Source organism: Luteimonas sp. TWI596 (genome assembly GCF_039674105.1).
Taxonomy (GTDB): domain Bacteria; phylum Pseudomonadota; class Gammaproteobacteria; order Xanthomonadales; family Xanthomonadaceae; genus Luteimonas.
Genome location: NZ_JBDJMU010000012.1, coordinates 1 through 57,285 on the forward strand (window position 1 = coordinate 1; position 57,285 = coordinate 57,285).

Below are 57,285 nucleotides of genomic sequence, written 5' to 3' on the forward strand. Positions count from 1 at the left end.
CACTGGCTGCACACCTACAACTGGCATCGACCCCATGCCAGCCTCGGCTACAACCCGCCTATCTCCAGAATTCCGATAACTGTGAACAACGTGCTGGCTTTACACAGCTAGCGACGCGACGCACAAGCAGGCCTCGCCCCCTGCCATCGGTCACCCCTGCGCTTTAACGCGAAGCCAACATCTCGCGCTCGCCGCCCCGCTAGCGTCATGCGCGACACATCCGTCACCTGGGGATCTCTGATGCGCCACCTGTTGCTCGCGACCGCGGTCGCGATGGGTCTTGCCGCCTGCGGCGACCGTCCGCCCACCGATACCGTCGCCGGGACGCCGGCCGCACCCACCGCCAAGCCGGTATCGCTGGACGATGTGGCGCTGATTCCGCGCGCTGCGCTGTTCGGCAATCCCGAACGCGCCGGTGTGCAGCTCAGCCCCGACGGCCGCTACCTGAGTTGGCTGGCGCCGGTGGACGGCACGATGAACGTCTGGGTGGCGCCAGCCGATGACCCGGGCGCGGCGAAGGCGGTCACCCAGGATGCGGCGCGCGGCATCCGCGACTATTTCTGGTCCTACCAGCCCGGCACGCTGCTGTACCTGCGCGACACCGGCGGCGACGAGGACTTCCATCTGTTCGCCGTCGACATCGACAGCGGACGCAGCCGCGACCTGACGCCGTTTCCCAAGACCACCGCACAGGTGGTGGGCATCAGCCATCGGCATCCCGATGCACTGCTGGTGGGCATGAACGATCGCGATCCGCAGTGGCACGACTTGTACCGCGTCGACCTGGGCACCGGCGCGCGCACGCTGGTGGCGCGTAACGACGAGCGCATCGGCGGCTACCTGGCCGACGCCGACTATGCGCTGCGTTATGCCTCGCGCTCGCGTCCGGACGGCGGGCTGGACCTGCTGCGCCGCGATGGCGACGGCTGGGCGACGATCGAGGACGTGCCCTTCGAGGATGTGCTCAGCACCGGGCCCGCCGGGCTGACCGACGACGGCGCGACCTTGTACATGCGCGATTCGCGCGCGCGCGACACCGCCGCGCTGTTTGCGATCGACACCGCCAGCGGCGAGAAGCGGCTGGTGCACGAGGATGCGCGCGCGGATGTCGGCGGCGCCTTGTCCGAACCGCGTACCGGCGTCGTGCAGGCGGTCTCGGCGAACTACCTGCGCGAGGCCTGGACGGCAGTCGACGACCGTATCCGCGCCGATCTCGAGACGCTCGAGGCGATCGGTCCGGGCGAGGTCTCGATCAACAGCCGCACGCTCGACGATCGCCACTGGCTGGTTGCCTATTCGGCGGCCGAGTCGCCGGTCGTCTACTACCGTTACGACCGTCCGGCCGAAGGCGGCGCAGGCACGCTGACCCAGCTGTTCTCGGGACGTCCGGCGCTCGAGGGCAAGCCGCTGGTGCCGATGTGGCCGCTGGAACTCAAGTCGCGTGACGGACTGACGCTGGTCAGTTACCTCACACTGCCCAAGCACGCCGACGCCAACAACGACGGCAAGGCCGACGCGCCGGTGCCGTTGGTGCTGCGCGTGCACGGCGGGCCCTGGTCGCGCGATGGCTACGGCTTCAAGCCGACGGACCAGTGGCTGGCCAATCGCGGCTACGCGGTGTTGAGCGTCAACTTCCGCGGTTCGACCGGCTTCGGCAAACAGTTCACCAATGCCGGCAACGGCGAGTGGGCGGCCAAGATGCACGACGACCTGATCGATGCCGTGCAGTGGGCGGTCGACAGCGGCGTGACCACCGCCGACAAAGTCGCGATCATGGGCGGCAGCTATGGCGGCTACGCGACGCTGGTGGGGCTGACGTTCACGCCCGACACCTTCGCCTGCGGCGTCGACATCGTCGGCCCGTCCAACCTCAATACCTTGCTGTCGACGGTGCCGCCGTACTGGGCGAGCTTCTTCGAACAGCTCACCCGGCGCATGGGCGACCCGCGCACCGAAGCGGGCAAGGCCTGGCTGACCGAGCGCTCGCCGCTGAGCCGCGCCGATGCGATCACCAAGCCGCTGCTGATCGGTCAGGGTGCCAACGATCCGCGGGTCAAGCAGGCCGAGAGCGACCAGATCGTCGAGGCGATGACCGCCAAGTCGATCCCGGTCACCTATGTGCTGTTCCCCGACGAAGGCCACGGCTTCGCGCGGCCGGAGAACAGCACCGCGTTCAACGCGGTCACCGAGGGCTTCCTGCAGACGTGTCTGGGGGGCCGGGCGCAGCCAATCGGCGACGACTTCGCAGGCTCGAGCATCACCGTGCCCAACGGCGCCGACCGCGTGCCGGGGCTGGCCGAGGCGCTGAAGACGCATACCCAGGACGTGCGCAAGTAACGCCGGTTTGACGGCCCGTCGCCGCGCGCGGCGGCGGGCCGGATTGCCGAACGCGCGCCAGAGCATCGCGATCCGATGCGCCGCGCAAACGCCGGCAACGTGCCGACCGCCTGCCCGATCAGCGTCGCTTGCCGCGGGCCGCGCCCGGCAAGGTCTGGCGCAAGGTGTCGAATCCCGCCCACGGATGCGTGCCGAGCCGCTTGAGGCGGGCCGGTGTATTGCGCAGCGTCCACTGGTTGCCGGCCTTGACCCGGCCCAGTTCCTCCCAGCGCAGCGGCATCGCCACCGGGGCGCCGGCCCGCGTGCGCAACGAGAACGAGGCCACCGCGGTCGCGCCGCGGCCGTTGCGCAGGTAGTCGACGAAGATTCGTTCCTTGCGGAACTTCTTGGTCGCCGTGGCGACGTAGGTCAAGGGCTCGAGCTGCGCCAGGCTCTGCGCGAAGGCCTGCGCGAATGGCTTGACGACCGACCAGGCGCAGCCTGGATCGAGCGGCACCACCACGTGCAGGCCCTTGCCGCCGGAGGTGCGCACGAACGATTCGAGGCCCACCTGCTGCAGCAAACCGCGAATCTGGCGCGCGGCGGCCACGATATCGCGCCAGGCGATGCCCTCGCCGGGGTCGAGGTCGAAAACGATCCGGTCGGCGATGTCGGGCGTCTTGGCCTGCGCGCCCCAGGGATGGAACTCGAGCGCGTTGAACTGCACCAGCTCCAGTGCGGCCGCCGCGTCGTTGACGACGAGGTAGTCGCCGGTGCCCGATTCCTCCTTCAGCCGCACCGTCTCCACCAGTTGCATGCCCGCGGTGTGGTGCTTCTGGAAGAAGCAGGCACTGTCGATCCCGCCCGGGCAGCGGATCACCGACAGCGGCCGGCCGGCGATCTCGGGCAGCAACCAGTCCATGACGTTTTCGTAGTAGGCGGCGACATCGCCCTTGGTCAGGGTGTCGCCCGGAAACAGCACCTTGTCCGGGCTCGACAGCGTCGGCGGCGTGCGCGCGCCAGCGGGTGCCTTGCGGGTCGTCGTCTGCTTCGCGGGTGCGGCCGCACGCTTGCGGACGGGCGTCTTGCTGCGGGTCTGCGTCGCCATCTCGTCGTCTCCTTCGGGGGCGCCGCGGTCGCTGTCGTACAGGTCCTCGATCGACTTGTCGGGCCGCACGGCCTTGAGCGAGGGCTGGCGCAGCAGGCCATGACCGCCGGTGCCGCGCGAGAACACCTCGACCACGAAGCGCGGCGCGAACCAGCGCGCGGCGCGCAGGTCGGTGTCGTTGGGCGGCACGTGGACCGTGGGGGCATCACGACCGGCCTTGCCGATGCGTTGGGCGATCTGTTCGAGCAGCGCGTCGCTGAAGCCCGAGCCCACGCGCCCGGCGTAGCGCCAGCCATGCTCGGGATCGGGCCGGGCGAGCAACAGCGCACCGAAGCCGCTGCGGCTGCCCTTGGGCGGGGTGTAGCCGACCACCGCGTACTCGTCGCTGGCCAATTCCTTGGTCTTGCGCCAGTCGTCGCCGCGCCCGGGGCGATAGCCGCGGTCGCCACGCTTGGAAATGATCCCCTCGAAACCGGCCTGCGAGGCCAGCTCGATCGCAGTCGCCGCCTCGCCCTCGATGTGCGAGCTCCAGGCCAGGTGCGCAGGCGGCGGATCGCCGAGGATGCGCTGCAGCAGCGCCTTGCGTGCGAACAACGGCGCCTCGCTGATGTCGATCCCATCGACATGCAACAGGTCGAACAGCACCAGCGCCAGCGCGCCCTGGCGCGTCCCCGACAAGGTCTGCTGCAGCAGATTGAAATCCGCGCGCGCGCCGCGCCCGGCGATCAGCTCACCGTCGAACGCGGCCGAACGCAGCCCCAGGCGGGTCAGCGCCTCGGTGATCTCGGGCACCTTGGCAGTCCATTCGAGCGCGTTGCGCGACCACAGCCGCACCTTGCCGCGCGCGATCGTCACCAGCAGCCGGTAGCCATCCCACTTGAGCTCGTGCAGCCAGGCCTCGCCGGTCGGCGCGCTTTCGCCGAGCTTCGCCAGCTGCGGCGCGAACGGGCCGTCGGGCGCGGCGGCGCGGCGGGCGCCGTCGAGCTTGCGTGCGGCTGCGGCCCAGTCGTGTTTGCGGCGCGTGGCGACGGCGACCTCGCGCTCGCCGCGCTTGCGCGCCTTGCCGGTGCCGGCACGCTTGGCGTCTTCTGGCGGTGGCGGCGCGACGTCGCCGAGCAGGTCGTCGGCGTCCAGCTTGCCGGCGTACGCGTCGCGGTCCTTGAACAGCAGCCACTGGGGTTGCCGGCCCGGCCGGGCCGTGCGCACCAGGTGCCAGCGGCCCTTGAGCTTGCGGCCGAAGAGTTCGAAGCGCAGATGGCCTTTGGCCAGCGCCTGCTCCGGGTCGCCGTCCGCGACCCAGGCGCCGGTATCGAACCTGGCCACGTGGCCGCCGCCGTACTGACCCTTGGGGATGTCGCCTTCGAAGCCGGCGTAATCCAGCGGATGGTCTTCGACCTGCACCGCCATGCGCTTGACGTCGGGGTCATAGCTCGGCCCCTTGGGCACCGCCCAACTGCGCAGCGCATCGCCCACCTGCAGGCGGAAGTCGTAGTGGCGGCGGCTGGCATGGTGCAGCTGCACGACGAAGATCGCCCGCTTGCCACGCGGCGCGGCCTTGCCTGATTCCGGCTCGCGGGTCGTGTCGAACCTGCGCTTGCGGCGGTACTCGGCGAGGGTCATGGCGTCACGACGCCTTGCGCACGGCCTTCTTCGCGGTCTTCTTGCTGGCCTTCTTGGCCGCGGCCGTCTTCTTCACGGGAACCTTCTTGGCCACGGCCTTGGCCGGCGTGCGCTTGTTGCTCTTGAGGCTCTGCTCGAGCAGCGAGACGAAGTCGACCACGTTGGTCGCCGCGTCCTCGCGCGGCGCGGGCTCCTCGGTCACGCGCGTGGTCGCGCCCTTGGCCTTGATGCGCTTTTGGATGATCGCCGCCAACCGCTCGCGGAACTCGTCGTGGTAGCCCTCGGGGTCCCAGTCGGCCGACATCGACTCGATCAGTTGCGTGGCCATCTGCACCTCCTTGTCGGCGATGCGGTACTTGGACGCATCGCCGGTGGGCAGCTTGTAGTCGTTGGGATCGACCAGCTCCTGCGGATAGCGCAGCAGCATCAGCACCAGCGCATCGTCTTCGGGCAGCACCGCGCACAGATACTCGCGCGTGCGGATCACGACCCGCGCGATGCCGATCTTGCCGGTCTTCTTCAGCGTCTCGCGCAGCAGCACGTAGCCCTTTTCGGCCTTCTTGCCGGGCACCAGTACGTAGGGCTTTTCGAAGAAGCGCGTGCCAATGCTGCCGGCATCGACGAAGGCCTCGACATCCACCGACTCGTGCGATTCGGGCGCGGCCGAGGCGATGTCCTCCTTCTCGATGACGACATAGCTGCCCTTGTCGTACTCGAAGGCCTTGACGATCTCCTTCCACGGCACCTCTTCGCCGGTGTCGGCGTTGACCCGCTCGAAGCGGATCGGCTTCTTGTCGCGCGAGTCGAGCATGCGGAAGCTCAGGTCGGTACGGCGCTCGCCCGACATCAGCGACACCGGGATGTTGAGCAGGCCGAACGACAGCGAGCCGGACCAGATGGGACGTGCCATGGGATCTCCGATGCGCAACGCGGCGCGAATGTGCCCGGCCTGCACAGCATGGCGGGACGCGGTTCTCGCAGGCTGGCAAAGCACTCGTGGACCCCGCGTCAACCTCGCTGCCCGCGATCGCATGCGCCCGGCAACGCGAGGGCGCCCGGCCTGGCGCCGCACTGCGACCCCAGGCGCGGTCAGTGGCCGGATCGGGCATCCTGTGCGCCTTTCCGCCGGAGACTGCCATGCACCTGATGATCGTCGGCGCCAGCCGTGGGTTGGGCCGGGCCTTCGTCCTGGGGCTCGGCAGTCCGGGCGATACCGTGGTGGGGGTCTCACGCCAGCGCCCCGCGCTGAACGCACGTGTCGACGGCCCTGAGCTGACCTGGATCGAGGCCGACCTGGCCGACCCGCGCGCGGCGGCACGGGCGATCGCCGCAGCCTGCCCGCCGGTGCTCGACGTGCTGATCTACAACGTCGGCATCTGGGAGGCGCAGGCCTTCACGGCCGACTACGATTTCGAGCACCAGGACGACGACGCCACGCTCGATCTGGTGAACATCAACGTCGCAGCCCCGCTGTTGCTGCTGCGCCGGCTCATGCCGCAACTGGCCGCCAGCGCGCGACCCCGGGTCATCCTCACCGGCTCGACCTCGGGCCTGGCCCGCAGCGGCCGGCCGGAAGTGGCCTTCGGCGCCAGCAAAGCCGCCCTCAACGGCATCGCCGATGCGTTGCGCGAGGGCTTTCGCGACCGCCGACTCGGCGTCACCTGCCTGCAGTTGGGCGATCTCAACACCGACGACGGGCTGGACGCACCGCGTGACAGCGCGGCCGCTCGCGACGACGGACGCACGGTTCCGGTCCACGATGTGGTGCACGTCGTGCGGACACTGCTCGAGCTGTCGGACGCCAGTTTCGTCCGAGAGCTGGTGATGCCCGCGATCGCCGATCCCCGCTTCTGACACGCCCAGCCTGGATGCACGGTTCGGCGCGGCGGCGATCGCGCCACGCTGGCGGCACAGTGGCAGACCAGCATGCGAGGGCTGCAGGCACGGCCGCGCCAGGCCGGGACGCTTTCACGCACGGTTGCGCGCGCCGGCGCACAGTGATGCGCATGCACCCAGACCACGACATCGACAAGACGCCCGACGAGCGCGACCGTGCGCCGGCCCCGGCCTCGCCGCAGGAAGCGCGCGAGCATCGTGGGCAACGTGAACGGCACGAAGAGAACACCCACGACGAGGCGCTGGAGGAGACGTTCCCGGCCAGCGATCCTGTCTCGCCGTTCGTGCCGGCGCGCGATCCCGAGTGAGGGCGCACCGCCGCCCGGGGACCGCCGCGCGCCCGCCCGGCGGCCAACACGTCGTTTGCGTGCCGGCCATTGGGGCCGACCCTAGCCGCACGACACGGCCGGCCCCCTATAATCGCCGGTTGTAATCGTTTACACAGGATCGACGATGCGTCTTGACGACCGGCTGGAAGCGCTGCTCGCCCGTATGACCGTGGAGGAAAAGGTGGGCCAGCTCGGCATCTTCGCCGACATGCTGCGTCCGTTCGCCGCCGACGTGAATCCGGAGATGAACGAGCTCAACGCCGGCGAGTTGCGCGAGCGTATCCGGGCCGGGCATGTCGGCGCGGTCTTCAATGGCGTGGGCGCCGCCCAGGGGCGCGAGGCGCAGCGCATCGCGGTCGAGGAAAGCCGGCTCGGCATTCCGCTGCTGATGGGCGCGGACGTGATCCACGGTATGCGCACGGTGTTCCCGATTCCGTTGGGCGAAGCGGCGAGCTTCGAGCCTGAACTGGCCCGGCGCACCGCACGCGCGGCCGCGATCGAAGCCACCGCCTGCGGCCTGCACTGGACCTTCGCGCCCACGCTCGATATCGCCCGCGACCAGCGCTGGGGCCGCGTGGCCGAGGCGGCGGGCGAAGACGTGGTGCTGGCCAACGCCTTCGCGGCCGCGCGCGTGCGCGGCTTCCAGGGCGACGATCTGACCGCCGACGACGCGCTGCTGGCCAGCCCCAAGCACTTCGTCGGCTACGGCGCGGTGATGGGCGGGCTGGACTACAACAGCGTCGAGATCTCCGAGGGCACGCTGCGCGACGTCCATCTGCCGCCGTTCAAGGCCGCGATCGATGCCGGCGCGCTGACGGTCATGAGTGCCTTCAACGACATCAACGGCGTGCCGGCCTCGGCCCACGACGGCCTGCTGACCGACCTGCTGCGCGGCGAGTGGACGTTCGGCGGCTTCGTGGTCTCCGACTACACCGCCGATTTCGAGCTGGTCGCGCACGGCTTCGCCGCCGACGACCGCGAGGCGACGAAGCTGGCGTTCACCGCCGGGGTCGACATGAGCATGCAGAGCGGGCTCTACGCCGCGCACCTGCCGGACCTGGTCGCCAGCGGCGAGGTGTCGATGGAGACACTCGACGAGGGCGTGCGCCGGGTGTTCGCGGTCAAGCAGGCGATCGGTCTGTTCGACAACCCCTATCGCTCGCTCGACCCCGAGACCGAGGCCGCGCTCGATCCGCAGGCACTGCACGGCGCGCTGGCGCGTGAAGCTGCACAGCGTTCGATCGTGCTGCTCAAGAACGAGGGCGATCTGCTGCCGCTGAAGAAGGCGGGGCACAAGATCGCACTGATCGGGCCCTACGCGCGCGACCGCGACAACATCGAGGGCTGCTGGACCCTGTTCGGCGACAAGCGCCTGCACGTGAACCTCGAGGACGGCCTGCGCGCCGCGCTCGACGACGGCGACGCGTTGACGGTGGTTGACGGCAGCGGCATGGAAGACGCGCTCGACGGCGGCCTCGACGCTGCGGTGGCCGCCGCACGCGACGCCGATGTCGTGCTGCTGGCGATCGGCGAGCCGCAGAACTACAGCGGCGAGGCACAGTCGCGCACGCAGATCGTGATCCCGCCCGCGCAGCAGGCGCTGGCCGAGGCCGTCGCTGCAACCGGCACGCCGGTCGTGGTGCTGTTGCGCCACGGTCGCGCGCTCGCATTGCACGGTGCGGTCCGCGATGCGCAGGCGATCCTGGCGACGTGGTTCCTCGGCACCGCGACGGGACCGGCGATCGCCGACGTGTTGTTCGGCGACTACAACCCGTCCGCGCGTCTGCCGGTCAGCTTCCCGCGCGACTCGGGCCAGCAGCCGCTGTACTACAACCGCCAGCGCACCGGCCGCCCCGAGCTGCCGGAGATGAGCGAGTTCAAGAGCCGCTGGCGCGAGATGCCGCACAGTCCGCTGTACCCGTTCGGCCACGGGCTGTCGTACACCCGCTTCGAGTACGGCCCGGTGCAGCTGTCGGCCGACACGCTCGATTGGGACGGCACGCTGACCGTCTCGGCGACGCTACGCAACACCGGCGACCGCGCCGGCGAAGAAGTCGTGCAGCTGTACATCCACGATCGCGTCGCCAGCCGCGTACGTCCGATCCGCGAGCTCAAGGCCTTCCGCAAGGTCGCACTCGCCCCGGGCGAGGAGACCACGGTCGCGTTCGAACTGCAGCGCGACCAGCTCGCCTTCACCACCCGCAGCGGCGTCTTCGCCGCCGAGCCGGGGCTGTTCGACGTGTGGATCGCTCCGAATTGCGAGGCGGGAGAGGCGGTGCAGTTCTCGCTGCGCGGGGCGTAACGCGCGCAGCGGGCGCCCGCGCCCGGAGCATGACCATCCGTCGCCGCGTAAGGCGACTGCGGTCTACTCTCAGTCCGCGTCGGCCGCGTACTGCTTCTCTTCGATGAAGCCGGCGCCGGCCAGGCGGTTGATTGCGTTCTTGAGCTCGACGCGGGCGTGGTTGGTCGTGGCGACCGCGCGCGCGAGGCGGATGAATTCGTCGTCGAAGGTCTGGCTGCGCTCGCGGTCGCGCAGGCCGTCCTGGATGTCCCACATCGTCGCGTTGACCGCCTTGAGCTCGGCCTTCAGTGGCGCGAAACCGGGATCGCCCGCTTCGACGCCGCGCCAGGGCGTCAGCAGCGCGTCGAGTTCGGTGCGCACGTGCGCGAGCTTGTCGGCATCGTCGAGCCGCTCGGCCTTGATTTCGAGGATGGTGATCTTGTCGGCGAGTTCGCCGACCGATACCGGGGTCATCACTGCGCCCATGTCTGTCTCCTCGTCGCTGGCAAGCCGCTCATTCTAGTCGCGTGCCGCCGCCGCGGGCTGGTGGATCGCCGGGATCGTCCAGCCCTGGACCAGCGCGTACAGGATGCGGCGGTCTTCCTCGTCGAGCCCGCCGCTCGCCTGGGCGCGATAGCGCAGTCGAAACGCGCGCGCAGTCGCGTCCGGATCGTCGATCGAGTAGCCCAGCGTGCGCAGCGCCTGCAACGCATCGAAGCCTGCCGGCGCTGGCGGCGTGCCGTCCTGCGGCCAAAGGCCGTAGCCGTGCTCGGCGAGGCGGCGCCAGGGGAAATGCACGCCCGGGTCGATCTTGCGCGTGGGCGCGAGGTCGGAATGGCCGATGACGTTCTCCGGCGCGATCCGCCAGCGCGTGCGCAGGTCCTCGAGCAACACCAGCAGGCTCTCGATCAAGGGCTCGGCGAACGGCTCGCGGCCGTTGTTGTCGAGTTCGATGCCGATCGAGGCCGAATTGACGTCGGTGATCGCGCCCCAGCGGCCGGCGCCGGCGTGCCAGGCGCGGTCGAGGTCGGACACCAACTGGTAGCGCTCGCCGTGTTTGCCGATCAGATAGTGCGCACTGACCCGGCCGCCGCTGTTGGCGGTGCGCAGCGTGTCGAGACTGCGCGCGACCGAGTCCTGCTCGGTGTAGTGCAGCACCACCAGCACCGGCCGGCGCGCATCGGCGTTGGCCGACGGCACCCAGGTGGCGAGCGGATTGCGCGGGGCTTGGTGTGCGCAGGCCGCCAGCAGCAGCGTGGCGACGAGGAGAGAAAGGAGGCGCATCGCCGCATTGCACCCGTTCGCCGCCGCGGACGCAACCCACGCCCGATCGTGCGACCGGCGCGCCGCCTGCTCAGCGATCCAGGAGCACGCGCACCCGGGTGCCTTGGGGCAGACGCTCGACGCGCAACTCGTACCAGCATCGGTCGCGGGCGAGTCGTTCGCACTTCCACGACAGGAAGTCGAGCGACCAGGTCAGCGGCGCCGCGCCGCTGCGCTGCAGAAACTCATCGAGCGGGAACGCCGCCTCCAGGCGCCGATCCTCGCGCAGTGACCACGCTGTCCAGTGCAGCAGCCAGTCGTAGTCGGCCTGGGGAACATCGGGTTGCATCGGGGGCCTATCGAAGTCGATCGGGTGTCACCTGCACGGCTGCGCCATCAGGCATGGGGCGGGCGTTCGCGGACGATGCGCACCTGTTGGAGGCCGTCTGGCGACGTGCACGTTTGGATCTCGTACCACTCGCCGGTACGGATCAGCCGGTCGCTGGCCCAGGACACGAACGCGAACGCCCAGTCCTGGCCCGCCACATGGCTCCGATGCACGAACGCCTCGAGCGGCAGGTCCAGCTGCTCGCCTTGCGGGCAGGCCTGCCAATCGGACAGTGCGGCAATCCAGTCGAACGCGGTGCGGGCCAGCATGACAAGACGCGGGGCGCCCGCCCGCATCGCCTTCGCGATGCGGGCAAGCGCCTCCGGACCTACTGGCGCGCCACGAGGGTCAGACCGGCGTACGTGCCGGTGAGGCGGATGTAGTACTTGCCCGCCTGCGGGGCGGTGAAGCGCACGGTCTCGGTGTTGCTCTTGGCACGAGCGGAGAATGCATCCCGATCGGTCGCAGTCGGCACGCGCCCCCTGGCGACATACATCGACACGTCGCCAGTGCCGCCGAAGGTCATGAAGGTCAGGACCGCGCCGGCCTTCGCCTCGAACGTGTACAGGCCATCCTCGACGCCGTTGCTGAGGCCGCGCAGTTCGACCTTGTTGGTCAGCGGCACTTCCAGCGGCGCGCAGTCGCTGGTGCACGGCGGTTGCGTCGCGCGATGCAGCAGCTGGGCCGCATCCAGGATGCCCGCGCCCATCGGCGTGTTGGTGGGAATGGCCACCGGGAACGGCCGCGCGGTGCGGCGCAACAGGTCGCGCATCTCGCTCCAGGTCAGCGGCGTGTCGACGACGCTTTGCACCATCGCCGCGGCCGCGGCCACGTGCGGCGAGGCCATCGAGGTGCCGGTGTAGCCGCCCAGGATCCAGTCGGTGGTCGGCCGCGTGGTGCCGGCGTTGAGGACCTGGAAGATGTAGCCGTTCGGATCGCCATCGACGTCGCCGCCACCGCCCGGCGCCGACAGGTCGACTCGGGTGCCCCAGCTGGAATAGCTGGCCTTGCCGCCGGTCACGCGGGTCGCGCCCACCGAGATGACGCCCGTGCACGAGCTCATGGTGTAGCTGCCGGCATTGGCGTTGGAATTGCCGGCGGCCACGACGATGATCGACCCCTGCGCGTTGATCTTGTCGATCGCGTCCTGGTACAACGCCGGGCAGGCCTGCGGGCCGGTGCTGCCCAGGCTCATGTTGATGATCTCGGCGGGATTGGGATTGGCGGGCACGCCCTCGACCGGCAGGCCGGCGGCCCACATCATGCCGTCGGCGATGTCGCTGCCGTAGCCGCCGCACGAACCGAGCACGCGCACCGGCACGACCTTGGCGTTGTGGGCGAGACCGGCCAAGCCGGCGCCATTGTTGGTCTGCTGGGCGATCGTGCCGGCGACATGGCTGCCGTGCCAGGAGCTGGCGCGCGGCGCATTGCCCTGTGCGCCCAGCGCCGTGCAGTAGTTGGCCTCGACCCAGTCGCCCACGTCCCAGCCGCCGGCCACGCGCGCATCGGTGTCGCGGCGGGAGATGCGCCGGTCGCTGATCATGTCGTAGCCGGGCAGGACGTTGGCCGCGAGATCGGGATGGTTCTCGACGATCCCGGTGTCGACCACCGCGACCACGACGCCTTCGCCGGTGGAGATGTCCCAGGCCTGTTCGGCGCGCACGCCGCCGGTCGGATCCTTGAAGTTCCATTGGAAGCGCGCGTACTCCGGATCGTTGGGCACGGCGGCCGGCATCGCTGTCGGCGACCGCGCCACGTCGGCGCGCTGATAGAGCCGGTCGACCTCGACCCGGAGCACGCCGGGCTCGGCCGACAGCTCGCGGATGAAACTCGCGCGCTCGGACTCGGTCATCGGGCGCGAGGCCTGCACCACGTGCCAGCCTGGCGCGGCCATGCTGCGCAGTACGCGTGCGGTGGCGGCCGGGCGGGCGGCCGCGGTCGCCGTCGCGGCGACCGCGCTCGACAAGCCGGCGCGACGCACGCTGCTCGTCAGTGCGCTGCTCAGGGCTGCGCGACCCTGCGCCGCCGGCTGCCCGGTCTTGACGACGAACCGCTGGCCCGCGATCGCAGCGGCTTGCGTCTCACCGGCGAGGTCACGGGTCACGCTGCGGTCGAGGCGAGGGCCTGCGGCCTGCGCGCCGCCGGTCAGCAGGATGGCGGCGATCGCCGCGCCGAGGGTGGTCTGGATACGCATGGAACGTGTCTCCGTCGAAGAAGGGGATACCGCGAAAGCGGCGCCGTCGCATGACGGCGCCGGGGTGTCACAGGTCGATGCCGAAACCGAAGCCGGCCGACTTCTCGTCGCCGCTGAACGCGCCGCCGAGACTGAAGGACGCGCGCTCGCCGACCCGCTTGGCATAGCCGATCGACAACGCCTGCTCGCCGCTCTGGAAACCGGCGCCCACCGCCACGCGCCCGCGCGGGCTCTGCGTGCCGGCGGCATTGGTGGCCATGTTGAGCATCGCCGCGCTCATCGCGCCCTGGCGGTCCATGCGCCGGTCGACATCGCTGAAACGACGCTCGACATCGCCGCGATAGGCTTCGAACTGGTCGCCCCACGCGGCCAGGCGCTGGTCGGTGTAGGCCTTGGACGAAGCCACCGCCTGGGTCGCGGTGGTGTCGGCATAGGCCTTGGCCTCGGTGACGCCGGCGCGGACCTGGGCGACGTTGGCCGCATCGGTCGCCTGGGTGCCGGCGGCAACGTTGGCGATCTGCCGCTCGGCACCCGCGCTGCCGACCGAGACGGTCTGGGCACGGTCGGCCACCGAGCCCTGGCCGAGGGCGACCGCGCCCTGCGCGGTGACGCTGGCCCCCTGGCCGAGCGCGGTGCCGGAAGCCGCGGTGACCGAAGCGCTTTCGCCCACCGCCACGGCATTGGTCGCCTCGGCGGAGATGCGGCTGTTGGCGCCGATCGCAGTGCTGCCATCGGCATGGACCTGCGCGTTGCCGCCGACGGCCGTGTCGTTGGGCCCGTGCGCATAGGCATCACCGCCAAGCGCGACCCCGTTGGCGCCATTGGCCGCGGCGCCTGCGCCGACTGCCACCGCATTGGTGTCCGCGCCCACCGTGGCCGGGGCGCCGCCCCCGACCGCGACCCGGTCGTTGGTGCCTTGGTTGCTGTCGATCACGGTCTCGACCGACCCGATGCGGGTCTTGAGCTGGCTGATCTGCACGTCGAGCGCGGCGAACGTCGCACCGATCGAGGCGTACTGCGTGCCCTGCACGGCATAGCTCGGGGCGGCCAGGGTGCCAAACGCAGTGACCGCGGCGCCGCCGCCCAGGACGTCGGCCATGCTCTGCAGACCGCTGTGCAGCTGGGCGCCGTTGATGGCCTGGGTGCTGTCGGCCGACACCGCGCCCGCAGCCAGGTTCGACAGCACCGTGCCCTCGGCGCCGGCCAACGAGATGCGCGTCTTGTCGGCGTCGTCGTAAGCCACCGCGTTCTGCGCGACGCCGGCCACATCGCCGATGCGCGTGTCCAGGTCGTCCACGCGGCCCTCCACCTGGGTCACGCGCGTGTTGGTCTCGAACAGCTGACCGCCATTCACCGCATCGGTGCTGTCTTCGGTGAGGTCGCCCGCGGCGACATTGGTGATCGCCGTGCCCTCGGCACCGGCCAACGAGATGCGCGCCTTGTCGGTGGCGTCGTAGGCCACGGCATTGGCCGACAGCTCGCCCAGGCCATCGGCGACGGCATCGAGCTGCGCCAGGTTCACCGCATCGGTTGCTTCGGTGCCGGCGGCGACGTTGGCGATCTGACGTTCGGCGCCCGCACGGCCGACCGAGATCGTGTTCTCTCGGTTCGCCCACGAGTTCGCGCCCAGGGCGACGCTGTTGTCGACGCCCGTCCACAGGCCATTGGCCTGCTGGCGACCGACGATCGCCGAAGTGCCCAGCGCGATCGAGTCCGTGCCGTAGGTGTTGGTGCCGACGCCGATGGCGATGCTGTTGAGATAGAGGATCGGCGACGGCGAGAAGAAGTCGCCGTTCCAGACCATCGATCGGTTGCCGATCGCGATCGAGTTCTGCCCGGCCGCGGCCGACGCCGCGCCGAGCGCGACGGCGTTGACGTTGCGGGCAGATGCCGCATTACCCAGTGCCGTGCCACCTTCATAGAGGGCGTTTGCGCTCGACCCGATCACCGTGGTGCCCTTGGCGTTGGCGCGCGCGCCCGAGCCGATCGCCGTGGTGAAGTCGAACGTGGCCTGTGCGCGATCGCCGATCGCGATCGCATCGTAAGCGGTGGCCCGTGTCCGATAGCCGATCGCGATCGAGCGGATGGCGGTGGCTTCAGCCAATGCACCGATCGCCGTCGCCGCGTACTCGGTGGCCTGCGCGCCGCCGCCGAGCGCCGTCGACAGGCGGCCCTGCGCCTTGGTGTTGCGCAGGACTTGGCCCGCGAAGTTCGAGCCGATCTCGTCCTCGCGCACGTCGACGATGCCGCCGACCGCGACGGCCGACTTGCCGCTGGTCTCCGATTGCGCACCGATCGCGGTATTGAAGTCGCCGTTGGCCTGGGCGCCGGCGCCCGCAGCCGTTGCGCCCAGCCCCGAGGCGGCGGTCTGGCTGTGGATCACCACGCCGCGCGGCAGGGCGCTGTAGTCGATGTCGAGGATGCCGCCGAGCGCGGTCGACGAGTCGCCGACCGCCAGGCTGTCGCGGCCAAGCGCAGTGGCGTTGTTCGCATACGACACCGCGCCGGCCCCGAGCGCGACCGTACCGGCGCCGACTGCAGAGGCCGCCTCGCCGGCCGCCAGCGCATTCTCGCCCTCGGCGTAGGCGCCCGCATCGCTGTCAGCGCTGCCCGTCGCCTGAAGGTAGCGCGAGGCCTCGGCGGCCACCGCGTCGAGTTGCGCCAGATTCACCGCGTCGGTCGCCTCGGTGCCAGCCGCAACATGGGTGATCTGGCGCTCGGCGCCCGTATGTCCCACAGAGACCGAGCGGTCGCGATCGGCCACCGCACCGGCGCCCAGTGCAACGGCGTCTTCGACATTGCGCGGCAGGCCATTGTCGTCGGGCATGCTCCACCCGCCAACGATGGCACCGGCGCCGATCGCGATCGAGCGGCCACCGTGCACCTCAGCATCGGTGCCGATCGCGATGCCATCGGTGAACAGCACGGTTTCCTCGCCCCATGGGTTGCTGTTCCACACAAACGCTTTGCCGATCGCGATGCTGTTGGCGCCTGCCGCCCAGGAGCCGCTGCCCACGGCGGTGCTGTTGACATTGTTGGCCATCGCGGCCTGACCGACCGCCGTGGCGTTCTCGGCCATCGCGCTGGCGAAGCTGCCCAGGGCGCTGGACCGCAGGTGCGTGGCGCGGGCGCCGCCGCCGACCGCGGTCGCCCACTCGTCCCCGGCGACAGCGCGGTCGCCGAGCGCGGTGGCGTCATAGGCCAGGGCCTGGCTGCCGTAGCCGATCGCAACCGCGCGGATGCCGCTGGCCCGCGACAGCGCGCCGATCGCGGTCGCGGCGTAGTCAGTCGCCTGGGCGCCGCCGCCAATGGCGGTCGACAAGCGGCCGACCGCCTGGGTGTTCTGCAGTTCGCGGCCGGCGAAATCACTGCCGAGCTGCTCCTCGAGCACGTCGACGATGCCGCCGATCGCGACCGCCGACTTGCCGCTGGTCTCGGTCTGTGTGCCGATCGCGGTGTTGAAGTCGTCGTCGGCGCGTGCGCCTGCGCCCAGCGCCGTGGCGGCCAGCCCGTTGGCAGCCGTCTGCTGGTCGAGGACCACGCCGAACTCGCCGACTGCGCTGTAGTCCAGTTGCAACACGCCGCCCAGGGCGGTCGCGGACGTGCCCGTGGCCAGGCTGTCGTGCCCGAGCGCGGTTGCGTTGTCGGCGTAGGCGACCGCCCCCGCGCCCAGCGCCGCCGCGCCATTGCCGATCGCGGAGGCCGCCTCGCCTGCCGCAAGGGCGTTGTCGCCCTCGACGTAAGCGCCAGCGTCGCTCTCGGCGCTACCGCTGGCCTGGAAGTACCGGCCCTGCGTGGTGTCGTCGACGGCCCCGGGCATTTCGTACGCCTGCACACCGATGGCGGTGGCCTGCGCCATCGCCGTCAACGGCAAGGCCAGCGCGATGCCGGCGACGAGCGCGGCGGCGCGACGCCCACCATGGCTGCGCGCAAGCTCCGAAGCCACGACCATGCGACCGAGCTCGGCGTTCCAGAGGGTGCGGTAGATGCGATTCATTTCGGAGGTCTCCAGCAGGCGTTTCGTGAAGGCGAGCGAAGCCGTGCGGCGGGCCTGCGCCCGCCATCACTGGCTTCCGTGTCTTGGCCCTGTCATCCCGATCGGGTAGGGCGTCCCCGTCTGCGACCGTACGAGCGGCCGGCGCCTCTTGTCACCCGCAACATCTCGCCGGAAGATCACGCGATTCTCACGGCCTGCCGGACTCGCCATGTACCGCCCGTTCCTGCACTGGCTCGATCGCGCACCGGTCCAAGACCCGGTCGATCAACGCAATGCGCGCGTGATCCAGGGGCTGTTGCTGTTTCTCGGCGTCACCGTGCCTGCGACAGTGGCGTTCGCCCTGGTGGCGAGTTGGCCGATGCTGCGTGCCGAAGGGCTGCCGTGGCAGATCGCCGTCTCGTTGTCGATGAGCCTGGCGATCGGCCTGATCGCACTGGGTGGCTTGGCGCTGATCCGCTATGGCCGCTTCCGCCTGGCGGTCAAGCTGCTGATCGGCGTGCTGCTGGCGGTGTTCGCGGTGAACATGGCGCTCAACGGCCTGCAACAGCAGATTCCCGACCAGCTCGCGCAACTGCTGGTGATGCTGCTCAGCGGCCTGGTGCTGGGGCGGCGCGCGCTGTGGACGAGCTTTGCGCTGCTCGCATCGAGCGTGGTGCTGGGCGCGGTGCACGACGCATACGTGCTGTTCGCACAGACGCCGGCCCGTGCGTTCTACAACCTGCCGTCGGTGCTGTTCACCTATCTGCTCGTCGCCATCCTCATCGACCGCACGACCGAGGCGCTGCGCGAGAGCCTGCGCGAATCCAATGCGCGCGGCGCCGCGCTCGAGCAGGAGATCCGTGAACGCGAGCGCACGCACGCCCAGCTCATCCATGCGCAGAAGAAAGAGATCACCGAGCGCATGGCCAGTGGAATGGCGCACGATTTCAACAACATCTTCTCGGTCATCGCGGGGTTTTCGGCCGAGCGCCACGAGGACGACGGCGGCAGCGATGCGCAGCGCGCCGCACAACTCGAAAACAGCCTGGCGTCGGTCGAAGCGTCGGCGCGCCGCGGCATGGCGATCAGCCGCCGACTGCTGCGCTTCAATCGCCGCGACAACACCCAGGCCGAGGTGTTCGACGCCGGCGAGGCGATCGACGCGCTGCAGCCGATGCTCCGGCAACTGCTCGATGCGCGCATCGTGCTGCGTTTCGATCGCGACACCGCGCCGCTGCCGATCCTGTTCGACCGCAGCCAGTTCGAACTGATGCTGCTCAACCTGGCCTCCAATGCGCGCGATGCGATCGGTGGCACGGGCGCATTCGACATCCAGGCACGACGCGCACCCGACCATGTCGCGATCGCCCTGCACGACGACGGTGCGGGCATGCCGCCCGAGGTGGCCGCACGCGTGTTCGAGCCCTTTTTCAGCACCAAGCCCGCCGACAGCGGCACCGGCCTGGGTCTGGCGGTGGTGCACGAGTTGGTGACCACCGCCGGCGGCACGATCGCCGTGACCAGCGCGCCGGGCGTCGGCACCACGTTCCGGATCGCGTTGCCGCTCAGCCCTGTGGCGTGAGCATGTAGCCGCGGCCGTGCACGGCCGTCAGCGGCAACATCTCGCCGCAGCGGGTGCGGGCCTTGCTGCGCAGACGATGGATCATCGAGTCGATGCGGTGCGCATCGAAGTCGTGGATCTGGTCGGTCAAGGCCTCGATCAGCGCTTCGCGCGCCACCAGCTCGCCGGGGGTGTCGAACAGCCGCCGGCACAGCCGCCGTTCGCTCTGGGTCAGTGCCGCAGAGCCGCCCGATGGCGACAGCAAGCACCAACCGTCGGCACTCAGACGCCACCCATGCGGCGTGGCGGGCATACCAGCGGGCGCGATGGTCTCCAGGCGCCGCGCGAGGCTGTGCAGCGTGGCGGCGAGCAGATCGATCTCGATCGGCTTGGTGAGATACGCGTCCGCGCCCTCGGTCAAGCCGCGAACGCGGTCGCCGGTCTCGGCGCGGCTGGTCAGCATCACCACGCCCAACTGCGGGCGCGTCTCACGCAGCGCGCGCGCAAGACTGAAGCCGTCGCCATCGGGCAGGCCGACGTCGAGGACGACCAGGTCGACCGGGTGCGCATCGAGATGCGCGCGCAAGGCCGCGATGGTCTCGAACCCGACCGCGGCGAAGCCGAAACGCTGCAGACCGGGCAGCAGGATCCGCTCGCGGAGCATGGCCTCGTCCTCGAGCACGGCGACGTGCAGCGCGGCGGTCATCGACAAGGGCGGGGGCCGATCATGTGGACGGCATCCTAGCCCCGCCGCCGCGCCGCGGACAAATCGCGCCTGCTTGCCTGCAGGCGCGGGCGGCAGTCCCCACTGCCGCCCGCGCGGCCCCTTCCCCGATCAGCTCTCGTAGGCCGATTCACCGTGCGAGACGATGTCCAGGCCTTGGCGCTCGTCCTCCTCGCTCACGCGCAGCCCGACGACCGCGCGCGTGACCAGGATCGCGAGCGTGGTGACGACGGCGCACCAGAGAATCGTGAACAGCACGCTGAAGGTCTGCGCCCAGACCTGGGCGCCGATCGAGCCCTCGATCCCAGTGCCGCCGAGCGAGGCATCGCTGAAGACGCCGGTCAGGATCGCGCCGACGATGCCGCCCACCGCGTGCACGCCGAACACGTCGGCGGTGTCGTCGGCGCGCAGCAGGCGCTTGAGGCCGTTGACGCCCCACACGCAGACCGCGCCAGCGGCCACGCCGATCACCAGTGCGCCGATCGGCCCGACGCTGCCGGCAGCCGGCGTCACACCGACCAGGCCGGCCACTGCGCCCGAGGCTGCGCCCAGTGCCGACGGTCGCCCCTTGCTGATCGCTTCGACCAGGCTCCAGGCGACCACGCCGGCAGCCGTGGCCACCATCGTGTTGATCATCGCCAACGCCGCACTGGCGTCGGCGGCCAACGCCGAACCGGCATTGAAGCCGAACCAGCCGACCCACAGCAGCGAGGCGCCGATGAAGGTGAACGGCACGCTGTGCGGCTTGAGCGCCTCGCGGCCGTAGCCCAGTCGGCGGCCGACGAAGTACGCGCCGATCAGTCCCGCGATGCCGGCATTGATGTGCACCACGGTACCGCCGGCGAAGTCGATCACGCCCTTGTGGGCGAGGAACCCGTCCTCGCCGCTCCACACCATGTGGACCATCGGCAGGTAGGCGAACGTGACCCACAGCACCGAGAACAGCAGCACCGCGCAGAACTTGATGCGCTCGGCGAAAGCGCCGATCACCAGTGCGGCGGTGATCCCGGCGAAGGTCGACTGGAACACCACGAACAGGAACTCCGGCAAGCCGCCGGCATCGCTCTGCGGGGTGATCCCGCGCAGGAAGGCCTTGTCGGTGAACGAGCCGAAGAATGCGTTGCCGGGGGTGAACGCGGCGCTGTAGCCGTAGGCGATCCACAGCAGGATCACCACCGAAAACACCACCAGCACTTGCACCAGCACCGACAACACGTTCTTGGCGCGGACCATGCCGCCGTAGAACAGCGCCAGTCCCGGCACCACCATCATCAACACCAGCAGCGTGGAGGTCAGCATCCAGGCGACGTTGCCGCTGTCGAACATCGGGGGCGTCGCCTCGGGAGCCTGTGCCATCGCGCCGGTCGAGACGCCGAGCAGTGCGAGCGCGCACAGCAGCGACAGGCCCGCCGCCTGCATCCGGGTGGTCCACCCGCGGGTTTGGATCGAGTTCATGGCATGTCTCCGGATGGGGTTAGAGCGCATCGGCGCCGATCTCGCCGGTACGGATACGCAGGACCTGTTCGAGCGCGACGACGAAGACCTTGCCGTCGCCGACCTTGCCGGTCGCCGCGGCCGCGGTAATCGCCTCGAGCGCGGCCTCGTAGGCTTCGTCGGTGACCGCGCATTCGATCTTGAGCTTGGGCAGGAAGTCGACGACGTACTCCGCGCCGCGGTAGAGCTCGGTGTGGCCCTTCTGACGTCCGAACCCCTTGACCTCGGTGACCGTCAGGCCGGTCACGCCGGCCTCGCCGAGCGCCTCGCGGACCTCGTCGAGCTTGAAGGGGCGGATGATCGCGGTGATCAGTTTCATGGATGTCTCCGGTTGCACGATCGCCGTGTCAGAACGACTGGGTGATCGCGAAAGTGAGGGTGTCGTCGGGACCGACGAGGTCGTTGTCGTGCCACGTCAGGGCGAGGTCGAAGCCGTTGTCGAAGGTCTTGCCCACGCCCGCCGACCAGAACGCGTAGGTCGCCGTGCCCGCGCTGCCGGCGACCCACTGCTTGCCGGCGGCGCCGTTGAGCGACCAGCCCGGGGCGAACTCCCAGCCCAGGCCGACGTCAAGGTTGCTGCTGCCGTCCGAGTCGGGAATGCCGAACAGGTCGGTCACGGCGTAGGCGTACTTCGCACTGAGGATTCCCCAGCTCAGCCCGGCATAGAGCTCGGTGGTGTCGGCCTTGTCGAAGCCGGCCGGATAGCGGCCCGGATACCAGTAATGCACGGCACCGACATCCCAGCCGACGCCCGAGTCACCGAAGTCGCCGCGGATACCGAGGTAGCCGTCGAGTTCGAGTTGGCTCGACACCTCTGGATCGCTGTCGGCGAGCCAACTGATGCTGCTGCCCCAGGTGCCGGCATAGACGCCGCTCTCGTGCGCCCACTCCACGCCCCCCTGCAGGGCAGGTTTCTCGTCGGTCTGGGTGATGCCGCGAAACAGATAATCGCTGGTCAACGTGATCGTGCCGGACACCTCCGCGTGCGCGGCGCCCCCCGACAGCAATCCTGCGCACAGCAAGGCCTTGCGTACGTGCTTGCATGACGACATGACAGGCTCCTCATCTGAAAGGAAAGCCCTCCCCGGTCATTGCTGCTTGCATCGGCGATGCCGAGCAGATGGTGCTTCGGCGTGGCGACCTGCCCCCTGGCTGTCGTCCGCCGCGACCGGCGCTCTATGGCGTCTGTTGGCCGCTTTCGATCCCTCGTCGACTGCGTACGGCGCCGCTTGCGCGGTGAAACGAAGAAGGGCCTGCCGTGCGGCAGGCCCTTGGGGTGCATCAGATCGCGTAGTACAACTGGTACTCCAGCGGATGGGTCGCGCTGCGGAACGCGGTGACTTCCTTCATCTTCAACGCGATGTAGGCATCGATGAAGTCGTCGGTGAACACGCCACCGGCCTTGAGGAACTCGCGGTCGGCGTCGAGCGCTTCGAGCGCCTGGTCGAGCGAATGGCACACGGTCGGGAAGTTCTTCTCTTCCTCCGGCGGCAGATCGTAGAGGTCCTTGTCGCTGGGGCCGCCCGGGTCGATCTGGTTCTTGATGCCATCCAGGCCCGCCATCATCAGCGCGGCAAACGTCAGGTAGCCCGACTGCATCGGATCGGGGAAACGCATCTCGATGCGGCGCGCCTTCGGGTTGGCGACATACGGGATGCGGCACGAGGCCGAGCGGTTGGAGGCCGAGTAGGCCAGCATCACCGGCGCCTCGAAGCCCGGCACCAGGCGCTTGTAGGAGTTGGTCGAGGCATTGGCGAACGCGTTGATCGCACGCGCGTGCTTGAACACGCCGCCGATGTACCACAACGCGGTCTGGCTCAGGCCGCCATAGCCGTCGCCGGTGAACAGATTGGTGCCGCCCTTGGCCAGCGACTGGTGCACGTGCATGCCGCTGCCGTTGTCGCCGACGATCGGCTTGGGCATGAAGGTCGCGGTCTTGCCATTGCGGAAGGCGACGTTCTTGACGATGTACTTGAGCGTCTGCAGTTCGTCGGACTTGGCGACCAGCGAATTGAAGCGGGTGCCGATCTCGCACTGGCCGGCATTGGCGACCTCGTGGTGATGGACTTCGACCTCGATGCCGACCTGGGCCAGCGTCTTGCACATCTCGGCACGGATGTCGTGCAGCGAGTCGAGCGGCGCAACCGGGAAGTAGCCGCCCTTGATGCCGGGCCGGTAGCCGCTGTTGCCGCCCTCGTATTCCTTGGCCGAGTTCCAATGCGCCTCTTCCGAATCGATGTGGAAGAAGGTGTGGCCCATTTCGTTGCCGTAGCGCACCGAATCGAAGATGAAGAACTCCGGCTCGGGGCCGAAGAAGGCCTGGTCGGCGATGCCGCTGGACTTGAGGAAGGCCTCGGCCTTCTTGGCGATGCCGCGCGGGTCGCGCTCGTAGGACTGCATCGTCGTCGGGTCGAGGATGTCGCAGGTGATCACCAGCGTCGGGTCGGCGGTGAACGGGTCGACGAACGCGGTCGAGGCGTCGGGCATCAGCACCATGTCCGAGTTCTGGATGCCGCGCCAGCCGCTGATCGACGAGCCGTCGAACATCTTGCCGTCCTCGAACAGGCCGGGCTCGACGATCGACTGCGGGAACGTAACGTGGTGCTGCACGCCGCGCATGTCGGTGAAGCGCAGATCGATGAACTCGATCTTGTGGTCCTTGATCAGCTTTTCGACGTTGTCGATGGACATCGGGAACGACCGCCTTGATGTTGGGTGTGCCCCTGATCAAGCAACCTGCGTGCCAACTGCAGGCCGTCCTTCAGATCAATGACTTGCGTCGATTCTGTGCGGTACGAGACGGAAGACAATGCACCATCTTGGTGCTATTGACCGCAGTCTGCACAACACCGGTGCGGCGCTCAGACCGGCAGCGGCAGCCCGCGCCAGGCCTTGACGGTGCGCAGTACGAAGCTGGAATTGACGTCGTCGACCGCCGGCTGGTTGAGCAGTCGATCGAGCAGGAAGCGCGAAAAATGCTCGAGGTCGCGCACCGCGACCTGCAGTAGATAGTCCATGTCGCCGGTCAGCGCATGGCAGGCCACGACCTCGTCCCAGTCGTCGACCAGCTGCGCGAATCCGGCGACCGCAGCGCTGTCGTGGTGCTTGAGCTGCACGCGAACGAACGCCTGCAGCCCAAGCCCCAGGCGCTCGGCATTGACCTCGGCGCGGTAGCCGGCGATGACCCCGTCGCGTTCGAGCCGCTGGACCCGGCGCAGGCACGCCGAGGCCGACAGGTGCACGCGCTCGGCGAGGTCGGCATTGCTCTGTCGGCCGTTGCGCTGCAGCTCGGCGAGCAGCAGCAGATCGGTGCGGTCCAGCGTCGCGGCAGCCATGAATTGCTCCATTTCGTATTCAGACGCACGGATCTTGCGCGCGAACCAGCCTTGCGCGCAACGAACGCAACCCCGTTGCGGGCCTGGGGCGTTATCGTCGAAAGCCTCGTGTTCTTCCTAGGAGCGTGCGATGTCCGCCCAGCCTTCGAGCGCCCCGCGCCGGGTCGAGAACCTGCAGACCGACAAGGGCAAGGTCCCGGTCTACGCCACCGGCATCGTCGAACAGCCGTGGGACGACTACAGCGCCGACGACCACGCCACCTGGGCCGCACTCTATGCGCGCCAGCGCGCGCTGCTGGTCGGGCGCGCCTGCGACGAGTTTCTGGAGGCGCAGGACGCAATGGGCATGACACCCGACGCGATTCCGAAATTCTCCGAGCTCAACGCCGTGCTCGAGGCCGCAACCGGCTGGACGCTGATGGGCGTCGAGGGCCTGCTGCCGGAGCTCGATTTCTTCGACCACCTCGCCAATCGCCGCTTCCCGGTGACGTGGTGGATCCGCCGTCCGGACCAGATCGACTACATCGAGGAACCGGACCTGTTCCACGATCTGTTCGGCCATGTGCCGCTGCTGATGAATCCGGTGTTCGCCGATTACATGCAGGCCTACGGCCGCGGCGGGGTCAAGGCGCACGGGATCGGCCCCGACGCGCTGCAGCACCTCACACGGCTGTACTGGTACACGGTGGAGTTCGGGCTGATCCGGCAGGCCCAGGGCCTGCGCATCTTCGGCGCCGGCATCGTGTCGTCGAAGGGCGAATCGATCCATTCGCTCGAGTCCGACGCGCCCAACCGCATCGGTTTCGATCTCGAGCGGATCATGCGCACGCGCTACCGCATCGACACCTTCCAGAAGACCTACTTCGTCATCGACAGCTTCGAGCAGTTGATGGAGGCCACGCGCCCGGACTTCGCGCCGATCTATGCGCGGCTGGCGTCGCTGGACGCGATCGATGCCGGCACGGTGCAGGACAGCGACCGGGTGTTCCATCGCGGCACCGGCGAAGGCTGGGCCAGCGGCGGCGACGTGTGAGGCGTCGGCTGCGCACGATGCGCTGATGTTTCGTTCAGCGGTGCCAGGTCCACTGCGCGCCGAGCAGCACGCCGCGGCCGGGGCCGGGTTCGTAGAACCGGCCGTTGCCTTCGTTGACGATCACCGAGCCGATGTAGGCCTGATCGAGCAGGTTGTCCACGCGCAGGAACGTGCGCAGCTCGCCGGCCTCGAAACGCCAGCGGCGCGCGCCTTCCAGATGCAGCAGCGCGTAGCCCGCGGCGCGCCCGGTGGCCAGATCGTCGACCACGACATCGCCCACGCCGACGCCTTCGATCGCCGCGCTCCAGGGGCCACCGGTCCAATCCAGCCGCGCGAACAGCTGGCGCGCCGGCACGCCGGGGATGCGCGCGCCGGCCGCGACCGGCGTCGTCGGCACGGTGCAGCCCGCGCCGGTGCAGACGCGGTAGGCGTCGCGGAAGGTCGCATCGAGCCAGGTCGCCGCGACACGGAGTTCGAAGGCCGCGCCCAGCGGCTGGCGCAGCGACAGTTCGGCGCCCTGGCGACGCGCGCGTCCCACGTTCTGGAAACTGCTGCGGCCGCCCACATTGCGCGCGACCGCGAGCTCGTCATCGGTGTCGGCGCGGAACAGCGCGGCGTTCCACGTGGCGCCGGGGGGCGCGCGCCACTTGGCACCGAGCTCGAGGTTGTCGCTGATCGCCGGCGCAAGGTCGAAGGCCAGCCCGGCGCCGCCATCGCTGCGATAGCCCAGCTCGTTGAAGGTCGGCGTCTCGAAGCCACGGCCGGCCGACAGGTAGGCGCGCAGGTCGTCGCGCGGTGCGAACATCAGCCCGGCGACCGGCGACGTCTGGCGGTAGGCGATGCGACCGCTGTCGTCGGGATTGGTCGCGGTGACGTAGGCATCGCGCGAGACGAATTCGACCTCGCTGTGGCGCACGCCGGCCAGCAGCGACCAGCGCGGTGCGAACGCCCAGTACGCCTGTGCGAACTGGTCGCGGTTCTCGACCGTGTTGCGCTCGTCGCGGCGCCGGGCGCCGCGCACGCCGAGCGCGTCGCCGGCGAAGTTCTCGAAGCCCTGGCGATGCTGGCGCTGGCGGTCGGCGTTCGCGCCGACGGTCAGTTCCAGCGGCCGGCCGGCGAGTGCGCCTTCCCAGCTCCAGCGCAGGTCGAGCCCACCGTAGGCGTTGTCCAGATCGATCACGCCCCCTGAGTTCAGCGGGTTGGCCTGTGCCGCCGCGGGGATCGGCAGCACCTGCACCACCGCGCGCTCACCGCCATAGGCCATCGCGCGCAGGGTATGCGCCTCGCCCACACCGTGTTCGTAGACGACGCCGGCCTGCTGCTGGCGCACCGTCTTGCGGGTATCGAACTGCCGCGCCACCGGCGCGACCTGGCGCGGGTTCGCGCGGACCTGGTCGGCGCTCAGGCCCAGCGGGTCCTGGGCGTCGATATCGACCCAGTTGGCGACCAGATCCAGGCGCCGCCGATCGCCCAGATCGAAGCGCAGCTTCGCGTTCGCCGAATCGCGGCGCGCGGCGCTGTGGTCGCGCCAGCCGTCGGTGTCGAAGCGCGACAGCGCCAGGTTGTAGCCGACCGCCTCGCTGCCGCCGCGCAGCTGCGCGGCCAGGCTCGTGGTGGCATCGCGTCCGTGGCTGGCCTTGAACCGCCAGTCGTCGCCCGGCGCGCCGTCGGCGCTCCAGATCTGCACCACACCACCCGAGGAATTGCCGTACAGCGACGAGAACGGCCCGCGCATGATCTCGATCCGATCACCGCCGACCAGGCTGAAATGCGAGAGCTGGCCCTGCCCGTCGGGCATCGAGGCCGGAATGCCGTCGGCATAGAGCCGCACGCCGCGCACGCCGAAGGTCGAACGCGCGCCGAAGCCGCGGATCGACAGCTGGGTGTCCTGCGCGTGGTTCTGGCGGTCGCGCGCGAGCAGCCCCGGCACGCCGGCCAGCGGCTCGGAGGCAACGGTGCCGCCGCGGTTGCTGTCGGCATCGTCGAGCCGCAACGCATCGACCGACGCCGGGGTGTCGAAGTCCGACACTCCACGCAGCCGGGTGGCGTCGACCCGCACCCGTTCGAGGGTGCGCGGCGCATCGAACGCGCCGGCCGGGACGGCGGCGCAGCAGGCGGCGATCGCCAGCGACAGGGACGCGAGAAACGGGGCGGAGCGGAACGCGACGAACGGCAGAGGCATCGGCAGGCGGGCGCAACGAGGGCCGTGCACCGTAGCAGACGCCCTGCGACGCGCCTGTGCCGCCGGCCTCATTCGGGCCGGCGGCACGCTGCAGATCAGGCCGCGAAATCGAGCACCACGCGCCCTTCGATCTTGCCCGCGTGCATGCGCGAGAACACGTCGTTGATGTTCTCCAGGCGATCGGTCGAGACCGTCGCGGCGACCTTGCCCTGCGCAGCGAAGTCCAGCGACTCCTGCAGGTCCAGGCGGGTGCCGACGATCGAGCCGCGCACGGTCACGCCGTTGAGCACCATGCCGAAGATGTCGAGCGGGAACTCGCCCGGCGGCAGGCCGTTGAGCGAGACCGTGCCGCCGCGGCGGACCATGCCGATCGCCTGCTCGAAGGCCTTGGGCGAGACCGCGGTGACCAGCGCGCCGTGCGCGCCGCCGATCTCCTTCTTCAGGTAGGCGACCGGATCGGTGGTCTTCGCATTCACCGTGACCGTCGCGCCTAGCCGCGTGGCGAGGTCGAGCTTGGCGTCGTCGACATCGACGGCGGCCACGTTCAGGCCCATGGCGCGGGCGTACTGCACCGCCATGTGGCCCAGGCCGCCGATCCCCGAGATCACGACCCAGTCGCCGGGCTTGGTGTCGGTGACCTTCAGGCCTTTGTAGACGGTGACGCCGGCGCACAGGACCGGGGCGATTTCGACGAAGCCGACGTTCTTCGGCAGATGGCCGACGTAGCCGGCGTTGGCCAGCGCGTACTCGGCGAAACCGCCGTTGACCGAGTAGCCGCTGTTCTGCTGCGCCTCGCATAGCGTCTCCCAGCCGCCCAGGCAGTGTTCGCAATGGCCACAGGCCGAGTACAGCCACGGAATGCCGACCCGGTCGCCTTCCTTGATATGGGTCACGCCCTGGCCGACCGCGACCACGTGGCCCACGCCTTCGTGACCGGGAATGAACGGCGGGTTGGGCTTGACCGGCCAGTCGCCGTCGACCGCATGCAGGTCGGTATGGCAGACGCCGCAGGCCTCGATCTTGACGAGGATGTCGCCGGCCGCCGGCCGCGGCACCTCGACCTCCTCGATGACCAGCGGTTTGCCGAACTCGCGGACCACCGCCGCCTTCATCGTCTTGTCCATCGTCCAGGCTCCAGCGCAGTCAAGGGAGGATCAGGCTAGCGCGGCGCAGGGACGAGCGCCTTGATCCGCATCAATCCCGTCGCCGCGGCGCTACACCCGGCCCCATGCCGGCAACGCGACCGCGCCACATTTCGGTGCAGATGATCGATCCGGTCGCCGTCCGATCCGATGCGTCAGTCGCGCGCGAACGTCCGCGGCCGCGCCGCGACCCGGACCGGCCGTTCGCGCAGGCCGGCCGCGGTCAGCCACTGCACCAGTTGCGGCGGAAGCGCCGGCAGTTCGGCGCTGCTGCCGCGCGGCACGCGCGCCACGCCGGCCAGAAGACTCACCGCCTCGACACCGGGCGCGGTGAATTCGAGCCTCGCGTGGTCCGATGCGCTCTGCCAGCGGAACAGCGTGAGATCGCGCAAGGCAACGGCGCGCGGCGGCTGGCCTGGGCGCTCCAGGGTCAGGCGCTGCGCATCGATGCGCAGCGTCACGGTCTCGGTGCCACGGCGCAGCAACGCCGTCAGCACCAGGTAGCCGGGCAGGCCGACGACCAGCGCGAAAAGCAGGATCGCGCCGTAGGCGCCGATGCGCAGCGCGATGTCGTAGAACGCGATCAGGCCGGCGATCGCCAGCGCCCCGGCGACCACCGTCACCGATGCGATCAGTGCGACGAGGGTGCGCGTGCGCGTGGGCACGGCCGGAAAGCACAGCGTCCAGGCAGCGCCGTCGCGGCGCCACTGCGTTCGCGTCATCGTCGCCGCGCGCGCCTGGGCGTCGCGCTGGAAGTACCCGCTCACCCGTCCGAGCAGCGCCAGCCAGATCCAGCCGAACATCGGCGCGATCCCCAGCTGCACCCAGAGCACGGCATGGCGCAGCGGCTCGGGGAGCGTGGACAGATCGGGCAGCTCGCCGTGGATCAACCACAGCACGACGCCCGCGCCCACCGCGGCGCCGGCAACATGCAGCAGCACACCCAGGCGCCGCGACGACATCCGGAAGGTCGCGGCGACGAAGGACACGCCACAGAGCACCCCGGCCAGCAATACCGCCAGATATGGCGGGAACGCCATTGCGTGGCGTCCGGCGACGATCGCGAATGCTGTACAGGCCGCAGCCCAGGCCAAGGGCGAGCGCAGCACGCGCCGCCACCCCGGCGGCCGCACCGGGCGCGGTGGCGCGCCCGGGCGATTGCCGACGACTGCGTCGCGGGATCGCGAACGCCGCCTGTCGCGCATGCGTGGCTCAGCGCGACACCGTCGCCACCGCCTCGGCGACGTAGTCGAGGGTTTTCAGACTCAGCGCCGCAACGCAGATGCGCCCAGTGCCGACGGCGTAGATGCCGAACTCGTCGCGCAGCCGGTCGACCTGCGCACGGCTCAGGCCCGAATACGAGAACATGCCCGCCTGGTCCTGGATGAAGGCGAACTGCGGCGCGCCGTGTGCGGCGAGCTTCTCGACCAGACCGGCGCGCAGCGCGTGGATGCGCTCGCGCATCTGGCCGAGCTCGGCCTCCCAGCGCGCGCGCAGTTCGTCGCTGCCGAGCACGCCGGCGACCAGCGCTGCGCCGTGCGTCGATGGGCTCGAGTAGTTCGCGCGCACGATGCGCTTGATCTGCGACTGCACCGCGCGGCTCTGTTCGGCATTGGCCGAGACCACGGTCAGTGCGCCGACGCGCTCGCCGTAGAGCGAGAACGACTTGGAGTACGAACTGGCGACGACGAACTCCGCGATGCCCGACGCGGCGAGCAGGCGCACGGCGGCCGCGTCCTGCGCGATGCCCTGGTCGAAGCCCTGGTAGGCCATGTCCACGAACGGGAACAGCCCGCGCTCGCCCAGCACCTCGATGACCTGGCGCCACTGGTCGGCGGTGAGGTCGGCGCCGGTCGGGTTGTGGCAGCAGGCGTGCAGCAGCACGACGGTGCCGGCCTCGAGCTTGCGCAGGTCGGCGAGCATGCCGTCGAAGTCGATGCCGTGGCGGGCGGGGTCGAAGTAGGTGTAGTCGACGACCTCGAAGCCGACTGCGCCGAACACGGCGCGGTGGTTTTCCCAGCTGGGGGTGCTGATCGCGATCGTCGCGTGCGGCAGCAGCTTCTTCAGCAGGTCGGCGCCGGTGCGCAGCGCGCCGCTGCCGCCGATCGTCTGGGTGGTCGCGACGCGGCCGTCGGCGAGCAGCGGCGAATCGGCGCCGAACAACAGCTCGCGGGTCGCACGGGTGTAGTCGGGCATGCCGTCGATCGGCAGGTAGCCGCGCGGTTTGGCTTCGGCGGCCAGTCGCTGCTCGACCTCGCGCACCGCGTCCAGCACCGGGATGCGGCCGGCCTCGTCGTAGTAGATGCCCACGCCGAGATTGACCTTGGTGGTGCGCGGATCGGCGTTGTAGGCCTCGGTCAGACCGAGGATGGGATCACCGGGGACGAGTTCGACAGCAGCGAAGAAGGAGGACACGGCACGGCCTGCGACGGTTGAGGGGGAGGAGATGCGGCGCGTCGGGCGCGCGGCAAACCCATGCAGGATAGCCGGCCGGCGTCGCGCGCGCGATGCCGCCGGGACAGCGCGGCGCTTCCGGGCGACAATGCCGCCACCCTGTCCGCCGTGGAGCCGCCATGCCCGCCATCTCCCTGACCCGTCACCTGATCGAGGAGCAACGCCTGGGGCACGTCACCCCGGACCTGCGGCTGCTGCTGGAGGTGGTCGCGCGCGCATGCAAGCGCATCTCGGTCGCGGTCGGCAAGGGCGCGCTGGGCGATGTGCTCGGCGAGGCCGGCGGCGAGGCGGGCAGCATCAACGTCCAGGGCGAAGCGCAGAAGAAGCTCGATGTGATCAGCAACGAGATCCTGCTCGAGGCCAACGCCTGGGGCGGCCACCTGGCCGCGTGCGCGTCGGAGGAAATGGCGCACTGCGAACCCATTCCCGACGCCTTCCCGCGCGGCAACTACCTGCTGGTGTTCGACCCGCTCGACGGCAGCTCCAACATCGACATCAATGCCAGCGTCGGGACGATCTTCTCGGTCCTGCGCTGCCCCGAGGGCACGGCCGCGGTCGAAGACGCGCACTTCCTGCAGGCCGGCCGCACCCAGGTCGCCGCCGGCTACTGCCTGTACGGGCCGAGCACGATGCTGGTGCTCACGATCGGCCACGGCACGCACGCGTTCACGCTCGACCGCGAGCAGGGCTCGTTCGTAATGACCCGGGCCGACCTGCGCATCCCCGACACGACGCGAGAGTTCGCGATCAACATGTCCAACCAGCGCCACTGGGAAGCGCCGACGCAGGCCTACGTCGCCGACCTGCTGGCCGGCGCCGACGGCCCCCGCGGCAAGGACTTCAACATGCGCTGGGTCGCGGCGATGGTCGCCGACGTGCATCGCATCCTGACCCGCGGCGGGATCTTCATCTATCCCTGGGACCGCAAGGACCCGTCCAAGCCCGGCAAGCTGCGGCTGATGTACGAAGCCAACCCGATGGCGATGCTGGTCGAGCAGGCCGGCGGCGCGGCAACCAACGGGCGTACCCGCATCCTGGACATCGAGCCCGACTCGTTGCACCAGCGCGTGCCGGTGTTCCTGGGCTCGCGCGACGAGGTCGAGGCCGCGACGGGCTACCACCTGCGACACGACGGCGACGCCGCGTGACCGCGGCCGACTTCATCGAAGTCGTGCCCGGCGCCCTGGCGCCGGAGGCCTGCGCGGCGATCGTCGCGCGGCTGCGCGCCAGCCCCGACCTGCAGCCCGGGCAGGTCGGCGGCGGGCTGCACCCCGAGCTCAAGCGCAGCCGCGACCTGTCGCTGGGCGATCGCAGCGACTGGGCCGACGTGGTCCGTCAGCTCAACGTGGCCGTCTACGGCGGCCTGCTGCGCTACCTGCGCCGGTACCCGCAGGCACTGATCGCGCCGCTGATGCTGCAACAGCCCGATGCGGCCGGCACACCTCGGCGACTGGTTGCCGAGGACTTCGCCGACATGGACGACGCCCGGCTCGGCGGCCTGCTGCAGACCTGCCTGCGGCCCGGCCAGATCAACCTGCAGTGGTACGCAGCGGGCGAGGGTGGCTACCCGTACTGGCACTGCGAGCTGTTTCCGCGCGATGCCGGCTGCGAGACCCTGCATCGCCACCTGCTGTGGACGATCTACCTCAACGACGGCTTCGAGGCCGGCGAGACCGAATTCCTGTTCCAGCAGCGCCGGATCGCGCCGCGCACCGGCGACCTGTTGATCGCGCCGACCGCGTTCACCCATACCCATCGCGGCAACAAGCCGCAGGGCGGCGACAAGTTCATCGCCACCAGCTGGATCCTGTTCCAGCGCGCCCAAGCGCTGTACGGCAAGGGCTGAGGCGCCGCGGTCATCACGGGACGGCGCCAGGGGCGCCGGCAGCCGCCGCATGTGCGTATCCCTGCCGCTGCACCGCCGGGCGCGCGATGCCCTAGCCGCGCGGGTGGTTGAGCACCAGCCAGTACAGGCCGATCTGCTTGACGACTTCGACGAACTTGGCGAAATCCACAGGCTTGCGGATGTAGCTGTTGACGCCCATCGCGTAGCTGGCTTCGACGTCGAACGGCTCGGTGCTGGTCGTCAGCACCACCACCGGCAGGCCGCGCGTCGCCGGACTGGCGCGCAGCGCCTGCAGCACTTCGCGGCCATCGAGCTTGGGCAGGTTGAGGTCGAGCAGCACGATCGACGGCAGCTGGCTCGCATCGCGTCCGGCGTGGCGGCCGCGTGCGAACAGGTAATCGAGCGCCTCGGCGCCGTCGCCGACCACCACCAGCCGGCCATCGATCCGGGCTTCCGCGAACGCGATGCGGGTGAGCTCAGCGTCGTCGGGGTTGTCCTCGATCAACAGGATCGTGTGTTCGCTCATTGGGGCGATGCGTCCTCGGCCGGCGGTGCCGGCAGGTCGATGTGGAAAGTGGTCCCGACGTCCTCCGCCGATTCCACCCGGATGCGGCCGCCATGCGCATGCGCGACCCGCTGGGCAATCGCCAGCCCCAATCCATGGCCGGCACCGTCGTCGGCGCCGTGCAAGCGCCGGAACGGCACGAACAGTCGATCAGCATAGCGCATGTCGAAGCCGCGGCCGGCATCGCGCACGCGCAGCCGCAGGCGGTCGCCGACTCGCTCGCCATCGAGATCGATCCGCACGGTGTCGCGATCGGCGGAGAACTTCCAGGCGTTGTGCAGCAGCTTGCCGAGCATCTGCTTGAGGGCATGCTCGTCGCCCCAGGCCCACAGCCCGGAAGCGACGTGGATCTGCGCCGCGCGCCCGGGATCGACATCCTGCAGCTCGGCGCAGATCCAGTCGCCCAGCAGGCTGATGTCGACGGGCCCGGGCTGCCGCAGCGGACGCGCGGCGCGCATGGTCTCGAGCAATGCGTCGATCAAGGCGCCGGCCTGCGTCGCTGCGCCACGGATTCGCTGCATATGGTCGCGCACCACGGCGGCATCGGCGTCCTCGCCCTGCGCGGCCAGGCGCCGGGAGAACTGCTCGATCGTGCGCACCGGCGCGCGCAGCTCGTGCGAGATGCCGAACGCCAGCGTGTCCTGCAGCAGTTCCATCGCGCGCAGCGCGGTCATATCGTGGACCTGCAGCAGCGCGTCACCGCCCGGCAGCGCGGTCAGCGTCAGCTGCAGCGACCGCGTGCCGTCCTCGCCCCGGTCGATCGCGACCGGGATTGCGTGCAGGCCGTCGCCGCCACCGGCGAACCCAGCCAGTGCCTGGTCGAGCTGCGCGGCAACCGGTGCCAACCCCTCGCGATGCGCGGCAGTGCCGACCAGCGCGTCCGGGCTACGGTCGAGCAGCGCAGTCAACGCCCCATTGACACGCCGCCACGTGCCATCGGGCGCGAGCTGCGCCAGACCGATGGCGAGATGGTCGAACACATCGATCTGCGCGGTGGGGGCACCGGGCGAGGGCAGGGAGACAGCGTCGGGCATGCGCGGCGCAGGCGGCGGGAAGCCGTGCAGTGTAGAAAATCCAGGCGTGGACGTATCGTGCACGCGCCGTGAATGCGCGCTAGAACAGCGTGCCCTGCGGCGACGGTGGCTGCGGCGCGACGAACAGATCGGTCCGCAGCGGCGGCAGCCGGCCAAAACCCAGTGCGCGCCGCGCCCGCGCAAAGCGCTGGGCGAGCAGGTCGGCGAACGGCCCCTGGCCGCGCATGCGGTGGCCGAAGCGGCTGTCGTAGTCGCGCCCGCCATGGAGTTGCTGCAGCAGGCTCATCACATGCTGGGCGCGATCGGGATAGTGCAGGTCCAGCCATTCGCGCCACAGCGTCTTGAGCTCGTGCGGCAGGCGCAGCAGCACATAGCCCGCCGAGTCCGCACCGGCCTCGCGTGCGGCGCCCAGGATCGCCTCCAGTTCGTGATCGGTGATCGCCGGCACCACCGGCGCGACCATCACACCGACCGGGATACCCGCCGCCGCCAGCGCGCGCATCGCACGCAGGCGGGCATGCGGCGCGGCCGCCCGCGGCTCCATGCGAGCCGACAGGCGATGGTCGAGCGTGGTCACCGAAAAGTGCACGGTCACCAGCCCCTGGGCCGCCAGCGGCGCGAGCAGGTCGAGGTCGCGCACGATGCCGGCGCTCTTGGTGATCAGGCTGAAGGGGTGCCGGGCCTGCGCCAGCAGCGCGATCAGCTCGCGGGTGACCCGGTAGCGACGCTCGATGGGCTGGTAGGCGTCGGTGTTGATGCCCAGCGCCAGCGGCGCGCAGACGTAGCCCGGCTTGGCGAGCTCGACGCGCAGCCGTTCGGCGGCGTTGGTCTTGGCGAACAGCCGGGTCTCGAAGTCCAGGCCGGGCGACAGGTCGAGGTAGGCGTGCGAGGGCCGCGCGAAGCAGTAGATGCAGCCATGCTCGCAGCCGCGGTAGGGATTGACCGAGCGGTCGAAACCGACATCGGGCGAGCGGTTGCGGGTGAGCACGCTGCGCGCGTGTTCCTCGACGACCACGGTCTCCGGCGCCGAGGCCTCGTCCTGCAGCATCTGCAGCGCCTCCCAGCCATCGTCCTCGGCCACCGCGACCCGTTTCTCAAAGCGTCCGGGGACCCAGGACGCGCTACCGCGCCCCTTGCGGGCCGCAAGCACAGGCGGGCGGAGGCGATCGGCGCTCATCGGCCCACGATGCCGGGCGGGCGTCTCAGCGGGTGCGACGAGGCCGTCATCGCAGCGGCCGCGTGCGCATTTATCCTGTGCGCGGCGCGACCGGCGCCGCCATGGCTGGAACCGACCGTGCAGCGCGCCTGGGATTCGCTCGTCACCGCCCCGCACCTGCTCGCGCTTCTGATCGCCGGCTGGCTGCTCTATCTGGTTCTGCTGGGCGGCTGGATCGTGCTGCAGAAGCGCGAGCCGGTCGCGACCATGAGCTGGCTGCTCGGCCTGGCGCTGCTGCCCTACGTGGGCTTTCTGATCTATCACGTGTTCGGACCGCAGAAGATCCATCGCAACCGGCTGCGTCGCAGCCGCAGCCGCGCTTGGATGCACAGCGCCCAGATCGACAGCGAAGACGGTGACGCCGCCGAGCTCGTCCGCCTGGCGCAGAACACGACGGGATTGCCGGCGACTTCGTCGGCGGAGGTGGATCTGCTGGTCGACGGCGCAGCGAAGTACACCGCATTGCTCGCCGACATCGCCCAGGCACGCCACCATGTGCACCTGGAGTACTACATCTTCGAGCCCGACACGACCGGCAGCGCGCTGCGCGACGCATTGGTCGAGCGCGCGAGCGCCGGTGTGCGGGTCCGGCTGCTGCTCGATTTCGTCGGCACGCGCGCCCGGCGCAGTTTCTTCGCTGCACTGGTCGAGGCCGGCGGCGAACTCGCCTGGTTTCACCCGATGCGCTTTGGGCGGGTCTGGAAGCGCCCGTGGACCAACCTGCGCACCCATCGCAAGCTGGTCGTGATCGATGGCCGGATCGCCTACACCGGCGGGATGAATGTCACCGACGAGCAGGACGAGCGCCTGCGCGCCGACGCCTACCGCGATCTGCACATGCGGCTGATCGGCAAGTCGGTGCGCACGCTGCAACTGGTGTTCGCCGAGGACTGGGCCTACGCGACCGGCCGACGCGACTTCCTCGCCGATGTCGAGGCGCAGACGCCAGCCGCCGACCCCGGCCCGATCCGCACTCAGGTACTGACCTCCGGCCCGGATTCGAACTGGGAGGCGATCCACCGCCTCCATGTCGGCGCGATCCATGCCGCACGGCATCGCGTCTGGCTGACGACGCCCTACTTCGTGCCGGGCGAGGCGGCGATGATGGCGCTGACCTCGGCCGCGCTCGCCGGACTCGACGTGCGCCTGTTGGTGCCGCGCACCAGCGACTCGCAGTTGGTGACGCTCGCCGCGCGATCCTACTTCGGTCAACTGCTGGTCGCCGGGGTCAAGATCTACGAGTACCGCTCGCGGATGCTGCACAGCAAATCGCTGCTGATCGACGACAGCCTGGCGATCATCGGCAGCGCGAACTTCGACCACCGGAGTTTCCGGCTGAACTTCGAGCTGTCGGTGTTGTTCGACGATCCGGGCGTCGCCACCGCGCTCGCGCAGATCATCGAACGGGAGTTCGCGCATGCCCCGCGCGTGCAGCGCGGCAGGCACCGCCCGCTGCTGACCGCGCGCTTGCCCGAGGCGCTGGCACGGCTGTGCTCGCCGCTGCTGTAGTCGACACGCAAGACGCGCCCGCCCGACGCGCGTGCGCACGAGGACACCTTCCCATGCCCCCCAGCAACAAGGCGTCGCCCGTCCAGCCCTCCGTCGAGCCGAAGCGATTGCAGCTGTGGCAAGCGCTGTCGGCGCTGTTTCTCGACACCGAGATCGACGATGGCGCGATCGCCGCGATCGCCCGCGTGGTGCGCGACACCAGCTACAGCGCCGACGAAGTGCACCGCGCCCTGTGGGGCGAGGTCTACCCGGTGCTGGCGCCCAACCTGCGCAGCGTGGCCGGCAACTGGTCGGGCTGGTCGGATGCCTGGCTGCTGGCCCACCTGCGGGTCCATATCGGCGCGGTACCGACGCCACGCGGCCGCGTCGCCGCCGCGATCGTCCACGACTGGACCCGGGTCGCCGCCCATCTCCCGCCCGAGTTCGCCTGAGCGCAGACGCGCGACGATGGGCGGCAACACCGGCCGACCACGGTCCGATGGCAGGTCACGCTCGGCCTCTGGCGCTGCGCCTTCGAGCGGTTAGACTGCACCCAAGTCAGGCGGAGGCCCTGCCCATGTCGTGGTTGTTGCTGCTGCTCGCGCTCGGCGCGATCGTCGTTGCGTTCACCACCACATCGGTGCCGGTGGCGGTGGTTGCCCTGCTGTTGTCGCTGGCGCTGGTCGTCGTCGGCGTGCTCGGCTTGCTGGCCCAGCGCGTGGGCGAACGCAGCCGCAGCGAAGCGATGATGGTCGATCCGGTGGAACTGCGCCGTCTGCGCGAGCAGGCGCAAGCCCGCCGGGCCGACGCCGCCACGACGCCAGAGCTGCCGCCTCCGCCCGGCGCATGAGCGATGCGCGCAGTGTCCTCACTCGGCGCACGACCCGACTGAGCGTCAACCTCAACAAGATCGCCGTGCTGCGCAACTCACGCGGCGGGCGCGATCCCGACGTGCTGCACGCCGCCCGGGTCTGCCTGGATGCCGGCGCGCACGGCATCACCGTGCACCCGCGCCCCGACGCCCGGCATATCCGTACCGATGACGTCCTCGCACTGGGCGCACTGACGGCCGCGCGCGACGTCGAGTTCAACATCGAGGGCAACCCCTTCGCGCCTGCGCGCGGCGCTTATCCCGGCCTGCTCGCGCTCTGCGCACAGGTCCGTCCCGCGCAAGTCACGCTGGTGCCCGACGGCGATGCACAGCTGACCTCCGACCACGGCTTCGACTTCACCCGCGACAGCGCCGTGCTGCATCCTCTGGTCGCCCAACTGCACGCACTGGGCTGCCGCGTCAGCCTGTTCGCCGATGCCGGCGCCGACATCGAGGCGGCAGTGTCCACCGGCGCCGATCGCATCGAGCTCTACACCGGCCCCTGGGCCGAAGCCTTCGCCGCCGGCACGCCCGAGGCCGCGCTGCCCGGTCTCGTCGACACAGCCGGCCGCGCACGCGCGGCCGGCTTGGGCGTCAATGCCGGTCACGATCTGAGCCAGGCCAATCTCGGCGCGCTGCTCGACGCGCTCGGCACCGTCGACGAGGTCTCCATCGGCCACGCCCTGATCGGGGAGGCGCTCTACGACGGCCTTGCCCCCACGGTCGGTCGCTATCTCGCGATCGTCAACGCAGAGCGTTGACGCCGGCAAAGCGCCGCCATCCCAATCTTCCCCCGCGCTGGGGGAAGGCGTGAGTGGCTGCGCTTTGATGTGCTCCCGCGTGCGCGCGGCACAGGCGAGGGCGTCGCGAGTACCTTCGCCGCGTGCGGGAGTGGTCGGGGCGCCTCGCGCGCTCGGCGGGGCTGCGATGGGACGCTTCGCGCAGGTTGGCACTGTGTCATCGGCAACGGGAAGACGAACGGTGCCCGCGGATCGCCCTCATCGCCGCGCATCGTGTTCGCGCCGCGCATGCGCAGCAACACCATCCACGCGGCAGCGTCGAACCTAAAAAAAACGCCGCCCGAAGGCGGCGTCAAATGAAGCAGGGTAAGCGCCGAGCGTGCTGCAGGCGCGTCGGCGGTATTGCGGATTACTTGCGGACGAATCCGATCTTCTGCATCTGCGCGTTCTTGGCCTCGGCCAGCACCTTCGCCAGCACGCCGTAATCGGCGTCCTCGTTGGTGTCGATCTCCAACGTGGGCTGGTTGGTCGGATCGCGCTGGACTTCCGATTCCATCATGTTGCGCAGCGCCGAGACCGGCGTCGGGCTGTCGTTCCAGAAGATCTGGCCCGAGCCGTCGATGCGCAGCTTGATCGGCTCCGGCGGTTCCACCGGATTGTCAGGCTGCTGGGTCGACCGCTGCGGCAGGTCGATGTCGATCGGATAGGACAACTGCGGCGCCGTCACCATGAAGATGATCAGCAGCACCAACATCACGTCGCAGAGCGGAATGATGTTGATGTCGGCCATTGGGCCTTCGCCACCGGATGAAAATGCCATGGATGATGCTCCGGTTTAGTTGCTTTCGGTCGTCGCCACGAAGCCGACCTTGCGCATGCCCTGGGCCTGCGCAACGTTGACCACCTGGTTGACCGTCCGGTACTTGGCGGTCGAGTCGGCCCGGATGTTGACCGGCGGCTGAGGCGTCTTCTGCGCCTCGACCGACAGCGTGCTCTCGAGCAACTCAATCGACACCGGCTCGTCGTTGACGTAGATCTCGCCGCTGTCGGTGATCGCGACCGTGATCGGCGGCGCCGGGGGCGCCGTATCCGGACGCTCGTCCAGATTGGCCTGCGGCAACTCGACCTTGACCTTGTGCGCCATCATCGGTGCCGTGACCATGAAGATGATCAGCAGCACCAGCATGACGTCGACAAGCGGGACGATGTTGATCGTGGCGTTGACCTTGTCGTTACCGCCACCACCTGAGCTGAAAGCCATATCGGGACTCCGTTGTCGCTACTGACGTACGTTCTTAGACCTTGGCCGGCGGGACGGCATCGCCGACGCGCGAACCGGTGGCGAAGAAGTCGTGCAGGTCGTGCGCGAACGTGTCGAGCTTGTTGTTCGTGCCGCGGTTGAGGCGGACGAAGAAGTTGTAGCCCAGCACCGCCGGGATCGCGACGCCCAGACCGATCGCGGTCATGATCAGCGCCTCGCCCACGGGGCCTGCCACTGCGCCGATGTCGGCCTGGCCGCTGGCACCGATGCGGATCAGGGCGCGGTAGATGCCCCACACCGTACCGAGCAGACCGACGAACGGCGCGGTCGCACCGACGGTCGCGAGCACGGTCAGGCCGTTCTCGAGCTTCAGCGATTCACGGGTGACGGCCTGACGCAGCGCGCGGTCGACGAACTCCGAGCGGTTCAGCGACTCGACCAGGCGCGAGCCTTCGTGACGCTGGTGGTGCGCAGCGGCCTGGGCGGCGTCCAGGGCGACCTTCGAGAAGGGCTCGCTCTTGGGCTGCTCTTCCATGTGACGGATCGCATCCTGGGCGTTCGGGGTTTCCCAGAACGTGTTGATGACGCGGTCCGAGCTGCCGCGCAGGCGGGCATTCTTGATCGCGTTGTAGATGATCCAGTAGATCGACATGGCCGACATCGTGACGAGCACGATGAGGACGACCCAGCCGACCGCGTCCATGTGCTGAATCATGTCCGCGAAGCCCATCTGCTGCAGGGCTGCAGCGTTGCCGGCTCCGGTCGGGGCGGTGGTGGTTTCCTGCAGCATAACGCTTACCTTCTAGATGTAGTGGTTTGAAGAAGTGGAACGTGACGCGGGGACTAACAGGCACCCGCGAACGGGCGCCGAATCTGCGCGGCCCTTAGGCCGCCATGATCAACTCAGGCTGAAGTCGACCGGGACGCGGACGCGACCGGCGGCCGGCTGGCCATTCTTCATCGCCGGAGCGAACGACCACTTGCGGGCGGCCTCGATCGCGGCGCGGTCGAGATCGCGGTTGCGGCTGGACTTCTCGACCGAGACGTTGGTGACGTTGCCCTGCGCATCGACGTCGATGACGAGGATGACGGTGCCCTCGATCTGGGCACGGGCGGCGGCCGGCGGGTAGCGCGGCGGGTTCATGTTCTTCGACGAGATGTCGACGCTGGCACCGATATCGGCGACCTGCGCGGGCGGCGCGGGCGGAGCCGGCGGCGGGGCCGGGGCATCCATCGGCGACGGATCGTCGAACACGACCGGCGGCGCTTCGGGCGGCGGTGGCACCGGTGTCGGTCGCGGCGGCGACAGCTCCTTGATGGGCTGCGGCTTCGGCGGTTCGGGCGGCGGGGGCGGCGGCGGGGGCGGCGGCGGCGGCGGCTCGATGATGACCACGCGGGTGGCCATCTCTTCTTCGGGGGCAGCGTTCGGCGGATTCACCGGCGCCAGCAGCAGCATGACCGCGGCGGCGTGGAAGGCGACCACCATCGTGAATCCGGCGATGCGGGCCCAGTTCAGGCCTTCGTCTTCGTCGTTGGTCGTCGTCGAGCGTTGCGTCATGCGGAGAACTCACGTGAGGCCAGAGCGAAACGCTCCGGTGGAAAGGTCAACCTGCCGCCCTGTCTGGCGGCAGGAATCCTGAAGCTTATACCAATCCGAGTAACGTGCACCATCCGTGACGCGCAGAACTTTTCCTTAACGGGCGGAGATGATTCGCTCCGCGTCGGCATTGGACTTGAGCCCCTTGGCGATCGCCTGGCGCGCGGCCTCCTTGGCTTCGGCGCTGCGGCCTTCCTGGTGCAGTGCACGCGCCAGGTTGAGGTAGGTCTCGCCGTTTTCGGCCAGCGGTGCCGCCTTGCGCCAGGTCTCGATCGCCGGCTCGATCTGGTCGGAGAAGTAGTACGCCTGGGCGAGCGCCGACAGCGTGCGGTAGTCGGACGGCAGGATGTTCTTCTGCAGGCCTTCGTTGATCACCGCGATCGCCTCGCGCTCCTTGCCGTCGCTGTTGAGATACAGCGCGTAGAGGTTGCGGTACTCCGTGTCCTCGGTCAGCTGGCCGCTGCTGCGCAGACGCTCGAACACCTCAATCGCCTTGTCGTTCTGATCGGTCTGCAGGTAGGACACGGCGAGGTTGATCTGCGAGCGCTTGTCGTCCGGCGTCGCCTGCGCGACCTGTTCGGCCAGGCGCGTGGCCTCGGTGGTGTTGCCCGACTCGGCGTAGGCGCCCATCAGCACCTGCGTCCACTGCGGATCGACCTCGCCGCCGCCTTCAACCAGCGGCTTGAGCGTGGCGATCGCCTCGGGGTAACGCTCGAGGCGATAGAGCAGATTGCCCTTGAGCGCCTGATCCTTGGGATCGGACGATCCGGACTCGGCGAGATAGCGCTCCAGCGACGCCAGCGCGGCGGCATAGTCCTGCTCCTGCGCCTGCAGCTGGGCGACGATCAGCATCGCCTGAAAGTGGTTGTTGTTGTCCAGGCCGCCACCGGCGATCGCCTGTTCCAGGTACGTGATCGCACGGGCGTTGTCGTCGTTGAGCAGGAACTGGCCGGCAAGCAGCGCGGCCATCGACTTGTCGTACTCGTTCGCGCGCTCGTTGGCGATGATCTGCTCGGCCAGCGGCAGCCCCTTCGCCGCGTCCTGCGCGTTGTAGGCCTCCGACAACGCGTTGAGATCCTTGACCACACGCTGGCTGGCCTGCACGCCGGGCTCCTTGCGGGTGGCGTTGGGATAGCGCGCTTCTTCCTTCTGCTGCGCCTGGCGGCCGCCACGGCGCTCGCTGCGATCGGCCGAGCGCGAACTGCGGTCCGCACGGCTGCTGCGCTCGCTGCGATCGCTACCGCCCTCGTCCTGCGCCATCGCCGGCACAGCGAAGGCCAGCAGCGCAGTGGTCATCGCGGCGACCAGCGCCTTGTGAGAGAAACGGGACTTGGACATCGGATCACCTCGATTGGGGTGGATGCGCCGCGAGTGCGGGCGCAGGAGTCTGGACGGCGATTATGGCCGACGCTCGACCGTCGTGGGCAGCCCGATCAACCGCAGTTGGGGCGGCGACCGGCCGCGCGGGCCTGTTCGTAGACAGGCACCAGCGACGTCGCGCGTGCCTGCAGTTCGGCGATGCGGTTCTGCGGGTTGGGGTGGGTCGACAGCCACTGCGGCGGCTGATTGCCGCCGCTGGCGGTGATCATGTTCTGCCACAGCGCAACGGCCGCGCGCGGGTCGAACCCGGCCTTGGCCATGAGCTCCTGCCCCACCACGTCCGCCTCGGTTTCCTGGGTGCGGGTACCGGGCAGCAGGAACGTCGCCTGCAACGCCGCGCCGCCGAGCTGGCTGGTGGTCTGCTGCGCGCCTTCGCCGTAGCGCGAGCCGAGCAACGCACCGGCGACGCCGAGTGCGCCCTGGGCACCGAGCTGGCGCGTGATGCGCTCGTCGTGATGGTTGGCATAGACGTGGCCGATCTCGTGCGCGATGACGGCCGCCAGTTGGTCCTGATTCTTGGCCACGGTCAGGATGCCGGTATGGACACCGACCTTGCCGCCGGGCAGCGCGAATGCGTTGGGGTTGTCGTCGACGAACACCACCGACTCCCACTTGAGCTGCTGCCAGTTGGCGGGCAGCTCGCGCACGATGTCGGTCACGATGCAGCGCACGTAAGCCTGTTGCCGGGCGTCGCTCGACTGCCGGGTCTTGGCCTTGGTCTCGGCAAACGCCTGCTCGCCCATCTGGTTGAGCTGGGCCTGGGAGACGCCGCCCACGTACTGGGTGCGCCCGGTCGGCGACGTGGTGGTGGCGCAGGCGGTGAGCAGCAACGCAACGGTCACGGCTGCGATGGGCGCTTTCATGGTCGGGCTTCCCCTTGCTCGAATACGGATGGTCAGGGCATCCGTTGTAGTGCGGCCCGGATTAACGTTCCGTCAATCCGGGCGCACGGCCTGCGCGGCGCAGGCCGCGCGGCGCGCGCCCTCAGACGTCGAGGTTGGCGACCTTGAGCGCGTTGTCGTCGATGAAGGCGCGGCGCGGCTCGACGACATCGCCCATCAGCGTGCTGAAGATCTCGTCGGCGGCGACCGCGTCCTCGATCCGCACCTGCAGCAGGCGTCGCGTCTCGGGGTTGACCGTCGTGTCCCACAGCTGCTCGGGATTCATTTCGCCCAGGCCCTTGAAGCGCTGGATCTGCCGCCCCTTCTTGGCTTCCTCGAGCAGCCACGTCTGGGCGCCGGCGAAGGTCTTGACCGGCTGGGCGCGATTGCCGCGGACGATCTGCGCGCCTTCTCGGATCAGGCCGTGCAGCTGGCGCGCGACCTCGCCGACGGCACGCAGGTCGCCGCTTTCAAGCGCGGCCAGCGGCACCATCTGGATCAGGTCGACGCCCATGTGCTGGCGTTCGATCGTCAGCACCGCGCCGCGCGATTCATTGGCCGGCTGCACCGAGAACCGGTAACGCGGACGGCCCAGCCCGGACTGGTTGAGACGTCCTTCCAGCGCACGCAGTGCATCCTGCGCGGCCTCGGCATCGCCCGACAGCGGCGCGGCGTCGAGCAGCAGTTCCAGCACGGCCGGATCGTAACGGTGTGCGTTGCGCGCGATCGCGTCCTTGGCCGCTGCGAAATCGAGCAGCAGACGTTCCAGGGCAACACCTTCGATCGCCGGTTCGCCGGCCGCGGGAATCAACTGCGCACCCTCGACCGCATTGCCGGCCAGATAGGCGTCGAGCGCCGCGTCGTCCTTGAGATAGAGCTCGTTCTTGCCCTGCTTGATCTTGTACAGCGGCGGCAGGCCGATGTAGACATGACCGCGCTCGATCAGCTCCGGCATCTGCCGGTAGAAGAACGTCAGCAGCAGCGTGCGGATATGCGAGCCGTCGACGTCGGCGTCGGTCATGATGATGATGCGGTGGTAGCGCAGCTTGTCGGGGTTGTACTCGTCCTTGCCGATGCCCGTGCCGAGCGCGGTGATCAGCGTGCCGACTTCGGCCGACGCGAGCATGCGGTCGAACCGCGCGCGCTCGACGTTGAGGATCTTGCCGCGCAGCGGCAGCACCGCCTGGTTGCGGCGATTGCGGCCCTGCTTGGCCGAACCGCCGGCCGAGTCGCCCTCGACGATGAACAGTTCCGACAGCGCCGGGTCCTTTTCCTGGCAATCGGCGAGCTTGCCCGGCAGGCCGGCGATGTCCAGCGCCCCCTTGCGGCGGGTCAGATCGCGCGCCTTGCGCGCGGCCTCACGCGCACGGGCGGCATCGACGATCTTGCCGGCGATCGCGCGCGCTTCGTTCGGGTTTTCCTCGAGGAACTCCTGCAGCCGCTGGCCGAACGCACTCTCGACGACCGGGCGGACTTCGGAGGAGACCAGCTTTTCCTTGGTCTGCGACGAGAAACTCGGGTCGGGCACCTTCACCGACAGCACCGCGATCATGCCCTCGCGCATGTCGTCGCCCGACAGCGCGACCTTGGCCTGCTTGGCGATGCCGTTGTGCTCGATGTACTGCGTCAACGTGCGCGTGAGCGCAGCGCGGAAGCCCTGCAGATGCGTGCCGCCGTCCTTCTGCGGGATGTTGTTGGTGAAGCAGAACATCGTTTCCTGGTACGCGTCGGTCCACTGCAGCGCGACATCGACGGTGATGCCGCTCTGCTCGCCCGTGACGGAGATCACGTTGGGATGCAGCGGCGTCTTGAGCTGTGCCAGATGCTCGACGAACGAACGGATGCCGCCTTCGTACTGGTAGGTATCGCGCCGCCCTTCCCCGCGCAGATCGACCAGGGTGACCTTGACGCCGGAGTTGAGGAACGAGAGTTCGCGCAGGCGACGGGCCAGGATGTCGTAGTGGAAGGTGACGTCACTGAACGTCGCCACGGCCGGCCAGAAGCGCAGCGTGGTGCCGCGCTTGGTCGAGGCCTCGCGGCGCTCGAGCGGGGCCACCGGCTCGCCGGTCGCATATTCCTGATGGTGGTGGTAGCCGTCGCGCCAGATGTCGAGCGTGAGCTTCTCGCTCAGCGCATTGACCACCGAAACGCCCACGCCGTGCAGGCCGCCGGAGACCTTGTAGCTGTTGTCGTCGAACTTACCGCCGGCGTGCAGCTGGGTCATGATGACCTGCGCGGCCGACACGCCCTCTTCCTTGTGGATGTCGACCGGGATGCCGCGGCCGTTGTCGGACACCGAAACCGAGCCGTCCTCGTGGATCGTCACGACGACCTCGTCGGCATGGCCGGCGAGCGCCTCGTCGATCGCGTTGTCCACGACCTCGAACACCATGTGGTGCAGGCCGGTGCCATCGTGTACGTCGCCGATGTACATGCCCGGCCGCTTGCGGACGGCCTCGAGGCCGCGCAGCACGGTGATCCGGCTGGAATCGTAATCGGTGTTGGCGGGGGCGCCGCCGGGGATGGTCTCGTCGCTCATTCGATTCGCTGTCTGGCAGGCGCGCGGTCCGCGACGCGCAAGCGCCGCGAGGCACATGCGGCGGTCGAACAGGCCGGCATAGAGGGCCATCATACCACCCCGCCCCCAGCCCTCCCCGGGGAGGTTCCACGTGGAACCTTCGGCTGTGGCGGCACAGATTCGGGACGATGCTGCCACTGGGCGGGCGCTCATGCGACGTGGGTCGCAGGACCTCACGGGCTCTGCCGAAGGCTGATTACCGCTTGCGAGTACGTTCGTACGGCGCATCGCCGCACGCCCATGTTGTCGCGACGATTGAAGCAAGCGACGCGCCGCCCCCTTCTGAGCGCGTCCAGCGGCTTTGCAGACACCGGCGCTCGACGGCGACGGATGAGATGTGCGCTGCGGCGCGTCCGTGGGGTACCCCCTGCCCCAGCGATCGCTGACGCGCATTGCCCGCGCCGCGCCAGGCGCATGCGCCATGGCCGCCAGCGCCCGAGAGTCGGCGGCCATGGCGGCGGCATCCGCCAGCCAGCGAGCATTGCGCTATTGGATGGCCTCAGGATCAGCGGCAGAACACCAAGATGTGGCGGCCCACGTCCTGGCCATCGGCAGGCGCAATGGGCGACCCGTCTTCGACGGCTCGGCTCATTTGCCGCCAACGACGGGTATCCCTGCCAACCGAATGCATGGCGCCAAGCCGGCAAGCGCGGAACTTGGTTCCGCGCTCCATCAGTAGCGCATGTGCCAGACGCGGGCCGTGGGACCTGGAGGGGGCGGCGCGTGGTTCCACGTGAAACACGCCAACACTTCCTTGCGCACCGGGACGGTTCCACGTGGAACCATCCTCGACGTCGGTACGACCGTCGAGGCAAGTCACCTGCCCTGGCCGGCGCCTTCGATCTTGCCGTGTTCCACGTGGAACACACGCACGTCAGCGAGCAACTCCGCTGGCCAGTGCGGCGGCCGCTCGGTGCCCGTCAATAGCACCTGCGCATCCGCAGCATGGAGGAACTCGAGTACCTGGCGCTGGTGATCGCGATCCAGCTCCGATGCCAGGTCGTCCAGCGCGACGACGGGCCAGCGCCCGCCAGCCGCGTCGGCACAGTCCGCTGCCTGTGCAAGCAGGCAGCACAGCGCGGCCTGCTTGGCCTGGCCGCGCGACAGCAATCCTTGTTCGGGCCGCGCCTCGAAGGCGATCCGCCAGTCCGCGCGATGTGGCCCGACGGAGGTATGACCAAGCGCACGATCCCGATCGCGCGCGACCAGCAGTGCGTCCGCCAGCGACAGGTCGTTCCTGCGCCACCCTGGCTGGAACGACAGGGTCGCCTCCCCCAGCGCAGGGGCCAGCACCGCTGCGATCCGCTGCAGCGCCGTCTGCAACCGCGCCAGATAGGCCTCGCGGCGCAGATCGAGCGGCTGGCCCGCGTCCGCGAGCTCGTGATCCCAGGCGTCCAGCTGCGAACCACCAACGCCAGCCTTCAGTAACGCGTTGCGTTGGCGCAGCGCTCGCGCGTAGCGCCGCCACTGCGTCAGAAAGTCCTGTTCCACGTGGAACAATCCCCAATCGAGATAGCGGCGTCGGATCTCGCTTCCGCCGGACATCAGTGCGTGGCTGCCAGGTTCGAAGGTCACCACCATCAGTGCGGCGCACAACTCGCCGAGTTGGCCGACGGACTGACCATCGAGCCGCCCCGTCCACGCTTGCCCGCTATGGCGCAGCCCCGCGCGCCGCCGCTGCTCGGGACGTGCGGGGTCCGGCCGCCACTCCGCATAGACCTCCAGCGCTTCGGCGCCCCGCTGGATCAGGCCATCGCGCACCCGGCCGCGAAAGCTGCGGCCATAGGCCATCAGGTGCAGGCCCTCGAGCACGCTGCTCTTGCCGGCACCATTGGCGCCCAGCAACAGATTCAGGCGCGGTCCCGGCGCGAGGGAGACCGCATCCAGGTTCCGTACGCGGCCAAGATCGAGTCGAGTGAGCTGCACGCGAGTCCTGTGAAGTCGACAACGGAAAACGCCCGGCATGGCCGGGCGCTTGTTCCACGTGAAACAGTGCGTCGGGCGGGCCCGCGCATGATAGTCCGCTCTTCAGAGGCGCAGCGGCATGACCACGTGGCGGCTGCGCTCGTCCGCGGCCTCGCGCACCAGCGCCGAGGAGTTGGCATCGCGCAGCTTCAGGATCACCAGTTCGCCACGCAGCGCAGTCAGCGCGTCGAGCAGGTAGTTGACGTTGAAGCCGACCGCGAGCTCGTCGACCTTCGTATCGGCCTCGACCTCTTCATGCGCCTCTTCCTGCTCGGGGTTGTGCGCATTGATCCGCAGCATCCCCGGCGAAACCTCGACGCGCACACCGCGGTACTTCTCGTTGGACAGGATCGCCACGCGCTGCAGCGCCGCGCGCAGCAGCTCGCGGTCCACTGCGACTTCGCGGTCGGCACCGATTGGAATCACGGCTTCGTAGTCGGGGAAGCGACCGTCGATCAGCTTGCTGGTGAACGTCACATCGTCGCGCTTGACCCGCAGATGGTTGCGGCCCAACTCCAGCTCCAGAATCTTGTCGCCGCCCTCGAGCAGGCGCTGCAGCTCGGTGACACCCTTGCGCGGCAGGATGATCTGGCGCTTGGTCTGCACCGCCGCTTCGAGTTCGGTCTCGCACAGCGCCAGCCGGTGACCATCGGTCGCCACGCAGCGCAGGCGGGTTTCGCCCAGGTCGAACAGCAGGCCGTTGAGGTAATAGCGCACGTCCTGCTGCGCCATCGCGAACGCGGTCCGTTCGATCAGCTCCTTGAGCGCGGCTTCCGGCACCGCGATGCGTTCGGTCGCCTCGACCTCGTCCACCGACGGGAAGTCGCCTGCCGGCAGGCTCGCCAGCGTGAAGCGGCTGCGGCCGGCCTGCACCGTGATCTTGTCGCCCGACTGCGAGATCGCGACCTTGCTGCCGTCGGGCAACGCACGAACGATGTCGAACAGCTTGCGTGCGGGAATCGTGGTCTCACCGTCCTGTGCGTCGTCGACGGCGCGGCGCGAGACCATCTCGACTTCGAGGTCGGTACCGGTCAACGACAGCTGGCCATCCTGGACCTGGACCAGCAGGTTCGCCAGCACGGGCAGGGTCTGACGCCGCTCGACGACGTTGACGACCTGGGCCAGCGGCTTGAGCAGGGTTTCGCGTTGCAGACTGAAGCGCATGTCGGTGTTATCCCCTTGAGCCGTGCTTTCTTAAGATGGTTATAAATCTAAAAAAGGTGGAGCTGGATGCAGCGAAAACCGGGTGATATCTCATTTAAGTCACTGATTTCAAACGAGATTTTACGCCTTCAAACCCGGTGGACAGTGCCTGTGGAGAAGTGGATCAAGCTGTGGGCAACTTTGCAGGTCCGAAATTATCCACATGCTGTCCACTGCGCGTCCCGGTGTTGTGCAATCCCCGGATTTGCGCAGCTTACTCGCTGAGCTTGCGGATCAGCTTGTCCCAATCCTCGCGCAACTTGCCGTCACTTTCGATCAGGGTGCGGATCTGGCGGCAGGCATGCAGCACCGTCGTGTGGTCGCGCCCGGCAAAGGCCTCGCCGATCTCCGGCAGGCTGTGCTCGGTCAGCTCCTTGGACAGGGCCATCGCCACCTGTCGGGGCCGCGCCAGCGAGCGCGTCCGGCGCTTGGACAGCAGGTCCTTGATCTGCAGTCCGTAGTAGTCGGCGACGACCTTCTGGATGTTGGCGATGCTGATCGCCTGCTGCTGGGCACGCAGCAGGTCGCGCAGCGTCTCGGTCGCGAATTCGACGGTGATCGCACGGCCCATGAAATTCGCACGCGCGGCCAGCGTGTTGAGCGCGCCCTCCAGGTCGCGTACGTTCGAGTGCATCTTCTTGGCCAGCAGGAACGCCACGTCGTCGGGCACCTGGGTGCCGCGTTCGGCGGCCTTGGCCAGCACGATCGCCGCGCGTGTCTCGAAGTCCGGCGGGTCGATCGCCACTGACAGCCCCCACGCCAGCCGCGACTTGAGCCGCGGCTCCAGGCCGTCGACCTCACGCGGATAGCGGTCGCAGGTCATGATGATCTGCTGCTTGCTGTCGAACAGCGTGTTGAAGGTGTGGAAGAACTCTTCCTGGGTGCGGTCCTTGCCGGCGAAGAACTGGATGTCGTCGATCAGCAGCGCGTCGATCTGGCGGAACTGGCGCTTGAACTGGTCCGACGTCTTCTCCTGGATCGAGCGGAAGAACGCGCTGTAGAACTCCTCCGAGCGCAGGTACAGCACGCGCGCGCGGGGGTTCTGCCGGCGCATCTCGTTGCCGGCGGCGAACATCAGGTGGGTCTTGCCCAGGCCGGTGCCGCCGTAGAGCAGCAGCGGATTGTGTGCGCGGTCGCCGGGCTTGAGCGCGGCCTGCCAGGCCGCGGCCCGACCCATCTGGTTGCTGCGGCCTTCGACGAAGTTGTCGAAGGTGTAATGGCTGTCCATGTTGCCGGCGAACGCCTCGATCGGCGCGGCGGGCGTACTGGAGCGGGACTCGCCGAATGCCGCGGGCGCGGCGTGTGGCGGCGGCGGGGCGGCAGCGCGTGGCAGCGACCCGACCTGCAGGCTCACCTCGTCATGGCCGGCGAAATGCGCCAGCAGCTCGCGGATGCGGGGCATGTAGCGCGCCTGCACCTCGTCGCGGACGAACGCATTCGGCGCGTAGAGCACGGTGGCCTGCGCATCGGCCCGGGCCTGCAGCGGCTTGAGCCAGGTGTGGACTTCCTCGGCCGGATACTCGGCTTCGAGGCGTTGGAGGCAGCGGGGCCAGACATCCATAGGGCGCGCAATCGACCAAAAAGTACGGTGCGGCCGTCGCGCAGCCGCGCGACTTCCGGCACCGGGAAAGAGGGCTGGCAGACTACCATGTCGCCGTCGGCACTCGCCCTGCGACGCGGCGGCGCGCCCGTCCCGTGCCGGAGGGCCGACTTGACCGGCCCGGCGGGGCGCCGCTAGAATTTCCGGTTCCTTTTCGTCGCGTTGCCCCAGAAGGCGTCACCATGGCTACCAAGCGCACTTACCAACCCAGCAACCTCAAGCGCAAGCGCGACCACGGCTTCCGTGCCCGCATGGCGACCGCCGACGGCCGCAAGATCCTGGCCCGTCGCCGCGCCAAGGGCCGCAAGGTCCTCTCGGCCTAATCGCCGCCAGGATGCTTCCTGCCGGAACGGTGCGCCGCAACCCGCCGCGCGCCGTTCCGTCCGCCGCGCCATCCCGATGAACGCAGGTGCCCGCTACCCGCGGCACGTGCGCGTTCGCGCGCGTGCCGATTTCGATCGCATCTTCGCCAGCGCGACGCGGACCGCGTCGCCGTTGCTGGCCGTGCATCTGTTGCCCGAGCCCGGCCCAGCCCGTCTCGGACTGGCGGTCTCGCGCAAGGTCGATAAGCGCGCAGTCGGCCGCAACCGCATCAAGCGCGTGCTGCGCGACCAATTCCGCCTCCTCCAGGCGGCGCTCAAGCCCGGCAGTTATGTCGTCGTCGCTCGCCCGCCTGCGGCCGGCGCCGACAACGCCGCGCTGCGCACGGCCTTCGTCTCCGCATTGCGGCGTGCCCGCGCGTTGCCGCTGGACGCCCCGGTCGGCACAATGCCCTCTTCCCCGATTCCATCCACGCCGGCGACGCCCGGCGCATGAGCCTGCCCGCCTGATGAACCAGATCCGTACTTTCCTGATCCTCGCCTGGCTGATGGTTGCCGTGCTGCTCTGGATGGAGTGGGGCAAGGAAAAGGCGGCCGCCGCGCAGCCGGCCCAGACCAGCGCCGCCACCGCCGGCTCGCCGACGGTGCCGACGCCGCAGGCACCAGGTGCCGCCGTCCCCGAAGCACCGGCCGCGACCGCGGCGCCCACCGTCCCGGGTGCGAGCACCGCGCCGGCGACCAGTGCCGCCGCCGCTGCGCGCCGGGTGGTGGTGCAGACCGATGTGCTGCGCGTCGTGCTCGACGGCGGCAACGTGGTCGAGGCCGACCTGCTGGCCTACCCGCAGACCCGGGACGCTGGCAGCCCGCCGGTGCGGATGCTCGACGCCGATCCGCTGCATTACTACGTCGCCCAGGCCGGTTGGGTCAGCGGCAACAACGCCGCGCCCAGTCACGAGGGTGCGTTCGTACCCGAGGGCCAGGCCTCGACCTACACGCTGGCCGACGGCGAAGGCACCTTGGTGGTGCCGTTCGTGTGGACGGGCGCCGACGGCGTCACCATCCGCCGCAACTTCGTGTTCTCACGGGCCGACTACGCGATCGAAGTGCGCGACGAGATCGTCAATGCCGGCAGCGCACCGTGGCAGGGCTTCGCGTATCGCCAGCTGATGCGCACCGCGCCTGCGGTCAAGCGCGGCATGACCAACCCCGAGTCCTACAGCCTGGTCGGTGCGACCTGGTTCGGCAGCGAGATCGGCTACAGCCGCCGCCAGCTCGGCGATTTCGAAAGCGACGGCCCGCTCAACGCGAAGGACACCCAGGTGTGGATCGCGATGGCGCAGCACCACTTCTTCAGCGCCTGGATCCCGCGCGCCGACGATGCGAGCACGATCTCGATGCAGGTCGATCGCAGCACCGGCGCGCCGCGCTACCTGATCCGCGAGCTCGGCCCGCCGATCTCGGTCGCCGCCGGCCAGCAGGCCGCCACCAGCGCCCGGCTGTGGATCGGGCCCAAGCAGGTCGACCTGATCAAGGCGCAGGGCGTGCGCGGCCTGGACCGCGTCGTCGACTACAGCCGCTTCACTCTGTTCGCAATGCTCGGCGAAGGCCTGTTCTGGGTGCTGGCCAAGCTGCACGGCCTGATCGGCAACTGGGGCTGGTCGATCATCGGCCTGGTGCTGCTGGTGAAGCTGGCGCTCTACCCGCTGTCGGTCGCGCAGTACAAGTCGATGGCGAAGATGCGCAAGTTCCAGCCGCGTATCGCTCAGCTCAAGGAACGCTACGGGGACGATAAGCAGAAGTTCCAGATGGCGATGATGGAGCTGTACAAGAAGGAGAAGATCAATCCGATCGGCGGCTGCCTGCCGGTGCTGCTGCAGATGCCGGTGTTCTTCGCCCTGTACTGGGTGCTGCTGGAGTCGGTGGAGCTGCGTCACGCCCCGTGGATGCTGTGGATCCAGGACCTGACCGCACGCGATCCCTACTTCATCCTGCCGGTGCTCAACATCGCGATCATGTGGGCGACGCAGAAGTTGTCGCCGATGGTCGGTGTCGATCCCATGCAGCAGAAGATCATGCAGCTGATGCCGCTGATCTTCGGCGTGATCATGATCTTCTTCCCCTCGGGCCTGGTGCTGTACTGGGTCACCAACGGCGGCCTGGGCCTGTTGCAGCAGTGGTGGATGATCAAGCGCTACAGCGAAGCACCGGCCAAGGCCTGAGCAGATAGCAGAACCGGGGTCAGAGTGGAGTGTCTTCGCAGATGTCCACGTGGCCCCGGGGGCTTCGAACAGCCACTCTGACCCCGGTTTTGAGGAGGCGTGGATGCAGCCGACCGACACCATTGCTGCGATCGCCACGCCGACCGGTGCAGGGGGCGTGGGCATCGTGCGGTTGTCGGGCCCGCGTGCGGTCGAGATCGCGCGCGCGTTGTGCGGCCGGGAGTTGCGGTCGCGCCACGCGCATCACGTCCGCTTGCGTGACCAGGATGGCGAGACGCTAGACGATGGCATCGCCATCGCGTTCGCCGGCCCTGCCAGCTACACGGGCGAGGACGTCGTGGAGTTGCAGGGTCACGGCAGTCCGGTCGTGCTGCAGCAGCTGCTTGCACGGTGCCGCGCGCTCGGCGCTCGGCTCGCGCGGCCGGGGGAGTTCAGCGAACGCGCCTTCCTCAACGGCCGGCTCGACCTCACCCAGGCCGAGGCCGTTGCCGACCTGATCGCTGCCGGCGATGCGCGCGCCGCACGTGCTGCGCGCCGCGCGCTCGATGGGGCGTTCTCGACGCGTTGCGATGCCCTGGCCGCCGAACTGTTGCACCTGCGCGTGCACGTCGAGGCGATGATCGATTTCTCCGACGAGCCGATCGATGCGCTCGGCGGCGACGTGGTGGCTGAGCGGCTCGATGCGCTCGCCGCGTCGCTGGAGGCCTTGCTTGCGGAAGCCGAGCAGGGACGCCGGTTGCGCGATGGCGTGCATGCGGTGATCGTCGGCCCGCCCAACGCCGGCAAAAGCTCGCTGCTCAATGCACTGGCCGGCAGCGAGCGTGCGATCGTCACCGAGATCGCCGGCACCACGCGCGATCTGTTGCACGAGACGGTGCGCATCGCCGGCGCCGAGCTGACCCTGGTCGACACCGCGGGTCTGCGCGAGGCTGGGGATGCGATCGAGCGCGAGGGTATCCGCCGCGCCCGCGCCGAGTTGCGCCGCGCGGACTTGGCGATCGTCGTGCTGGATGCACGCGATCCGGACAAAGGCCTGAGCGCGGTGGCCGGCGACATCGCCGATGTGCCGGCGCGATTGGTCGTGCACAACAAGGTCGACCTGCTCGAAGACGCCGCCGCCGTGGACGATGACGTGCTGCGTGTCTCCGCGCACACGGGTGCGGGCCTGGATGCGCTGCGCGACGCGCTGGCGATTCAGGGCGCCGGACCCGCCGCCGGCGAAGGCGCATTCACCGCCCGGCAACGCCACGTCGATGCCCTGCGCGTCGCCGCCGATGCGGTGGACGATGCGCGCGCGACGCTGCAGGCGCAGACCCTGGAACTGACGGCCGAAGCGCTGCGCGTCGCCCACGATGCAGTCGGCGAGATCACCGGCCGGGTGCTGCCCGATGACCTGCTGGGGCACATCTTCTCGAGTTTCTGCATTGGCAAGTAGGCGGGTGCGGCAGCGGACATGCCCAATGAAAACGCGTATGTTCGGTGAACACGCTGCGAACGCGCCTACAATCGTAGCCCGCACGCGTGGCTGCGCGGTTGACAAATCGTCTGCGCTGCCGCGTGCTACGCACTTTGAAGAACAGGCACCCTGGGGAACGATGATGGTCTCGAATCGATCGACGCCCGCAGTGTCGTCGCGGACCGGGCTGGCCGCGGCGTTGTGCGTGGCGCTGGGATTGGCCGCCTGCGGCGGCCGGGACGATGCGCCCGAGCCCGAAGCGACACCGGCCGAGACCGCGGACGTGAGCCGCCAGGCGGCCGACCAGGCCGCTCGCCAGCAACGCGCGGCCGACGATGCACTCGCTGCGCTCTCGGCCGACGATCTGCGCAAGGCGGCCAGCCAGGCCTACCAGGACAGCCGGCTGTACTTCCCGCCCGGCGAGAACGCGATGGAGTACTACCTGGCGCTGCGCGACAAGACCCAGGGCGACGCCGCGGCGACCAGCGCGCTGATCGATCTGCTGCCGATCACCGTGATCGCGACCGAGCAGAACCGTGACCGCGGCGATTTCGCCGAGGCCCGCCGGCTGCTGGGCCTGATCGAACGTGCGGACGCCACCCATCCGGCGCTCGGCCGGTTGCGTACCAGCATCGCCACCGCCGAAGAGGCGGCCGTGCATCGGCAGCGCGGCGCCGCGCAGGAGGCCGAGCGCCAGCAGCAGATCGCGCGCGAGCGTGCCGAGCAGCAGCGCGAGCAACAGGTCTCGGCGGCGCAGCAGCTACCTGGACCGCCACCGGCCGACACCGCCGGCGCGCGCAGCGCACCGACGTCCGCACCGACGCCGGCGCCCGCGCAGACGACCCCGCGTCCAGCGCAGGACACGCCGCGCCCGACACCCGCACGTCCGGCGCCGGCGCCGACCCCGGCCACCGAAGCGCCGCCCGCCGAGACGCCGCCGGCCCCGGCCCCGGTCCAGCTGCGCCCGTTGAGCACGCCGGCCCCGCGTTATCCCCCCGACGCGCTGCGTGCGGGCATCAGCGGCGAAGTCCAGGTCGAGTTCACCGTGGCCGTGGACGGTTCGGTCAGCAGCGCGCGCATCGTGCGTGCCGACCCGCCCCGCGCCTTCGATCGCGAGGCGTTGTCGGCCGTGCGACGCTGGCGCTTCGAGCCGGTGCCGGCGCCGGTCACCACGCGGCGCACGATCGGGTTTTCTCCGACCGCCAACTGACGCGAGCGCCCCACCGGCGCATGGCTCGTGCGGACGTCGGGCCTCCGCGCGAGACGGCGCTTGGGCCACGCATGACGCACGCGACCCATGCCGGCACGAACTCAGCCCGAGATCGCGAGCCGCTCCTGGCGGTAGCGCCACACCGCCAGTCCCCAGAACACCGCCACCAGCGCGAGGCTCGCGAGCAGGTACACCGCCCAGATCTGCGGTGCGATCGGTTCGGCGCGGATGATCTTGAGCAGCAGCTGGTTCTGCGCCAGGAACGGCACCGCGAACTGCCACAGCTCGGTCTTGATCGGATTGACGATCAGCACGAACGTCGGGACCATCGGCAGCAGCATTAGCCAGACGATGTGGCTCTGCGCTTCCTTCATGCTCTTGGCCGCGGCCGCGAGGAAGGTCAGCAGCGAGGTCCCGATGAAGAGCATCGGCAGCAGCACCAACAGCATCTTGCCGATCGCCGCCAGTCGCACATCGAGCATGCGGGTCATGCCGGTGCCGATCTGGGCGCTGAGCTTGAAGGCCAGCAACGTGAGCAGCAACGACAGCAGGCCGATCG

Annotated in this window: 49 protein-coding genes and 1 pseudogene (1 of these 50 only partly in view); 18 read left to right on the forward strand and 32 right to left on the reverse strand. The window is 69.3% G+C overall.

Going from position 1 to position 57,285, the window contains the following annotated elements:
- Positions 1-111, forward strand: a pseudogene (locus ABE487_RS10620) (IS481 family transposase); the annotation flags it as partial.
- 129 nt (positions 112-240) lie between these two features.
- Entirely contained in the window at positions 241-2,337 is a 2,097-nt protein-coding gene (locus tag ABE487_RS10625) for a S9 family peptidase (RefSeq protein ID WP_346452249.1), read from the forward strand.
- 118 nt (positions 2,338-2,455) lie between these two features.
- On the opposite strand, the gene ligD is transcribed toward ABE487_RS10625, so the two are convergent.
- Both ligD and ABE487_RS10635 read right to left on the reverse strand, forming a co-directional pair.
- On the reverse strand, positions 2,456-5,044 hold the full coding sequence (gene ligD, locus ABE487_RS10630; RefSeq protein WP_346452250.1) for a DNA ligase D: 2,589 nt from the start codon (positions 5,042-5,044) through the stop codon (positions 2,456-2,458).
- 4 nt (positions 5,045-5,048) lie between these two features.
- The gene (locus ABE487_RS10635; protein ID WP_346452251.1) at positions 5,049-5,954 is read right to left on the reverse strand and encodes a Ku protein; all 906 of its coding nucleotides are present in this window, start codon (positions 5,952-5,954) and stop codon (positions 5,049-5,051) included.
- Between the two features lie 227 nt (positions 5,955-6,181).
- Here ABE487_RS10635 and ABE487_RS10640 point away from each other — a divergent pair, with 227 nt between their 5' ends.
- The 3 genes from ABE487_RS10640 (at position 6,182) to ABE487_RS10650 (ending at position 9,571) form a co-directional block, all read left to right on the forward strand.
- A complete protein-coding gene (locus tag ABE487_RS10640; RefSeq protein ID WP_346452252.1) occupies positions 6,182-6,898 on the forward strand; it encodes an SDR family NAD(P)-dependent oxidoreductase in 717 nt (238 codons plus the stop codon).
- Between the two features lie 152 nt (positions 6,899-7,050).
- Positions 7,051-7,248, forward strand: a complete 198-nt coding sequence (locus tag ABE487_RS10645) for a hypothetical protein (RefSeq protein WP_346452253.1) — start codon at positions 7,051-7,053, stop codon at positions 7,246-7,248.
- A gap of 145 nt (positions 7,249-7,393) precedes the next feature.
- Positions 7,394-9,571: a glycoside hydrolase family 3 N-terminal domain-containing protein gene (locus tag ABE487_RS10650; protein ID WP_346452254.1), complete on the forward strand. Its 2,178-nt coding sequence runs from the start codon at positions 7,394-7,396 to the stop codon at positions 9,569-9,571.
- A gap of 69 nt (positions 9,572-9,640) precedes the next feature.
- On the opposite strand, the gene ABE487_RS10655 is transcribed toward ABE487_RS10650, so the two are convergent.
- From ABE487_RS10655 to ABE487_RS10680, 6 genes are all read right to left on the reverse strand, one after another.
- Positions 9,641-10,036 (reverse strand): DUF6165 family protein, encoded by a 396-nt coding sequence (locus tag ABE487_RS10655; protein WP_346443549.1) that lies wholly within the window; start codon positions 10,034-10,036, stop codon positions 9,641-9,643.
- Between the two features lie 33 nt (positions 10,037-10,069).
- Complete coding sequence (locus ABE487_RS10660) at positions 10,070-10,834, reverse strand: N-acetylmuramoyl-L-alanine amidase (RefSeq protein ID WP_346452255.1); 765 nt, start codon at positions 10,832-10,834, stop codon at positions 10,070-10,072.
- Positions 10,835-10,904: 70 nt separating this feature from the next.
- Positions 10,905-11,162, reverse strand: coding sequence for a hypothetical protein (locus ABE487_RS10665; protein WP_346447670.1), 258 nt, complete (start codon positions 11,160-11,162; stop codon positions 10,905-10,907).
- A 47-nt stretch (positions 11,163-11,209) separates the two neighbouring features.
- Complete coding sequence (locus ABE487_RS10670) at positions 11,210-11,470, reverse strand: hypothetical protein (RefSeq protein WP_346443544.1); 261 nt, start codon at positions 11,468-11,470, stop codon at positions 11,210-11,212.
- Between the two features lie 59 nt (positions 11,471-11,529).
- Positions 11,530-13,395 carry a S8 family peptidase gene (locus ABE487_RS10675; protein ID WP_346447669.1) on the reverse strand — a complete coding sequence of 622 codons (1,866 nt, stop codon included), beginning with the start codon at positions 13,393-13,395 and terminating at the stop codon, positions 11,530-11,532.
- 67 nt (positions 13,396-13,462) lie between these two features.
- Positions 13,463-17,392: an ESPR-type extended signal peptide-containing protein gene (locus ABE487_RS10680; RefSeq protein ID WP_346452256.1), complete on the reverse strand. Its 3,930-nt coding sequence runs from the start codon at positions 17,390-17,392 to the stop codon at positions 13,463-13,465.
- 208 nt (positions 17,393-17,600) lie between these two features.
- Here ABE487_RS10680 and ABE487_RS10685 point away from each other — a divergent pair, with 208 nt between their 5' ends.
- Positions 17,601-18,953, forward strand: coding sequence for an ATP-binding protein (locus tag ABE487_RS10685; RefSeq protein WP_346442076.1), 1,353 nt, complete (start codon positions 17,601-17,603; stop codon positions 18,951-18,953).
- Here the strand turns inward: ABE487_RS10685 and ABE487_RS10690 are convergent.
- From ABE487_RS10690 to ABE487_RS10715, 6 genes are all read right to left on the reverse strand, one after another.
- Positions 18,937-19,638, reverse strand: a complete 702-nt coding sequence (locus tag ABE487_RS10690) for a response regulator transcription factor (protein ID WP_346442075.1) — start codon at positions 19,636-19,638, stop codon at positions 18,937-18,939. The two genes, ABE487_RS10685 and ABE487_RS10690, sit on opposite strands and share 17 nt — an antisense overlap.
- Before the next feature lie 129 nt (positions 19,639-19,767).
- Complete coding sequence (amt, locus tag ABE487_RS10695) at positions 19,768-21,111, reverse strand: ammonium transporter (protein ID WP_346442074.1); 1,344 nt, start codon at positions 21,109-21,111, stop codon at positions 19,768-19,770.
- Positions 21,112-21,130: 19 nt separating this feature from the next.
- The gene (locus ABE487_RS10700) at positions 21,131-21,469 is read right to left on the reverse strand and encodes a P-II family nitrogen regulator (RefSeq protein WP_183425138.1); all 339 of its coding nucleotides are present in this window, start codon (positions 21,467-21,469) and stop codon (positions 21,131-21,133) included.
- A 28-nt stretch (positions 21,470-21,497) separates the two neighbouring features.
- Positions 21,498-22,202: a TorF family putative porin gene (locus ABE487_RS10705; RefSeq protein ID WP_346442073.1), complete on the reverse strand. Its 705-nt coding sequence runs from the start codon at positions 22,200-22,202 to the stop codon at positions 21,498-21,500.
- A 229-nt stretch (positions 22,203-22,431) separates the two neighbouring features.
- Complete coding sequence (glnA, locus tag ABE487_RS10710; protein WP_346442072.1) at positions 22,432-23,841, reverse strand: type I glutamate--ammonia ligase; 1,410 nt, start codon at positions 23,839-23,841, stop codon at positions 22,432-22,434.
- Positions 23,842-24,011: 170 nt separating this feature from the next.
- Entirely contained in the window at positions 24,012-24,485 is a 474-nt protein-coding gene (locus ABE487_RS10715) for an Lrp/AsnC family transcriptional regulator (protein ID WP_346442071.1), read from the reverse strand.
- A gap of 130 nt (positions 24,486-24,615) precedes the next feature.
- Between ABE487_RS10715 and phhA the strand changes: the two genes are divergently transcribed.
- Positions 24,616-25,518, forward strand: coding sequence for a phenylalanine 4-monooxygenase (gene phhA / locus ABE487_RS10720; RefSeq protein WP_346452257.1), 903 nt, complete (start codon positions 24,616-24,618; stop codon positions 25,516-25,518).
- A gap of 34 nt (positions 25,519-25,552) precedes the next feature.
- On the opposite strand, the gene ABE487_RS10725 is transcribed toward phhA, so the two are convergent.
- The 4 genes from ABE487_RS10725 to ABE487_RS10740 form a co-directional block, all read right to left on the reverse strand.
- Positions 25,553-27,700 carry a TonB-dependent receptor gene (locus ABE487_RS10725; protein ID WP_346452258.1) on the reverse strand — a complete coding sequence of 716 codons (2,148 nt, stop codon included), beginning with the start codon at positions 27,698-27,700 and terminating at the stop codon, positions 25,553-25,555.
- Positions 27,701-27,795: 95 nt separating this feature from the next.
- Positions 27,796-28,824: an alcohol dehydrogenase AdhP gene (gene adhP / locus ABE487_RS10730; RefSeq protein ID WP_346452259.1), complete on the reverse strand. Its 1,029-nt coding sequence runs from the start codon at positions 28,822-28,824 to the stop codon at positions 27,796-27,798.
- 173 nt (positions 28,825-28,997) lie between these two features.
- Positions 28,998-29,882 (reverse strand): hypothetical protein, encoded by an 885-nt coding sequence (locus tag ABE487_RS10735; RefSeq protein ID WP_346452260.1) that lies wholly within the window; start codon positions 29,880-29,882, stop codon positions 28,998-29,000.
- A 172-nt stretch (positions 29,883-30,054) separates the two neighbouring features.
- A complete protein-coding gene (locus ABE487_RS10740; RefSeq protein WP_346452261.1) occupies positions 30,055-31,257 on the reverse strand; it encodes an amino acid aminotransferase in 1,203 nt (400 codons plus the stop codon).
- A 158-nt stretch (positions 31,258-31,415) separates the two neighbouring features.
- Between ABE487_RS10740 and ABE487_RS10745 the strand changes: the two genes are divergently transcribed.
- Positions 31,416-32,444, forward strand: coding sequence for a class 1 fructose-bisphosphatase (locus ABE487_RS10745; RefSeq protein ID WP_346452262.1), 1,029 nt, complete (start codon positions 31,416-31,418; stop codon positions 32,442-32,444).
- A complete protein-coding gene (locus ABE487_RS10750; protein WP_346447658.1) occupies positions 32,441-33,142 on the forward strand; it encodes a 2OG-Fe(II) oxygenase in 702 nt (233 codons plus the stop codon). The genes ABE487_RS10745 and ABE487_RS10750 overlap by 4 nt, the downstream gene beginning before the upstream one ends.
- A gap of 91 nt (positions 33,143-33,233) precedes the next feature.
- Here the strand turns inward: ABE487_RS10750 and ABE487_RS10755 are convergent, their stop codons facing one another.
- The 3 genes from ABE487_RS10755 to ABE487_RS10765 all read right to left on the reverse strand — a co-directional run bounded on the left by ABE487_RS10755 (position 33,234) and on the right by ABE487_RS10765 (position 35,918).
- Positions 33,234-33,668 (reverse strand): response regulator, encoded by a 435-nt coding sequence (locus ABE487_RS10755; protein ID WP_346447657.1) that lies wholly within the window; start codon positions 33,666-33,668, stop codon positions 33,234-33,236.
- On the reverse strand, positions 33,665-34,741 hold the full coding sequence (locus tag ABE487_RS10760; RefSeq protein WP_346452263.1) for a HAMP domain-containing sensor histidine kinase: 1,077 nt from the start codon (positions 34,739-34,741) through the stop codon (positions 33,665-33,667). The genes ABE487_RS10755 and ABE487_RS10760 overlap by 4 nt, the downstream gene beginning before the upstream one ends.
- A 79-nt stretch (positions 34,742-34,820) precedes the next feature.
- Entirely contained in the window at positions 34,821-35,918 is a 1,098-nt protein-coding gene (locus ABE487_RS10765) for a PA0069 family radical SAM protein (RefSeq protein ID WP_346452264.1), read from the reverse strand.
- A gap of 117 nt (positions 35,919-36,035) precedes the next feature.
- Between ABE487_RS10765 and cls the strand changes: the two genes are divergently transcribed.
- The 4 genes from cls to ABE487_RS10785 all read left to right on the forward strand — a co-directional run bounded on the left by cls (position 36,036) and on the right by ABE487_RS10785 (position 39,077).
- Positions 36,036-37,466: a cardiolipin synthase gene (gene cls / locus ABE487_RS10770; RefSeq protein WP_346452265.1), complete on the forward strand. Its 1,431-nt coding sequence runs from the start codon at positions 36,036-36,038 to the stop codon at positions 37,464-37,466.
- A 53-nt stretch (positions 37,467-37,519) separates the two neighbouring features.
- Positions 37,520-37,897, forward strand: a complete 378-nt coding sequence (locus ABE487_RS10775) for a hypothetical protein (protein WP_346447654.1) — start codon at positions 37,520-37,522, stop codon at positions 37,895-37,897.
- A 125-nt stretch (positions 37,898-38,022) separates the two neighbouring features.
- A complete protein-coding gene (locus ABE487_RS10780; protein ID WP_346447653.1) occupies positions 38,023-38,295 on the forward strand; it encodes a hypothetical protein in 273 nt (90 codons plus the stop codon).
- On the forward strand, positions 38,292-39,077 hold the full coding sequence (locus ABE487_RS10785; RefSeq protein WP_346452266.1) for a pyridoxine 5'-phosphate synthase: 786 nt from the start codon (positions 38,292-38,294) through the stop codon (positions 39,075-39,077). The genes ABE487_RS10780 and ABE487_RS10785 overlap by 4 nt, the downstream gene beginning before the upstream one ends.
- Positions 39,078-39,465: 388 nt before the next feature.
- Here ABE487_RS10785 and ABE487_RS10790 read toward each other — a convergent pair whose 3' ends face one another.
- The 10 genes from ABE487_RS10790 to dnaA form a co-directional block, all read right to left on the reverse strand.
- Positions 39,466-39,876, reverse strand: coding sequence for a biopolymer transporter ExbD (locus tag ABE487_RS10790; protein WP_346442055.1), 411 nt, complete (start codon positions 39,874-39,876; stop codon positions 39,466-39,468).
- A gap of 15 nt (positions 39,877-39,891) precedes the next feature.
- Complete coding sequence (locus ABE487_RS10795; protein WP_047138028.1) at positions 39,892-40,317, reverse strand: biopolymer transporter ExbD; 426 nt, start codon at positions 40,315-40,317, stop codon at positions 39,892-39,894.
- Between the two features lie 34 nt (positions 40,318-40,351).
- Complete coding sequence (locus ABE487_RS10800; protein ID WP_047138029.1) at positions 40,352-41,107, reverse strand: MotA/TolQ/ExbB proton channel family protein; 756 nt, start codon at positions 41,105-41,107, stop codon at positions 40,352-40,354.
- 108 nt (positions 41,108-41,215) lie between these two features.
- Positions 41,216-41,875, reverse strand: coding sequence for an energy transducer TonB (locus ABE487_RS10805; protein ID WP_346442054.1), 660 nt, complete (start codon positions 41,873-41,875; stop codon positions 41,216-41,218).
- 135 nt (positions 41,876-42,010) lie between these two features.
- Positions 42,011-43,252, reverse strand: coding sequence for a tetratricopeptide repeat protein (locus ABE487_RS10810; protein WP_346452267.1), 1,242 nt, complete (start codon positions 43,250-43,252; stop codon positions 42,011-42,013).
- Between the two features lie 95 nt (positions 43,253-43,347).
- Complete coding sequence (locus ABE487_RS10815; RefSeq protein WP_346442052.1) at positions 43,348-44,157, reverse strand: M48 family metallopeptidase; 810 nt, start codon at positions 44,155-44,157, stop codon at positions 43,348-43,350.
- A gap of 121 nt (positions 44,158-44,278) precedes the next feature.
- The gene (gene gyrB, locus ABE487_RS10820; protein WP_346452268.1) at positions 44,279-46,714 is read right to left on the reverse strand and encodes a DNA topoisomerase (ATP-hydrolyzing) subunit B; all 2,436 of its coding nucleotides are present in this window, start codon (positions 46,712-46,714) and stop codon (positions 44,279-44,281) included.
- Between the two features lie 855 nt (positions 46,715-47,569).
- Entirely contained in the window at positions 47,570-48,679 is a 1,110-nt protein-coding gene (gene recF, locus ABE487_RS10825; RefSeq protein ID WP_346452269.1) for a DNA replication/repair protein RecF, read from the reverse strand.
- Positions 48,680-48,781: 102 nt separating this feature from the next.
- Entirely contained in the window at positions 48,782-49,882 is a 1,101-nt protein-coding gene (gene dnaN, locus ABE487_RS10830) for a DNA polymerase III subunit beta (RefSeq protein ID WP_346452270.1), read from the reverse strand.
- A 253-nt stretch (positions 49,883-50,135) separates the two neighbouring features.
- Entirely contained in the window at positions 50,136-51,482 is a 1,347-nt protein-coding gene (gene dnaA / locus ABE487_RS10835; protein ID WP_346442049.1) for a chromosomal replication initiator protein DnaA, read from the reverse strand.
- 221 nt (positions 51,483-51,703) lie between these two features.
- Here dnaA and rpmH point away from each other — a divergent pair, with 221 nt between their 5' ends.
- The 5 genes from rpmH (at position 51,704) to ABE487_RS10860 (ending at position 56,726) form a co-directional block, all read left to right on the forward strand.
- Positions 51,704-51,844 (forward strand): 50S ribosomal protein L34, encoded by a 141-nt coding sequence (gene rpmH, locus ABE487_RS10840; protein ID WP_047138036.1) that lies wholly within the window; start codon positions 51,704-51,706, stop codon positions 51,842-51,844.
- 76 nt (positions 51,845-51,920) lie between these two features.
- Positions 51,921-52,337 (forward strand): ribonuclease P protein component, encoded by a 417-nt coding sequence (gene rnpA, locus ABE487_RS10845; RefSeq protein WP_346452271.1) that lies wholly within the window; start codon positions 51,921-51,923, stop codon positions 52,335-52,337.
- Between the two features lie 13 nt (positions 52,338-52,350).
- Positions 52,351-54,060, forward strand: coding sequence for a membrane protein insertase YidC (yidC, locus tag ABE487_RS10850; RefSeq protein ID WP_346442047.1), 1,710 nt, complete (start codon positions 52,351-52,353; stop codon positions 54,058-54,060).
- A gap of 103 nt (positions 54,061-54,163) precedes the next feature.
- Entirely contained in the window at positions 54,164-55,495 is a 1,332-nt protein-coding gene (gene mnmE, locus ABE487_RS10855) for a tRNA uridine-5-carboxymethylaminomethyl(34) synthesis GTPase MnmE (protein WP_346452272.1), read from the forward strand.
- Between the two features lie 190 nt (positions 55,496-55,685).
- On the forward strand, positions 55,686-56,726 hold the full coding sequence (locus ABE487_RS10860; protein ID WP_346452273.1) for an energy transducer TonB: 1,041 nt from the start codon (positions 55,686-55,688) through the stop codon (positions 56,724-56,726).
- Positions 56,727-56,827: 101 nt separating this feature from the next.
- On the opposite strand, the gene ABE487_RS10865 is transcribed toward ABE487_RS10860, so the two are convergent.
- Positions 56,828-57,285 carry the 3' portion of an ABC transporter permease gene (locus ABE487_RS10865; RefSeq protein ID WP_346452274.1) on the reverse strand. Its footprint extends 727 nt past the window's final position, so 458 of the gene's 1,185 nt are visible here — the last part of the coding sequence; its start codon lies beyond the right edge, outside the window — the gene reads right to left on this strand; it ends in the stop codon at positions 56,828-56,830.

Bases quoted from the DNA above. Each gene is read 5' to 3' on its own strand.
- ABE487_RS10625 (WP_346452249.1), top strand. From the start codon at position 241: ATGCGCCACCTGTTGCTCGCGACCGCGGTCGCGATGGGTCTTGCCGCC.
- ligD (WP_346452250.1), bottom strand. From the start codon at position 5,044: ATGACCCTCGCCGAGTACCGCCGCAAGCGCAGGTTCGACACGACCCGC.
- ABE487_RS10635 (WP_346452251.1), bottom strand. From the start codon at position 5,954: ATGGCACGTCCCATCTGGTCCGGCTCGCTGTCGTTCGGCCTGCTCAAC.
- ABE487_RS10640 (WP_346452252.1), top strand. From the start codon at position 6,182: ATGCACCTGATGATCGTCGGCGCCAGCCGTGGGTTGGGCCGGGCCTTC.
- ABE487_RS10645 (WP_346452253.1), top strand. From the start codon at position 7,051: ATGCACCCAGACCACGACATCGACAAGACGCCCGACGAGCGCGACCGT.
- ABE487_RS10650 (WP_346452254.1), top strand. From the start codon at position 7,394: ATGCGTCTTGACGACCGGCTGGAAGCGCTGCTCGCCCGTATGACCGTG.
- ABE487_RS10655 (WP_346443549.1), bottom strand. From the start codon at position 10,036: ATGGGCGCAGTGATGACCCCGGTATCGGTCGGCGAACTCGCCGACAAG.
- ABE487_RS10660 (WP_346452255.1), bottom strand. From the start codon at position 10,834: ATGCGCCTCCTTTCTCTCCTCGTCGCCACGCTGCTGCTGGCGGCCTGC.
- ABE487_RS10665 (WP_346447670.1), bottom strand. From the start codon at position 11,162: ATGCAACCCGATGTTCCCCAGGCCGACTACGACTGGCTGCTGCACTGG.
- ABE487_RS10670 (WP_346443544.1), bottom strand. From the start codon at position 11,470: ATGCTGGCCCGCACCGCGTTCGACTGGATTGCCGCACTGTCCGATTGG.
- ABE487_RS10675 (WP_346447669.1), bottom strand. From the start codon at position 13,395: ATGCGTATCCAGACCACCCTCGGCGCGGCGATCGCCGCCATCCTGCTG.
- ABE487_RS10680 (WP_346452256.1), bottom strand. From the start codon at position 17,392: ATGAATCGCATCTACCGCACCCTCTGGAACGCCGAGCTCGGTCGCATG.
- ABE487_RS10685 (WP_346442076.1), top strand. From the start codon at position 17,601: ATGTACCGCCCGTTCCTGCACTGGCTCGATCGCGCACCGGTCCAAGAC.
- ABE487_RS10690 (WP_346442075.1), bottom strand. From the start codon at position 19,638: ATGACCGCCGCGCTGCACGTCGCCGTGCTCGAGGACGAGGCCATGCTC.
- amt (WP_346442074.1), bottom strand. From the start codon at position 21,111: ATGAACTCGATCCAAACCCGCGGGTGGACCACCCGGATGCAGGCGGCG.
- ABE487_RS10700 (WP_183425138.1), bottom strand. From the start codon at position 21,469: ATGAAACTGATCACCGCGATCATCCGCCCCTTCAAGCTCGACGAGGTC.
- ABE487_RS10705 (WP_346442073.1), bottom strand. From the start codon at position 22,202: ATGTCGTCATGCAAGCACGTACGCAAGGCCTTGCTGTGCGCAGGATTG.
- glnA (WP_346442072.1), bottom strand. From the start codon at position 23,841: ATGTCCATCGACAACGTCGAAAAGCTGATCAAGGACCACAAGATCGAG.
- ABE487_RS10715 (WP_346442071.1), bottom strand. From the start codon at position 24,485: ATGGCTGCCGCGACGCTGGACCGCACCGATCTGCTGCTGCTCGCCGAG.
- phhA (WP_346452257.1), top strand. From the start codon at position 24,616: ATGTCCGCCCAGCCTTCGAGCGCCCCGCGCCGGGTCGAGAACCTGCAG.
- ABE487_RS10725 (WP_346452258.1), bottom strand. From the start codon at position 27,700: ATGCCTCTGCCGTTCGTCGCGTTCCGCTCCGCCCCGTTTCTCGCGTCC.
- adhP (WP_346452259.1), bottom strand. From the start codon at position 28,824: ATGGACAAGACGATGAAGGCGGCGGTGGTCCGCGAGTTCGGCAAACCG.
- ABE487_RS10735 (WP_346452260.1), bottom strand. From the start codon at position 29,882: ATGGCGTTCCCGCCATATCTGGCGGTATTGCTGGCCGGGGTGCTCTGT.
- ABE487_RS10745 (WP_346452262.1), top strand. From the start codon at position 31,416: ATGCCCGCCATCTCCCTGACCCGTCACCTGATCGAGGAGCAACGCCTG.
- ABE487_RS10755 (WP_346447657.1), bottom strand. From the start codon at position 33,668: ATGAGCGAACACACGATCCTGTTGATCGAGGACAACCCCGACGACGCT.
- ABE487_RS10760 (WP_346452263.1), bottom strand. From the start codon at position 34,741: ATGCCCGACGCTGTCTCCCTGCCCTCGCCCGGTGCCCCCACCGCGCAG.
- ABE487_RS10765 (WP_346452264.1), bottom strand. From the start codon at position 35,918: ATGAGCGCCGATCGCCTCCGCCCGCCTGTGCTTGCGGCCCGCAAGGGG.
- ABE487_RS10775 (WP_346447654.1), top strand. From the start codon at position 37,520: ATGCCCCCCAGCAACAAGGCGTCGCCCGTCCAGCCCTCCGTCGAGCCG.
- ABE487_RS10780 (WP_346447653.1), top strand. From the start codon at position 38,023: ATGTCGTGGTTGTTGCTGCTGCTCGCGCTCGGCGCGATCGTCGTTGCG.
- ABE487_RS10785 (WP_346452266.1), top strand. From the start codon at position 38,292: ATGAGCGATGCGCGCAGTGTCCTCACTCGGCGCACGACCCGACTGAGC.
- ABE487_RS10790 (WP_346442055.1), bottom strand. From the start codon at position 39,876: ATGGCATTTTCATCCGGTGGCGAAGGCCCAATGGCCGACATCAACATC.
- ABE487_RS10795 (WP_047138028.1), bottom strand. From the start codon at position 40,317: ATGGCTTTCAGCTCAGGTGGTGGCGGTAACGACAAGGTCAACGCCACG.
- ABE487_RS10800 (WP_047138029.1), bottom strand. From the start codon at position 41,107: ATGCTGCAGGAAACCACCACCGCCCCGACCGGAGCCGGCAACGCTGCA.
- ABE487_RS10805 (WP_346442054.1), bottom strand. From the start codon at position 41,875: ATGACGCAACGCTCGACGACGACCAACGACGAAGACGAAGGCCTGAAC.
- ABE487_RS10810 (WP_346452267.1), bottom strand. From the start codon at position 43,252: ATGTCCAAGTCCCGTTTCTCTCACAAGGCGCTGGTCGCCGCGATGACC.
- ABE487_RS10815 (WP_346442052.1), bottom strand. From the start codon at position 44,157: ATGAAAGCGCCCATCGCAGCCGTGACCGTTGCGTTGCTGCTCACCGCC.
- gyrB (WP_346452268.1), bottom strand. From the start codon at position 46,714: ATGAGCGACGAGACCATCCCCGGCGGCGCCCCCGCCAACACCGATTAC.
- dnaN (WP_346452270.1), bottom strand. From the start codon at position 49,882: ATGCGCTTCAGTCTGCAACGCGAAACCCTGCTCAAGCCGCTGGCCCAG.
- dnaA (WP_346442049.1), bottom strand. From the start codon at position 51,482: ATGGATGTCTGGCCCCGCTGCCTCCAACGCCTCGAAGCCGAGTATCCG.
- rpmH (WP_047138036.1), top strand. From the start codon at position 51,704: ATGGCTACCAAGCGCACTTACCAACCCAGCAACCTCAAGCGCAAGCGC.
- rnpA (WP_346452271.1), top strand. From the start codon at position 51,921: ATGAACGCAGGTGCCCGCTACCCGCGGCACGTGCGCGTTCGCGCGCGT.
- yidC (WP_346442047.1), top strand. From the start codon at position 52,351: ATGAACCAGATCCGTACTTTCCTGATCCTCGCCTGGCTGATGGTTGCC.
- mnmE (WP_346452272.1), top strand. From the start codon at position 54,164: ATGCAGCCGACCGACACCATTGCTGCGATCGCCACGCCGACCGGTGCA.